This is a genomic window from Catenovulum agarivorans DS-2 (assembly GCF_000568405.1).
Classification (GTDB): domain Bacteria; phylum Pseudomonadota; class Gammaproteobacteria; order Enterobacterales; family Alteromonadaceae; genus Catenovulum; species Catenovulum agarivorans_A.
Genome location: NZ_ARZY01000027.1, coordinates 1 through 57,671 on the forward strand (window position 1 = coordinate 1; position 57,671 = coordinate 57,671).

At 40.7% G+C, this 57,671-nt stretch carries 38 protein-coding genes (1 of these 38 running past the window's edge); 13 read left to right on the forward strand and 25 right to left on the reverse strand.

Features of this window, described 5'->3' with window-relative positions; genetic code table 11:
* From DS2_RS13530 to DS2_RS13550, 5 genes are all read right to left on the reverse strand, one after another.
* The coding region (locus DS2_RS13530; RefSeq protein ID WP_035015365.1) for a tetratricopeptide repeat protein at nt 1–1,393 on the reverse strand (1,393 nt) is incomplete at its 3' end.
* Complete coding sequence (locus DS2_RS13535; RefSeq protein WP_035015366.1) at nt 1,393–2,427, reverse strand: vWA domain-containing protein; 1,035 nt, start codon at nt 2,425–2,427, stop codon at nt 1,393–1,395. The genes DS2_RS13530 and DS2_RS13535, both read right to left, overlap by 1 nt.
* Entirely contained in the window at nt 2,420–2,914 is a 495-nt protein-coding gene (locus DS2_RS13540) for a DUF4381 domain-containing protein (RefSeq protein WP_035015367.1), read from the reverse strand. The genes DS2_RS13535 and DS2_RS13540 overlap by 8 nt, the downstream gene beginning before the upstream one ends.
* On the reverse strand, nt 2,911–3,858 hold the full coding sequence (locus tag DS2_RS13545) for a DUF58 domain-containing protein (RefSeq protein ID WP_035015368.1): 948 nt from the start codon (nt 3,856–3,858) through the stop codon (nt 2,911–2,913). The genes DS2_RS13540 and DS2_RS13545 overlap by 4 nt, the downstream gene beginning before the upstream one ends.
* A gap of 4 nt (nt 3,859–3,862) precedes the next feature.
* Complete coding sequence (locus tag DS2_RS13550; protein WP_035015369.1) at nt 3,863–4,819, reverse strand: AAA family ATPase; 957 nt, start codon at nt 4,817–4,819, stop codon at nt 3,863–3,865.
* Nucleotides 4,820–5,037: 218 nt separating this feature from the next.
* Here DS2_RS13550 and DS2_RS13555 point away from each other — a divergent pair, with 218 nt between their 5' ends.
* A complete protein-coding gene (locus tag DS2_RS13555; RefSeq protein WP_051479877.1) occupies nt 5,038–5,544 on the forward strand; it encodes a DNA-deoxyinosine glycosylase in 507 nt (168 codons plus the stop codon).
* A 19-nt stretch (nt 5,545–5,563) separates the two neighbouring features.
* Here DS2_RS13555 and DS2_RS13560 read toward each other — a convergent pair whose 3' ends face one another.
* The 3 genes from DS2_RS13560 to folX form a co-directional block, all read right to left on the reverse strand.
* A complete protein-coding gene (locus DS2_RS13560) occupies nt 5,564–5,830 on the reverse strand; it encodes a helix-turn-helix domain-containing protein (protein WP_035015370.1) in 267 nt (88 codons plus the stop codon).
* 216 nt (nt 5,831–6,046) lie between these two features.
* Nucleotides 6,047–6,961: a TIGR01777 family oxidoreductase gene (locus tag DS2_RS13565; protein ID WP_035015371.1), complete on the reverse strand. Its 915-nt coding sequence runs from the start codon at nt 6,959–6,961 to the stop codon at nt 6,047–6,049.
* 51 nt (nt 6,962–7,012) lie between these two features.
* Nucleotides 7,013–7,381: a dihydroneopterin triphosphate 2'-epimerase gene (gene folX / locus DS2_RS13570; RefSeq protein WP_035015372.1), complete on the reverse strand. Its 369-nt coding sequence runs from the start codon at nt 7,379–7,381 to the stop codon at nt 7,013–7,015.
* Nucleotides 7,382–7,461: 80 nt separating this feature from the next.
* Here folX and DS2_RS13575 point away from each other — a divergent pair, with 80 nt between their 5' ends.
* On the forward strand, nt 7,462–8,541 hold the full coding sequence (locus DS2_RS13575; protein WP_035015373.1) for an AI-2E family transporter: 1,080 nt from the start codon (nt 7,462–7,464) through the stop codon (nt 8,539–8,541).
* Nucleotides 8,542–8,545: 4 nt separating this feature from the next.
* Here DS2_RS13575 and DS2_RS13580 read toward each other — a convergent pair whose 3' ends face one another.
* From DS2_RS13580 to DS2_RS13590, 3 genes are all read right to left on the reverse strand, one after another.
* On the reverse strand, nt 8,546–9,433 hold the full coding sequence (locus DS2_RS13580; protein ID WP_035015374.1) for a BspA family leucine-rich repeat surface protein: 888 nt from the start codon (nt 9,431–9,433) through the stop codon (nt 8,546–8,548).
* Between the two features lie 73 nt (nt 9,434–9,506).
* Nucleotides 9,507–12,137, reverse strand: coding sequence for an Ig-like domain-containing protein (locus DS2_RS13585; RefSeq protein WP_035015375.1), 2,631 nt, complete (start codon nt 12,135–12,137; stop codon nt 9,507–9,509).
* Between the two features lie 22 nt (nt 12,138–12,159).
* Nucleotides 12,160–15,834 carry a TonB-dependent receptor gene (locus tag DS2_RS13590; RefSeq protein ID WP_035015376.1) on the reverse strand — a complete coding sequence of 1,225 codons (3,675 nt, stop codon included), beginning with the start codon at nt 15,832–15,834 and terminating at the stop codon, nt 12,160–12,162.
* 229 nt (nt 15,835–16,063) lie between these two features.
* Between DS2_RS13590 and DS2_RS13595 the strand changes: the two genes are divergently transcribed.
* The 3 genes from DS2_RS13595 to map all read left to right on the forward strand — a co-directional run bounded on the left by DS2_RS13595 (nt 16,064) and on the right by map (nt 19,483).
* Entirely contained in the window at nt 16,064–18,424 is a 2,361-nt protein-coding gene (locus DS2_RS13595) for an alkaline phosphatase D family protein (RefSeq protein ID WP_035015401.1), read from the forward strand.
* Between the two features lie 77 nt (nt 18,425–18,501).
* Nucleotides 18,502–18,708 (forward strand): ParD-like family protein, encoded by a 207-nt coding sequence (locus tag DS2_RS13600; protein WP_035015402.1) that lies wholly within the window; start codon nt 18,502–18,504, stop codon nt 18,706–18,708.
* The gene (gene map, locus DS2_RS13605; RefSeq protein WP_035015377.1) at nt 18,701–19,483 is read left to right on the forward strand and encodes a type I methionyl aminopeptidase; all 783 of its coding nucleotides are present in this window, start codon (nt 18,701–18,703) and stop codon (nt 19,481–19,483) included. The genes DS2_RS13600 and map overlap by 8 nt, the downstream gene beginning before the upstream one ends.
* Before the next feature lie 55 nt (nt 19,484–19,538).
* On the opposite strand, the gene DS2_RS13610 is transcribed toward map, so the two are convergent.
* Nucleotides 19,539–21,452, reverse strand: a complete 1,914-nt coding sequence (locus DS2_RS13610; RefSeq protein ID WP_035015378.1) for a CRTAC1 family protein — start codon at nt 21,450–21,452, stop codon at nt 19,539–19,541.
* 200 nt (nt 21,453–21,652) lie between these two features.
* Between DS2_RS13610 and DS2_RS13615 the strand changes: the two genes are divergently transcribed.
* Nucleotides 21,653–23,602 carry a hypothetical protein gene (locus DS2_RS13615; RefSeq protein ID WP_035015379.1) on the forward strand — a complete coding sequence of 650 codons (1,950 nt, stop codon included), beginning with the start codon at nt 21,653–21,655 and terminating at the stop codon, nt 23,600–23,602.
* A gap of 50 nt (nt 23,603–23,652) precedes the next feature.
* Here DS2_RS13615 and DS2_RS13620 read toward each other — a convergent pair whose 3' ends face one another.
* The 8 genes from DS2_RS13620 to DS2_RS13655 all read right to left on the reverse strand — a co-directional run bounded on the left by DS2_RS13620 (nt 23,653) and on the right by DS2_RS13655 (nt 37,746).
* On the reverse strand, nt 23,653–24,516 hold the full coding sequence (locus DS2_RS13620; protein ID WP_051479878.1) for a hypothetical protein: 864 nt from the start codon (nt 24,514–24,516) through the stop codon (nt 23,653–23,655).
* A gap of 178 nt (nt 24,517–24,694) precedes the next feature.
* Nucleotides 24,695–26,587, reverse strand: coding sequence for a hypothetical protein (locus tag DS2_RS13625; protein WP_051479879.1), 1,893 nt, complete (start codon nt 26,585–26,587; stop codon nt 24,695–24,697).
* A 220-nt stretch (nt 26,588–26,807) separates the two neighbouring features.
* Nucleotides 26,808–29,003: a xanthine dehydrogenase family protein molybdopterin-binding subunit gene (locus tag DS2_RS13630; protein WP_035015380.1), complete on the reverse strand. Its 2,196-nt coding sequence runs from the start codon at nt 29,001–29,003 to the stop codon at nt 26,808–26,810.
* 1 nt (nt 29,004) lies between these two features.
* Complete coding sequence (locus tag DS2_RS13635; RefSeq protein WP_035015381.1) at nt 29,005–29,496, reverse strand: (2Fe-2S)-binding protein; 492 nt, start codon at nt 29,494–29,496, stop codon at nt 29,005–29,007.
* The gene (locus DS2_RS13640) at nt 29,493–30,485 is read right to left on the reverse strand and encodes an XdhC family protein (protein ID WP_051479880.1); all 993 of its coding nucleotides are present in this window, start codon (nt 30,483–30,485) and stop codon (nt 29,493–29,495) included. Before DS2_RS13640 ends, DS2_RS13635 begins: the two co-directional genes overlap by 4 nt.
* A gap of 68 nt (nt 30,486–30,553) precedes the next feature.
* Complete coding sequence (locus DS2_RS13645; RefSeq protein WP_035015382.1) at nt 30,554–32,419, reverse strand: Ig-like domain-containing protein; 1,866 nt, start codon at nt 32,417–32,419, stop codon at nt 30,554–30,556.
* Between the two features lie 86 nt (nt 32,420–32,505).
* Nucleotides 32,506–36,201: a TonB-dependent receptor domain-containing protein gene (locus DS2_RS13650; protein ID WP_035015383.1), complete on the reverse strand. Its 3,696-nt coding sequence runs from the start codon at nt 36,199–36,201 to the stop codon at nt 32,506–32,508.
* A 96-nt stretch (nt 36,202–36,297) separates the two neighbouring features.
* Nucleotides 36,298–37,746, reverse strand: coding sequence for a sulfatase-like hydrolase/transferase (locus DS2_RS13655; RefSeq protein WP_035015384.1), 1,449 nt, complete (start codon nt 37,744–37,746; stop codon nt 36,298–36,300).
* A 294-nt stretch (nt 37,747–38,040) separates the two neighbouring features.
* Between DS2_RS13655 and DS2_RS13660 the strand changes: the two genes are divergently transcribed.
* Both DS2_RS13660 and DS2_RS13665 read left to right on the forward strand, forming a co-directional pair.
* On the forward strand, nt 38,041–38,757 hold the full coding sequence (locus DS2_RS13660) for a hypothetical protein (RefSeq protein ID WP_035015385.1): 717 nt from the start codon (nt 38,041–38,043) through the stop codon (nt 38,755–38,757).
* Between the two features lie 81 nt (nt 38,758–38,838).
* The gene (locus tag DS2_RS13665) at nt 38,839–41,241 is read left to right on the forward strand and encodes an alpha-amylase family protein (RefSeq protein ID WP_035015386.1); all 2,403 of its coding nucleotides are present in this window, start codon (nt 38,839–38,841) and stop codon (nt 41,239–41,241) included.
* A 46-nt stretch (nt 41,242–41,287) separates the two neighbouring features.
* Here the strand turns inward: DS2_RS13665 and DS2_RS13670 are convergent, their stop codons facing one another.
* Complete coding sequence (locus DS2_RS13670; RefSeq protein WP_051479881.1) at nt 41,288–43,732, reverse strand: alpha-amylase family protein; 2,445 nt, start codon at nt 43,730–43,732, stop codon at nt 41,288–41,290.
* 27 nt (nt 43,733–43,759) lie between these two features.
* Nucleotides 43,760–45,553, reverse strand: a complete 1,794-nt coding sequence (locus tag DS2_RS13675; RefSeq protein ID WP_035015387.1) for an arylsulfatase — start codon at nt 45,551–45,553, stop codon at nt 43,760–43,762.
* A gap of 109 nt (nt 45,554–45,662) precedes the next feature.
* Between DS2_RS13675 and DS2_RS13680 the strand changes: the two genes are divergently transcribed.
* From DS2_RS13680 to DS2_RS13690, 3 genes are read left to right on the forward strand one after another with little or no spacing between them, the layout of a single operon-like run.
* The gene (locus DS2_RS13680; protein WP_035015388.1) at nt 45,663–46,817 is read left to right on the forward strand and encodes a mandelate racemase/muconate lactonizing enzyme family protein; all 1,155 of its coding nucleotides are present in this window, start codon (nt 45,663–45,665) and stop codon (nt 46,815–46,817) included.
* Nucleotides 46,818–46,830: 13 nt separating this feature from the next.
* Entirely contained in the window at nt 46,831–48,114 is a 1,284-nt protein-coding gene (locus tag DS2_RS13685; protein ID WP_051479882.1) for an MFS transporter, read from the forward strand.
* A gap of 47 nt (nt 48,115–48,161) precedes the next feature.
* A complete protein-coding gene (locus DS2_RS13690) occupies nt 48,162–48,803 on the forward strand; it encodes a GntR family transcriptional regulator (RefSeq protein ID WP_235188610.1) in 642 nt (213 codons plus the stop codon).
* Here the strand turns inward: DS2_RS13690 and DS2_RS13695 are convergent.
* From DS2_RS13695 to DS2_RS13705, 3 genes are all read right to left on the reverse strand, one after another.
* Nucleotides 48,800–49,012, reverse strand: coding sequence for a FecR/PupR family sigma factor regulator (locus DS2_RS13695; protein ID WP_035015390.1), 213 nt, complete (start codon nt 49,010–49,012; stop codon nt 48,800–48,802). The genes DS2_RS13690 and DS2_RS13695 overlap by 4 nt on opposite strands.
* A 15-nt stretch (nt 49,013–49,027) precedes the next feature.
* A complete protein-coding gene (locus DS2_RS13700) occupies nt 49,028–49,633 on the reverse strand; it encodes an RNA polymerase sigma factor (RefSeq protein ID WP_035015391.1) in 606 nt (201 codons plus the stop codon).
* Between the two features lie 256 nt (nt 49,634–49,889).
* A complete protein-coding gene (locus DS2_RS13705) occupies nt 49,890–52,610 on the reverse strand; it encodes a TonB-dependent receptor (RefSeq protein ID WP_035015392.1) in 2,721 nt (906 codons plus the stop codon).
* Nucleotides 52,611–52,928: 318 nt separating this feature from the next.
* Between DS2_RS13705 and DS2_RS13710 the strand changes: the two genes are divergently transcribed.
* Together DS2_RS13710 and DS2_RS13715 are read left to right on the forward strand one after the other, a co-directional pair.
* Nucleotides 52,929–53,813, forward strand: coding sequence for a hypothetical protein (locus tag DS2_RS13710; RefSeq protein ID WP_152537609.1), 885 nt, complete (start codon nt 52,929–52,931; stop codon nt 53,811–53,813).
* 13 nt (nt 53,814–53,826) lie between these two features.
* Nucleotides 53,827–57,671 carry the 5' portion of an RHS repeat domain-containing protein gene (locus tag DS2_RS13715; RefSeq protein WP_035015394.1) on the forward strand. It continues 1,081 nt past the right edge of the window, so only the first 3,845 of its 4,926 coding nucleotides appear in the window; the start codon lies at nt 53,827–53,829; its stop codon lies off the right edge, out of view.

The window sequence follows — 57,671 nt, forward strand, 5'->3', positions numbered from 1 at the left end:
CTTGCTGTTGCTGGCCATCTTGCTGTTGTTGTTGATTTTTCAGTTGCTCAGCAAGTGCTTTATTGTCTTGTGCTTTGCTAAAGTCTGGCTGACGTTTTATTGCTTGATCATAAGCTTTTATCGCCTCATCTAATTTACCTAACTGGGCGAGCGCATTACCCTTGTTATAAAAGGCATCCGCGCTATCGAGTTGGTTAAATTGCTCAATCGCTGCTTCTAAATTACCTTGTTTAAACAAAGCTGCGCCCTTGATTGCTGGATCATCGGCTAGTGCTGCTGCGTCTTGGTATTTTTGTTGTTGTAGCGCGGTCATCGCTTGTTGGTCATCATTTTTAAATAGCCTATCTATAACATTGGCGTAACTATCATTGGTATAACTGGCTGAGAAAATTAATAAACCAACTGCAAACAAACTTTGTTGGCGGGCAAACCACAAAAACAATGGCAGTGCGAGTACAGATAAAACGGCACCAAAGTCAAACCATTGATCACCGGTTATTTCGGTTTCTTCTTGCTTGGCATTTTTGTTTTGCCGTTGAATACTCTCGGTCACGTAGTTGATGTCACGATCGCTTGTGGTCAGTCTGTGATAATGACCAGAGACGCTTTTTGCCAGAGTGGTTAACTTAGATTCGTTGAGTTTAGGAATAACAATACTGCCTGAGCTATCTTTCAATAATTCGCCTGATTGCAGTTTGATTGGCGCGCCAGTTGGTGTACCAACACCAAAAATCACCAGCGTATATTCGGTATTGTTCAAATAACGGCTGACATCTTCAAACTCTAATTGACTGACATGATCTGTAAACCAGTATATTTCACCTTTAAGATGACCGGCATTTTTTAACAGCTCTATTGCCTCTATAACACCTAAACCTGCATCACTGCCCATGACTGGCATAATTTCGGGTTGCAAACTTGGTAGCAAAGCAGCAACATTTTTGCTGTCTGGTGTGAGTGGACTAATGGTAAACGCATCTCCAGCATAAGCGACTAACCCTAGCTCGCCTTCGGTTATCTGGCGTGATAAGTCAATTGCTTTAAATCTTGCTTGGGTTAGGCGATCGGGTTTTAAATCTTCAGAGCGCATAGACATTGATAAATCAAACAATATTACTCGGCCAATGTCGGCACTAAAGACTGGTTGGGGACGTTTCTCCCAAGCTGGCCCAGCTAATGCTAACACAATTACTGACCACAACAGTATCAGGCTATACAAAGGAAATTGTTTCACTTGATTACTGTTAGATATCAATTTCGTTGCTAGATGAGCAGGAATAAATTTATGCCAACTCGATTGTACCAACTGGTGTTGTTTTAGATACCAAGCCAATGCTATACAAGGCAAAAGTGCAATTAACCACTCAGGGCGTAAAAAATGAAAGTCGTCCATTATTTAACTCCTTGAGATTTTGTTAAAAATTTACCGCCCAGCTGCGAGGTAAACTGCAATAGCATGGGGGTTATAGATAACAATACAGTTAAGATAAAAGCTATGGTTAATGGCCAATAGAATAAACTGGTTTGTGGTCTTAACTGAATTGCCTCTTCACTAACTGGTTCGAGTTTATCAAGTTCAGCATAAATCTTACTCAGCTCTTGAGCATCACGCGCTCGAAAATATAGCCCGCCTGTTTCTTGAGCAATTTGATTGAGGGTACTTTCGTCTAAATCAGCCGAGGGGTTGCGTTTTTGGTAGCCAAAGAACCCTTTAACTAGCATTTCGTCGGCCCCAACACCTATAGTATATATTTTGATTCCTTCACTTTTAGCCAATTGCAATGCTTCTGATGGCTGCAAATTCCCTGAAGTATTTTGTCCGTCGGTTAACAAAATTAAAATTTTATTGCTGTTTTCTTTTTGCGAAAAACGTTTCGCTGCTAACCCTATTGCATCACCAATGGCGGTCTTATCGCCCACTAAACCTATGATACTTTCGTCTAACATTTGCGCGACTGTGTTCAAATCGCGCGTTAGCGGGGTTTGCAAATAAGCGGTGTCGGCAAACAGAATTAAACCAAGTCGATCACCTAATCTACGCTGAATAAAGTCTTTTAATACATATTTTGTCATATCTAGGCGATTCACTCTTTGCTGATTAATCACCATGTCGTCCATTTCCATCGAACCTGATAGGTCGACGGCTAACATAATATCACGCCCTTCAGCTGGCAAAGTGATGGGGTCACCTACCCAAACGGGTTGGCTTGCGGATGCCAACAAACATAACCAAATTAACCACGCTGTGATGCTTTTATAAATCGATTTTTTGCCATCGGCTATTGGCTGTTGGCTTAGGCTATGTTTTGATAAAAAGGGTGCCTTTAACCTAGCGCCCTCTAATTTACTGTTTTTGCTGAAAAATTTTCCAACTAACCAAGGTAATGGCAAGAGTAAAAATATCCATGGCCACTGAACTTCAAACATCTCGGGCTCCATTTTTACGACTGATTTGTTTCGCTAATTTAATTGCAGCAGCTTGTTGCTCAGCGGTCACTTCGGCTTGTGCATTGCCAGAATATTGTTGCGCGTATAAATCATTGAGGCTACAAAGCTCTTGTTTTTGCCACAGTTTGGCAGACTTATCACTATGATTAATCACTTGTGCTAACCAAAATTGATGCATTTTTTCTGCAGACAAACTCGCGACCTGCGTTCGGCCATAATAGTGAATCGCCAACTGTTTTAATAACACTGCTAGTTGTTGTGTTGATGAAGTGATTTTAAGTTGATGAATTACGCGTTTTTTATAAGCATTAAATTTAATTTGTTGGAAGACATACTTGCCAACCACCAATACTACAACTAATAGCAATAGAATGACCAGCCACCAGCCCCACGCAAGTGGCCACCAGCTAGCTTGTTCAGGCGTTTGTACATCTTTAAATGCTTCCATTAAATCATTTGGATTCATCTGAGTTGCACCTCTAACGGAACACCCGCACTCACATTGGTTGCAATGCATCGGCAACGTCTTAACCAAGCATCTTGTTGGGCTATCATATGTTGATATTCCGATTGATAACTTTGGGCGATTTTGTGGTCACCCAAGGTCACCACACCTTGCTCGCCATTATATTCAACTGGCAAAGTCATTCTGCCGGAAAATTTTGGCAGAGCTTGCTCCATTGGATCAAATATTCGATATGCCATTATTTCACAGTGCTGCGACAACAAAGTTAAATGTTTTGTTGCGGTTTCATTTAGATTGTGGAAATCGCTAATGATGATTATCAAACTGCCTGGACGTGCCAAACGGCGCAGACGCATACAAGTTTGAATAAAGTGTTGGTTGGTATCGTCGGACGAATTGTCGGTATTGTTGTTAACCTGAGTGTTCATTTGCTCAAGGTGATGCAAATAATGCAATACAGATGGTGTGCGTGCTTTTGGTTTTTGCTCTGCGTGTTGTTGTTCATTAAAAACAATTCCACCCAAGCGGTCGCCCATGCGGTTAACCGCCCAAGCCATTAATGATGCTAAATGACTAGCTTGTACCGACTTGAACAACAGCTGGCTACCAAACTGCATCGACTCAGATAAATCAGTAACAATAAATACTGGGCGCTCACGTTCTTCGCGGAATAGTTTGGTATGAGTTGTATTGGTTCTGGCCGTTACCCGCCAGTCAATCATACGTATGTCATCACCCGGCTGGTAATGACGTACTTCATCAAATTCCATACCGCGACCTTTATGAGCCGAAACATATTGGCCTGACAAGCGCGCTTGTAAGCCGTATTTAGGAGATAGATCGAGCAAACCAGTTTTACTACGATAATGCAGCAACTCAGGCATAGATACACTAACCCCGTCGGCCGAAATGGATTTTAGCCAATCTAAATGTATCGCTGACATAACTTTAAGCAACAGCCACTAGTTGTAATATTTTATCTAAAACGTCATTTGCTTTGACGCCATCCGCTTCTGCTTCATAGGTTAATACTAAGCGGTGACGCAGCACATTATGAAATACGGCCTGAACATCTTCTGGCGTAACAAAATCTCGGCCAGCCAACCAAGCTTTGGCGCGTGCACATCGGTCTAACGAAATAGTTGCACGAGGCGATGCACCAAATCCAAGCCAGCTGGCTAGTTGTGCATCATATTTTGCGGGTTGGCGAGTCGCGACAATCAAATCAACAATGTATTGTTCAATTGCATCAGCCATATGAATGCTGAGTACAGCTTCACGTGCTGCAAAAATATCTTGTTGCGATAGCTTTTCTGTTAAATTAGTTGATTTGCTCAGTGCTTCACCACGGGTTAAGCGTAAAATTTGTTGCTCAACTTCTGCCCCTGGGTAATCAATTTCTAAATGCATTAAAAAGCGGTCTAGTTGTGCTTCTGGTAAAGGGTAGGTACCTTCTTGTTCCAGAGGATTTTGTGTCGCCATAACCAAGAATAAATCTGGTAGCGCATAAGTTTTTTTACCAACGGTAATTTGTTGTTCTGCCATTGCCTCTAATAGGGCTGATTGAACTTTAGCGGGTGCACGGTTTATTTCGTCTGCCAATACCAAGTTATGGAATAATGGCCCTGGCTGAAATACAAAAGAACCATCTTCTGGGCGGTATATATCTGTACCCGTTAAATCAGCTGGAAGCAGGTCAGGGGTAAATTGTACACGATGGAAATTACCATCAACACCTTTGGCCAATGCGTTAATTGCACGGGTTTTAGCAAGCCCAGGCGGGCCTTCAACCAATATGTGACCGTTTGCAAGCAATGCAATTAACATACTTTCAGTCAATTCTGGTTGACCGATTACTTGAGTGTCTAAATAGCTTTTTAGCTGGTTAAATTGTTCTGCCGGCATAATTTGTTCTTATTTGTTTATAATCTGAGGCGAAGCTCAGGTTAGTTAATTCATTCTCCGAGCACGTGTGACTCGAACCTGTCAAAAAAGTTCATCATTAGTATTTAAACTAGTTGTAAATAGCCTCTAGAATGCAAGTTGTTATCCAGAGCTCAGGTTAAATATGTAGGGGTAAAAATGTATAATTCAATGCTTTTAAAGCACAAAGGGGTAATAAATTGTTAACAGGTCTGACGGCGCAAATATCAGAAAACTGTAGAGGAATTGTTTTGGGGTCAATGCCAGGGCAAGTTTCGCTGAGTCAAGTTCAATATTATGCTCACCCCAGAAATAGCTTTTGGCCTATCATGCAAAATTATTTTTCGTTTAATCCATCCAATAGCTACCAACAGAATGTTGTTCAGTTGAATACATCCGGCCTTGGATTATGGGATGTTATTGCGCATTGCCAACGGCAGGGTAGTTTAGATTCAAGCATAGTAGCTGCAAGTATTCAAACAAACGCTTTTACTCAGCTGTTTAGCCAATATTCGCAAATCCAGCATGTTTTTCTAAATGGTCAGAAGGCTGCTCAGTTGTTTGAAAAGAAAGTTCTGAAGCAACTTCAACCTGAAATAAACTTGAGTATATACAAGTTACCGTCTACTAGTCCTGCAAACGCTACGATGACATTTGCAGAAAAACAGCAAGCTTGGCATCAAGCATTGTCTGATGCCAATTTTTGACAATGTAGTGAAGTCTGCTTTAGTCTGCTAAAGCGTCTGCTTTGCCAACGGTTATTAAATCTTTAATTAAACGCTGGAATTCGTCATTTGCTTTGTTTTCGGGTGAACGATGCCAGCAAACTTGCATCATTGCCAAGAATTGGCTGACATTTGGTTCGCTTTTGCCAACTACCCAATTGTGGTAAGTTGCCCGTGATACTTTAGCTGCTTGGTATAAATCTCGTTGTGCCAAGCCTACCGCTTTGCGGGTTGTTTCTATTTGTTTTCCACTAAAAAATTTGTCCATAATATCCAACTACTACTCTTATTTAAACTTGGACCTATACCCAACTAACATACTGACCAGATGTTTTTTGGGCATGACTTCAAAATACCATCTATAAAAAGCTTGTTTATATTTGGTTTTTAAATTCCTATCGGTATCTTTATATCACGTAAAATAAGGGGATAAAAGCCGTTATCAGAATTTTTGCAACTGATAAGATCAGTTGCTGTGTGTGTTTCAAGTGCATTCGGACAAAGCTTGTTTCAATTCTGCGTATTGAAATGAAAACCCTTGGTCAGTTAAATGCTTAGGTATAACAGCTTGGCCTGTCAATAAAAGATCTGACATTTCGCCAAAAATGCCAACCAGTAGCCATTTCGGTGTGCGGAATACACATGGCCTAGATAAAACACTAGCCAGCGTTTGGCTGAACACTTGATTACTGACTGGATTAGGCGAGGTTAAGTTGATTGGACCTTGACACTGGTTATTGTGGATTAAAAATTTTATTGCATCGACGTGGTCATCGATATGTATCCATGACATCATTTGCTCACCGCTACCCATAGGGCCGCCTAATCCAAACTTAAAAGCTGGCAGCATTTTAGCTAAGGCTCCGCCGTGAGCACTTAAAACGATCCCTGTTCGAATGACACACACTCTAGTGAACTTCTGGCAACTTAGCGCTATCTGTTCCCATTTTGAACACACCTGATGGGTAAATTCATTGTTAATCTGCTGGTGGCTTTCATCTACTTGAACTCCTTGCGGTTGCCGGCCATAAAAGCCTATTGCTGAACCAGAAATAAACACTTGCGGTTTTTCGTTAGCTTGCTCAATTAAGTTGACCAGTTGCTGAGTAATTTTCCAACGGCTTTGGCAAATTTTGTCTTTTTGCGATTGAGACCAACGCTTGTCTGCAATTGGCTCACCCGCGAGATTAATCACAACGGTAAATTTAAACTCGCTGGCTTGAGGTAAATGACTGATTACCCGTACACTCGCACCAAACATTTGTTTAGCTTTTGTAGGCGCTCGGGTTAAAACTGTTATGTTGTAGTCGGTGTTTTGTGCAGCATGTGATTCACTGAGTAAACTTGCAATAAGTGCTCGACCAATTAATCCTGTACCGCCGGTTATCAACATATTCATAACTCACTCCTGAATAAGCGCCTAACAATTAACCTAGCCGTTAAGTATAGGTTACTTTTCGCAGCTGAGTGTCAACGATACTGAATCAGCAAACCTAAGGGCATAGGGTTTATCAATTTCAACTTCTGCATATTTAACCCATGCATGTTCACTGGCAATTTCTAATACATCAGCAGTTAATTTCTCCAGCAAATAAAAGCGGTTGTTTTCAACATGCTGAATAACTTTTTTAGTAATACTGCGGTAATTTAGCGCGTCATCCATGTTATCACTCTGCGCAGCTTGGACGGCACAATATTGAATTTTTGCGTTGACCACGACATCTTGTTTATTTTGTATTTCTTCATCTTTGATACCAATAAAGGTGCGTAGCCTTAAATTTTTTATTTTTATCGTGGCAAGATGTGGTTGGTTACTCATTTGTTTTCCTTGATTTATTCGTTATTTGTTTTCAATATACACACAATATAACGAATTCTAGTGAAGAATGGATCATCTATATGTCTGTTACCCATCATCCGGTATTTCGAGTTTTTATTGTACTCGCGTCTCTCGTGGTTATTTTGGCTGGCATCAAAGCATCGCAACAACTGCTGGTTCCTTTTATTTTATCTATTTTTATTGCGATTGTGTGTCAGCCGTTAATTACGCTACTTGAAGGTATTAAAGTGCCAAAGTGGGCCGGGGTTTCATTGGTGGTCGCGCTTATTATCACCTTAGGTTTTTCGTTAGCCAGTTTGGTGGGGCAATCGATTAATGACTTTAGTAAAGATTTACCCATGTATAAAACCAAACTACAAGGTGAACTATTTTGGTTAACCGAGCAACTGGCTTCGGTCAATATTCATCTTAACAAAGAACAAATCGCCAAACATTTTGACCCCGGTGCGGCGATGTCGTTGGCAACCAATATGTTGTCTGGTTTAGGTAACACACTAGCCAATGTGTTTTTAATTCTGTTAACGACCGTTTTTATGCTGTTTGAAGCAGACACAGCTCATAAAAAACTCTATCTGATGTGGGATGAGCCTGCTAAGCACATTGATAAAATTGATGAGTTCCTACACTCAGTTAATAACTATTTGGCCATTAAAACAATCGTCAGTATTGGCACTGGTCTGTTGGCTGGCAGTTTGTGCTGGTTAATAGGGGTGGACTATTTTGTACTGTGGGGTGTGTTAGCTTTTTTATTCAACTATATCCCAAATATAGGTTCGATAATTGCGGCAATTCCAGCGGTTTTGTTGGCTTTAGTGCAAATCAGCCCAAGTGCAGCGCTAGGGTTAGCGATAGGTTACATTGTTATAAATACGGTTATGGGCAATGTGATTGAACCTAAGTTCATGGGCAAAGGCTTAGGGCTTTCCACTCTGGTTGTGTTTTTAAGTTTAATTTTTTGGGGATGGTTATTAGGTACTGTGGGGATGTTGTTGTCTGTACTATTGACCATGGTCGTTAAAATAGCCGCCGACTCATCTGAATCCGCGCACTGGTTGGCTGTGCTGCTTTCAAACCAAACCGAAGTGGAGGAGGAAGCTGAATCGCAGCAGATATTTGATGCGGAAGATGTTGAAAAGTAACTTATTAATTTTCAACTAAGCCGCCATCGATAAATTGCCATCGCAATTTCTCAATTAATTTCTGTTTGGCGATGGCACCCGCTTGGGTATATTGGCTTTTACCAGCATCAAATTTAACCCGTTTGCGTAGCTTCTTTTGTTTAGACCAGCTAATTAACAATGCATCGTAATTTTCGGGTGATAAAGCCACACCAGATAAAAACGCGTTAAGGCCTTTGGCCGAGTCGAGTTGCCAGTCACCTAAGTTTTGATCAAATGCACTTGCACCGTTAAACATATTTGAAAGATTTTTTACTTGGCTAACATTCCAATGACTAATATCTCCATTGAATGAAATTGCATCACGGAACATGCCATTGGTTTTGCTTACCTTCGAAAGTATAGGGGCGTCGCTTGCTGATACATTCAAATGTTTGCATCCCCAGAATGCCGCGCCCATAGAACGCCATTGAATGTCTCCCCATTGCTCAATGTCGATAATTTTATCTTTATCTACTCCCGGTGCGTCACCATTTCGAATGCCATTGTCAAAGTGAATTTGTGGAAACTTTCCCCAAATTTTTATCCGATAAATACCAGGTTGTGTATACAGATGCGTGGCTAGGTGTTTGGCGTTTTTATCGCCCGCTTTGATTGGTGCATCTTGCCAGTGTTCAACTGTACCATCTCCCCAATCTACTTTATAATCATAACCATCTCCCCAAGTGGGTAGGGTGATTGTGGTATTTGCTTGTTCTATTTTCCATTTACTTATAAAAGGGCGGAAGTTTGATTGCTCGCTATCAGCTACATTGGCTGGGTGCGCTATTGCGATATTGTTTAGCCAGCAAAGCAGGGTGAATAGGCATATAAATGCATAATTTAATAATGTGTTTTTCGTTGAGTGGGGCATAAATTTGGCCAATTGCTAAAAAAGCCTTAACCAAATTATGGTTAAGGCTTAAAATTTAAAGCTTAATTTTTTGTTAGTCTTCTACACGCTCAATCACGACATTGTCGATTTCAAGTACACGTAAGTCATTACCTACGTATAAATCCCAACGACCATCAAAGTTATCTAAATCGTCAACATTTGCATAATCGGCACCCGTTGCTAAATCATTTAGTGCTTGCAGCGTCATGCCCGTGTAGGTATGTTCATACTTAACCCACTCACCGCTAACATCAAGTTGGTGGTCGAATTGTTGGTAAGCCTGAACTCGACAGCATGAACCATTCGGGCGTAGATCCGTTTTCATGTCTATACGCATGCTAACGTCAACTGGCTCAGGTTTTCCATCGGTTACACGGACCCAGTACGAAACTTTCCAAGTTTGGTTTGGATCTTTTAACGACTCCATGATGCCAAATCCACCAGGTCTTAATGGTGAATAAACTTGGTTATTACCCAAAATTGCTTTTGTACCCGTTTCTAACTTAAGCGAGTGACCTAAACCTGGGCCATTGCCCTCACTTGCAACCGCTGAAATTTTGGTGTCAAATTTAGGGTTCCAAACAGACCAATTTTTCAACTCTCCAGCACTGTTTAAAATAATTGCACCATTATTCCCTGTATTGTCACCATTTTCAGTGGTTACTTCACCACTACACATTAAGTTTTCTGTGACATTAACCGTAACAAACTGGTCTTGTTCACCTGCATAGTTTTTAAGGTCAAATGCAACGGTAAATTGTGAACCGACTTGAGCGTTTTCATTCACAACAATGCGATGTGGTCGGTCGTTTCCATCAGCGCTATCCAATAAGTGTAAATCAGCAGCAGTGCTGTCACTAGCCGAAGTAAACGCAATACTTGTACCAAACTCTTTACCCGGCTCAACTACCGCAACAGGTGTAATATCAACAAAGTTACAGCGTGCTACACTAATTTGATATTGCCCAGCTTGCTCGGTTAATAAATTGCCAGCACTATCTTTTACTTCAATACGTGCTAGGTTTTCTACCACGGGCGGTAAGGTAATATTGAGTTCAACAGAGTCTGTCACCGTTGGGTAGTTTTTAGAGGTTGCTGTAACCGTCACAGTACCAACAGTTAAACCGGTTAGAATACCGTTTTCGTCAACAGTTGCGCTGCCAGTTCCATTGGTTACTGACCAATCGAACGCGCTATATGCAATGGCTTGTGGTATGACAACAGTTGGGGTAGGTGTTAAAGCTAATTGCACAGTACCTGACGTGCCCTCGGGTGCAACATACAGCTCATCTGTTGGTTGAAGGGCAATCGCAGACAGAGGCTCTGCAATAATAATTTCAACGTCGTCTGTGGTTAAGCCATTGTATGTGGTTGAAAGAGTCGCGGTACCCGCAACATCACCTTGAATCACTGTTGGCTGACCTTCTGTTTCAACGACTGTCGCTGAGCCAGTTTTATTGGTAATCGTCCAATTGAAATCACTGGTTGATATCTGAGTTAAAATATCAGCTTCTGGTTCCAAGGTGAATTCAGGTGTCGCGGTTGAGTTTAGTTCAACGTACAAGGGTGAAGCAATGCTAAAACCAGTGACAGGATTTTCTACTTCAACATTCGCTTCAACAACAGCTAATTCAGGGTATCTGTTACTGGTAATTTGAATAACAGCACTGCCTTCTTTAACACCTTCAACTCGGTTATTAGTCAGTATCGCGACTTCGGTTGGTTGACCCGAACCATCTACAACTTCAATAGAAAAGTCATCTAATCTGAGTGGCGCAGCTGTATCAGGTTGCTGAATTAACTGTATGCCTTTAGATTTCTCCATTGCAACGTTAATTTGGTTGAGGCTAAAGCTTTCTAGTGGGCTATATACAGTTACATCTAAGCTTTGCGGTTCATAGTTCGCATGGCTAGCGGTAACGGTTGCTTGACCTAAACCAGTACCGGTAATTACACCATTGTCTACGGTAAAGACAGTTTCATCACTTGATTCCCATGTAAATTCGCTAGCAGCTAGCGCGACATAGTCATCGCCAGCAAAAGACATTAAAACGTTAGACTCTTCACCGATTACCGCTTCATGACCAACGTCATTGGCAGTTCCAGGTGTTTGTAGCAAAGCAAAACTTTCGGGCTCATCTGCTTGGCTGACAACATCAAGCTGAATTGTGCGTAAATTAGGGTTGGCTGCTATTTCTTCATCAGTGCAACGAACAGGGTGGCCTTTCATTTCTGCACAATCAAATTTAAAACCATTATCAACCCAATAGCTAAAGGTTAAACGAGTTACAACATTAGCGCCATCAATTAGGTTGTCTAACCCATGGCGGTCAATACTTAAGGTTTGGCCGTTTAAGCGGATGCTTCGATCGCTATTTGGAATGGTTACAATTTCGCCTGTTTCAGGATCCGTCGCAACAACTTGCATGTTTTTAATAGAGATGTTTTCTCTATCTACGCCACCAAAATCGTTTATATCCGCTAATAGGTCGATTTGATAATAGCGCTCTGGAGAATCATCTGTTTTAACATCGGTAATTTGCCCTAGCTCATAGGTACCTTGGGCGGCTAAATTTAATGCTGAGCCGTCGCGTTGTGGGTCATACCCATCCTCAACACATCCGGCTAATGAGGCGGTAATTATACCGCATACAATACTTGTTTTTAGTAAGTGTTTGTTCATCTTACTGCTCCAATTTTTTAACTTAGAATGACGCTCGGATGCCTAAACGGAAAGTTCGGCCTGATTTGCTTTTACTAACAACTTTGTTTTTGGAAACTGGATTGTCGAAGAAGTTACCTTCGTTCCATAAATTGCCATTGATGTCAGTGTAGCGACGGCTGGTCATGAATACTGTTCTGTCGTCATCCGTTATGTTGGTTGCTTGGAAAGTTACGGTTAGATTGCGATTTATTCGATAAGACGAGCTAAAATCTAGTCGGTTGGTGGCATCTAACCATGTAGATGCAAAACCGTTAAACGCAAGTTCATCAACTAACTGTTCTGAATTGTATCTGTCGGCCAGTCGCAGCATTAGGCCATCTTGTTCCCAGAAAACGGTTAAGTTGGCAGAATGTCTTGGTGTGAAAGGTTGAGGGTACGGATCAAATACCTCACCATCTTCGTCGACAATCGCTTCATTCTCTGAATGTGAGTAGGTGTAGTTAAAGTTAACGCCCAAACCTGACAGTAAACCCGGTAAAAAGTCATAGTTTTGTGTATAAGCAAACTCAAGTCCCTTAGTTACGGAGCCTGTACCATTTACCACAGTGTTGACTAGGTATTTTGCACAACTGACGTCAACAGGGTTTGCGTCCATATTGTTGACTGCATTGCGAACTGGCATACAGTTGTGTTCGTCACCTGGCACAGCTCCAGTATCCGGATCAATTAAGATTGATTCAATGCTGGCAACACCTGGGATCCTTGTTGAATCTAAATTAATTTCACCATTTTCATCCGTTTCGTATTCAAGGCGGTCATTGCGAATATCACGAATGTAATAGTTTTTGTTGATATTTTGTACAAATCCTGTCATGTCTTTATAAAACAGCGCACCTGACAACAATCCCGTATCGCTGAAGTACCATTCAAGTGATAAATCTAGGTTTTTCGACTCGAGTGGTTTGAGATATGGGTTTAGCACGTCACCAGTTGAGACACTGGCAAAAATATCTTCTCGTAAAACCCCGCTAGGGCGCATGTCGTCAAAGCGAGGGCGAGCCATGGTTTTAGACAAACCTAAACGACCAATTAAATCGCGCGATATTGCATAGTTGAGGCTTAAGCTTGGCAATAAAACGGTTGATTCATTTTGCGCTGATGCTCTAAAGAAACGGCTTTGAGCTTGTGGATCACGCATACCATTTGCTTGAATAGTTTGCGAGTTGGTTGATCTATCTGACCAAATTCTAAAGTTTACGCCGCTGCCATCAGCTACAGCTCGCGAGGTAATAGGATCGTTGCGTAAAATGTCGTAACCATCCACACCATATGCAACTTGTAGTTTATATCTTTCGTTATCACTAACTAATAAAGCTGGGTCTACATAGCGCTGACCATTTTGAGCAATGGTGATGTCTTGAATGGTTAAATCTGCAATTTCTTCGCCGTTTGCATCGACACCATTGTCCATTTCATAAAATAAGTAGGGGTCAGAACAAGTGCCCGGAGCAGGTAAATCACCATATTGTTCAACGCCGTCGGGTGAAACTGCATCACTATGCAGTCTGTCATTATATAAATAATCACATATAGGTAGGCTGCCATCTGCTAGTCTTTGTTCACCAATTATTTGGTGCAAATCGATGGCATTGGTTCCGCCATTGTAGTTTATGCTTTGAAATGCTCGTGATGTATCTTTAGTTTTGACATAACGTAAACCAATATTACCGGTTAACCTACCTTGATCTAATTCAAAATTAAGTTTGGTATACAAGGCTGTGTTGGTTTGAGTGATGTCACGCGAAGCACCAGGATTTTTTCTAAATCTTAACTCAGATAAAGGCACTACTTCACCTGATTGCATTAATTCAAATACTAGCATTGGGTCTACCACACCCCAGCCGTCTTTAAAGTAGTTGTATGTTGTTGGGTCGGTGACAATACCTTTCATAAAATCGTTAACTGGAAAGGCTTGATTGGTTAATAAGTCTTCATAGTTAACATTAAATTCGGCATCTATTTCTAACTCTTCGTCAAATTCATCGTTTAAGCTAGAGCCAAGCGAAATGACTCTGTTTTCAGAAGTTAAGAATTTTTCTCGTTCAGACCATTTTCCACCAAACTCAAGACTACGAATGTAGTCACCGTCTAGTGTCCAATCAAAATCTAAAAATACGGATTTGTTGGTATCAGAACTCTCACCGCTCATTAAGCGAGTGGTCGCAAGATTAAATAATTCAGGATCTCTGATGTTTGCATGGCCAGCTGAACTACCAAGGATATCGCGTTCAGAGGTAATAAAGTGGTCATAGTAACCGTCACTCATCACAAAGTTACAAATTGGCCCTTGCGTACAATCGAAACCTGTTGGTTGCAAACTGACTGTGTTGTCTGCGGCGTTGTCAGGAAGATCTTCTGCTAGTGGCGTGTCTTTGTATGTGCCGGCACGAGTGTCTAACAATACAAAAGCTGAAGGTAGAGTTTCTGCTTCAGTATTTGAATAACCTAACATTATGTCAGCTTTAAAGTTGTCGGTCACGAAGTGACTTATGTTAAGTGACGCGACTTTATTTTCGGTGTCACGACCACCTAATTGACGAGTGATTTTTGTGCGACCATGACGTTCTAAATTTCTTGTTAGCACATTGCCGTCTATTGTGTGCCATTGTGCCTGAGGGTCCGTTATAAGGTTGTTGTTGTCGTTTGCTCTTTGTTGAACCTGAATATTATTATTGTCGATATTCACAACTTGGTTTGAGTAGTTCAGGTCTAACATAACCTCAGTATCGTCGGTTGGCAAAAACTGTAAACCTAAGGTTGCAGTTTTACGCTCGCGCTTATTCATATTTAAGCGGTAATAACCAAAGTTATGGGTGAGTGGACTTAATTCAGTATCCGCTTCAATATCATCACTGTCGGAAATATCACTATAAACTAGACCTGTTTTTGCGTCTGTTACATTGCTAGCTAGTATTCGAGTTCTGTCTTGGCGAGTACTCCAGTTAACATCGTATTGGTCTTGACGTGTACTCATGGTTTCGGTCGTCGCGGTAAAAATAACCCCAAACCTATCATCTAAAAATTTGTCTGAGTAGCTACCTGATATACGTTCGTCAGTCTCGCCATTATATTGATTGTGGCGAGCTTCAACATTTAATGTCCGACGGCCATTTCGCAAACGTAGTGGTCTAACTGTTCTAAGCACAACGTTTGCGCCCAATGAGCCTTCATCTTGGTCTGCTGATGCTGTTTTTTGCACATCAATAGAGGATAAAATATCCGATGAAAACGTGCTTAAATCGACACTTTGTTCCGATGATGCATTTCCAATGTCACCGCTGGCACCACTGGTTAATGCAACACCATTCATAGATATTTGATTCAAGTTGGCATTGGTACCACGTACCGCTATACGTGAGCCTTCGCCATCTTCTTCTTGTACTGAGATGCCTGTTACACGTGAAAGTGCATCTGCGATATTTTGGTCGGTTGATTTACCAACATCTTCAGCGTGGATTGAATCTAATACACCTGAACTATTTCGTTTGGCGTTGATTGATTTGATTAAACTACCGCGAAAGCCAGTTACTTCAATGACTTCTGTTTCACTTTCTTCGGCTTTTTTCGACGTTTCTTCAGCAGAAATAGCTGGCAAACTGATACAGGCAGCCAGTATTCCAGCTGAAACTGCCGTTAACTTAAAGTTGTGTTTCATCTGGTTTCTCCAGGTTTTTTGTGTTTCATTTTTAAAAGTGGCACGTTACCATACATATGATGTATTCGTTTTTCAAGGTCGGTTTTTGCAAGTATGTTAATAATGTTGTTGATATATTGATTTTAATTGCTAATAAAGAGATATATTAGGGCGGTTTTAGCTTGAGCTCGAACAGGCTAATGGTCGTATTTTGAAGGTTTTGTTAGCTGAAAAAGTAAGTGAGTCGAAAATGGTTAAACAATTTACAAGGCGAGATGCATTAAAACTAACTGTTGCAGGCGCCGTCATTAGCAGTGTCGGCTGTGCAGGCCGTATTAGCGACCAACAACAAGTAGTCGCCAATAAGTTGCATGCACCAATGCTAGATAAATGGGCAAATACGCCAAACCGCCCTTGGATTGGCGGAGAATATTGGGCTAACCCAATGGAAGACTGGCATATTGTCGATGGTGGAGCTGAATGTAAAAATTCTGGTGGCAATCGCAGTATTCATTCCCTCACTCATAGGCTAACTGACGCTAGCCAAGCATTTAGTGTTAGTGTGGTTATTCAGCAAATCTACAAAGGTAAAAAAGATGCGGGTGCAGGTATCCGGTTAGGAGTGAACAACGAGATCAACGAATACCGCAGTAGTTGTTTTGTTCAGCGAGGGTTGGATATTGGCGTTTTAGACAATCAGCTGTCAGTTGCAGGTAAAAAAACGCCTTTGGACATCAATGTAGACAAACAACCAGTCAAATTGGATGTGACAGCAACACCTCAATATGGTGCGGTTCTTTTATCGGTTAGCGCGAGTGTTGTGAAAGAGCAAACTGCGACAGAACAAGTTATCGGCCAGTACACACATTTAGCACCCGCCAGCGAAGTATTGGGCAATGTTGCCATAGTCAGTAATTTTGGTATGAGTTCAAAGCCTGGTCAGCAGGCAGGCAAATATAGGTTTAGCAATTGGCAATTATCGGGTGATGCGTTTGAGGTTAACCCTCAGCGCAAATTTGGCCCTTTGTTGTGGGCAATGTATTCACTAAGCGATTCTCGTAGCAGTGAAGGTTTCGTGATGAAAATGAGTGCTTTTACGGGGCCAATGGGTAACACTGGCAATGACGAAGTTGAGCTACAAATTAAACGAAATGGTCAGTGGCGAAAGGCTGCAACGGCTAAACTAGATAGCGATGCGTGGGTTGCTAATTTTCGCATAGCTAAATGGCAAGAAAAATTATCACATGAATATCGAGTGCTCTATCAAGAAAAACATAAAGACGGCACGACAACTGAAGATGTTTATTCAGGTATTATTCGGGCCAATCCGGTTGGCAGGCCGCTGCGTATGGCTGCACTTACCTGCCAAAATGATTATAGTTTTCCGTACGCGCCTGTTGCTGAAAATGTTAAAAAGCTTAATCCTGATTTAGTGTTTTTTTCGGGCGATCAAATTTATGAAAGCCATGGGGGCTTTGGTATTGTTCGAACTCCTTTTGAGCCAGCGATACAAAATTATTTACGCAAATTTTATCAGTTTGGTTGGGCGTTTAGAGAAGTTATGCGCGATGCGCCAACTATTTGCTTGCCAGACGATCACGATGTTTTTCAAGGCAATTTATGGGGGGAGGGTGGCTTAGCCAAAAAGAACCCAGAACAAGATATGTCTGCGTCTTTCACCGGTGGATATATAGAGCCTGTTCGATTTGTAAATGCGGTACATCGAACTACTGTCAGCCACCATCCTGATGCATTTGATCCAACACCTAATCCAAGTGGGATCTCATGTTACTACGGTGACATGGTATATGGCGACGTTGGTTTTGCAATCTTGGCGGATAGGCAATGGAAATCTGGCCCTGAGCAAGCGGGAGTAGTGGTTGGCGAAACTGGTGTAGATGAAGATCCTAACTTTATTAATCCCGCGATCAACCCAAAAAAACCGGTGCTATTAGGCAAACGTCAAGAGGACTTTTTAGCACAATGGGGACAAGATTGGCGCGGGCATAAATTAAAAGCCGTTTTAAGCCAAACCGTTTTTGCTGGTATATCAACTCATCAACCATCACCACAACGCTATTTAAAATATGATTTCGACAGCAGTGGCTGGCCAAGCCCAGCGCGTAATCGAGCGGTTGCAATAATGCGCGAATCCAAAGCATTACATATTTGTGGTGACACCCATTTAACCTCTTTAGCGCTATATGGTGTTAACCAGCAACGAGACAGCAATTGGTCGTTCTGTACACCTGCTATTTCTGCTGGTTGGCCACGCTGGTGGTTGCCTGATCAAATGGGCATACCGCATAACAATCGCCCAAAACATGGTTTGGAGCAAACCGGCGAGTTTATAGATGCTTTTGGCAACAAAATGTATGTGTATGCGGTGGGGGTGCCAGAAGAAGGACAGTCAAAAAACCGTTATGTTAGAGCACATGAAAAAGGCAGTGGTTTTGGTTTTATCATTTTTGACACCGAGCAATTCACCTACACGTTGTCGGCATTTAAATATCTAATTGATGTAACTGATGGTAACAGTAACAATCAATTTTCTGGCTGGCCGGTGACCATTCATCAAGAAGAAAATATCGGCAAAAATAGATTGAGCTAGAGTAATTTTTTCTGCTGTTTTAATTTGTATATGATATGCTACATATTATAGTGTTATATATGTGGTTTGGGTGTGTTATGGGTATTGTAAAAATTTCTGATGAGCTGCATGAAGAAGTCAGAAAAAACAGCGCAGTAATGGAAAGATCAATTAATTCGCAAGCAGAGTTTTGGATGAAAATTGGCCGAATGGCTGAACAAAATCCTACGTTGACTTATGAGCAAATTATCGAAAGAGAGAAGAAAAAACAAAACATAACAACGATGAAGCTCATAAATGAATAGTATCCATATTAAAACAGCAGAAGAAGCAAAGCTGATGCGCACTTCAGGCCAACTGTTGGCAACAGTGTTTGATGCGTTAGATGGCTTTATTCAGGTGGGTAAATCGACATTAGAAATCAATGATTTTGTTGAAGACGTTATTGTAAATAAATTACAAGCAAGGCCAGCTAGTAAAGGGCAGTATGACTACAAATATGTACTCAATTGCTCGATAAACGAAGTCGTGTGCCATGGCGTACCAACACCCGCAAGAAAATTGAAGAGCGGAGATATCGTGAATATCGATATTACCCTTGAAAAGAATGGCTTCATCGCTGATAGCAGTAAAATGTATTGTATCGGCAAGGTTACCCCTGTTGCTAAAAAGCTAGTAGATATAACATATCACGCGATGTGGAAGGGGATTCAAGTGGTTAAGCCAAACGCGACTACTGGTGATATCGGCCACGCAATACAGAGTTATGTTGAAAAGTATGGCTATAGTGTTGTTCGGGAATATTGCGGGCATGGTATTGGTCGCGAAATGCACGAAGCGCCACAAATTCTCCATTATGGCTCACCAGCAACTGGTGTTGTGTTAAAAGAGGGCATGGTATTTACCATCGAGCCTATGATTAACCAAGGAACGCATAAAACCAAAACTAAAAAAGACGGTTGGACTGTTGTGACGCGCGATAAAAAATTGTCAGCGCAATGGGAGCACACCATTTTAGTGACCTCGAACGGTTTTGAAGTGCTAACGCTGCGGGAAGGTGAGCTTAATCCAACAATTTGAAGCGAGACTTCAAATTGTTGGATTCGTTAAGGCTCGTTTCGACCTACTATATAAACTAGTTACCAGTTGAAACGCTACTTCCAATGGAAACTTTGTTTAGCGTAACGCTTTCACCATTTGGCCAAACTACCTTGATGTTATCCACTTTTTCGCAACCACCTAAACCAAAGTGTAAGCGGGTATTAAGCATTTGATGAAAGCCATCACCACTTGAACCAACAACCTGAGCCCAAGTGGTGTTACAAGCTGAAACCTCAACTCGTGCACCATTGGGTTGGGCGTGGTGTTTGGGTGAAGTGGTAACATTTACCGCAACATAATTACCCAATTGAGTTTTTGGCAGTTGATTTTGTGCTAAATACCAGCGGCCACGTTCATTGCCATAAACAAGATCTAAGCGGCCATCTTGGTCGTAGTCTATTATGCTGACACCTACGCCTGTCGCACCAATTTCTTCCGAGGTTAAACCTGCGTTTGAATGTTTCGTAAAACTTTGACCTTGGTTGTTTATCAATACAAAGTGTTCTACTGGTTTAGCCATGTTGCCATATGGGGTAACGGCTAAATCAACAAAACCATCATTGTTAAAATCACCAGCGGCAGCACTGGTGGTTTGCTCTGGAATATCAATACCCATTTTGGCTGTTACATCGACAAATCGACCGCCTTGGTTTTCCAACAATACAGCTGGCATCAATTTACGTTTAATTTCGCTTGGGTGTGATACGACATTTTTAACAACAGCCGCTAAGCGAGATTTTACATAACCACCAATGCGCCATTTGCCGTCGCCTAAATAGCCGATATGCATGCCTTTCATATCTTTTAGATCTATATTTTGTGGCCAACCTTTTGCGTCTTCTGGCTTCACAGTTAGGTTAGTGCCTGGGTGGTGTCCGCCTTTATCACCTACTACTGTGCGTTTTTCACCGAGCTGAATGTCGTATGTGGCATAGGTTTCTTGGATGTTTTCAAGTACCAAATTTTCCCCTTCAACTTCAATTTCGTCAAACATAAAAGTATTGCGGAAGACAAAAAAGGCGAAATTGTTGTTTTCGGCATCATAGTAGGCTTCTTTTTCAAATTGGTAAGCACTGCGGTTTAAAAATAAGTCAAAGTCGCCATCATTGTCGTAGTCAATTTCTGTGATGTTGTTTACAAATTTGATTTTGGCTAATTCGCCTAAGATATCCGTGGTTGCGTCTACAAAGGTACCGTCTCCTTGACCAACAGAAAGGGTCATGTCTCGGCCACCAAAAGTTAATATGTCAGTATTACCGTCGTTATTAATGTCGGTTGAAATGGTTTTGACCGACAGTGGATCATTTGCAATGGTTAGGGTTATTGGTGCTACAAACTGGCTTTTTTCATTTTTGTATAACTGGTTGGTGGTTAAGTTTTTTGCTTTTCTTGGGGCAAAACCTGTTACAAATAAATCGAGCTGACCATCTTTGTTAGAGTCGATAAATTTAATTGATCGACCACGGCTAAAATTGAAATGGTTGAACACGCCCAAATCTTCAATGCTTCTGTCTTTTCCAATGGAAAAATATGCGGGCTGGCGTGGGTTACCACCATCACCACCACCTTGGGCCACAACAATGTTCATATTGCCATCGCCATCGTAATCAGCAACGCCCAAACCATGAGTGTCGCCTTTAACAAGGGTTGATGGTTGGGTAAATTTGCCTTGCTCATTCCAATAAATAAGTGCGTTTGCACCGTGTTGAGTGGTCACAACATCTTGCCAACCATCTTGGTCTAAATCGGCAATCACAGCTGAGCCCCATTTGCGATTTAGCACATCTCCAAAAGGGATTACACCATGGGTTTTTTTGAACAGCGTGGTATTGTCTGGCTTGGATATATTGAGTGAGTCGGTATCTGATTGAGCACAACTGGCCAAACCCAATGTAAGGCTACTGCTGAGTGCCAAAAGTACAGTGTTAATTTTAAATGTTTTAACCATTGTGCTGTTCCTCTGTTAGTGCAATTATTGGTAATAAAAAGTTAAACGTAGTATGTTTGTAATGTTAAAGCTTAATGGATGCATACTGCAACCAGATAAAAGGTAAATTTTATGTAAATATCTATAATAGATATTTTAGCAGTGTAAGCTTTATTCACCACAAAAAAGAAACATAACTTAAGTTGCACGACGAGGACTTTATGAACAAACCTATGAAAACAGGCCCCGCAAAATGGGTATGTGCTGCATTGACGATAGGCGCTGCTGTTATCACTGCATCTTGCTCGAATACAGCAAATGAAAATAATACCGCTCAAGCAGCCGTGAACCACGCCAACAAAACGGCACAGTCAATAGCGCTAACGCCAGTGCCAGCTGAAACACAGCTAAAGTGGATAGATGAAGCGCTAAAGACCGGAACGGATCTAACCAGTTATGGCCAGCTTGAAACTTTATTTGTTAAAGACAGAGAGTTTGGCAATATTGGATTTTTTGAGCATAAACTGGGTGAAGCGCCGGTTAGAGAGCGCACGCTCTACGCGGATGAAGTGTTTAATGCAGACACCGACAATACCAAAGATGTGCAAACAGCAGTTAGATGGGCAGGGCGTCCAGACAAAAAAACTGGCAAAGCATATGGTTTGGTAACGCTTTTGCCGGCCAAAAATGGCCAAAATAGATTTAGCCTTTCGGCCATCGAAATGTCATCCAACATCAAGTTTCAAGTACATCCAGATGTTATTATTGAGATGCGTGGCGTTAAAGAAGACAACAAATATAGGGCCTCTACATTGTTTGCTATTGGCCGCAGTCGTGGACCAAACAATTTATTGCAAGCACGAACAGAAAACGTAGAAATTACCTCAACTGACCCCAACCGTAATTTCACAATAGATGCTAGAACCAATATGCCACACAATTACGGTTCAATGAGCAATGCTTATGGTGGTATTGTCAATTTAACTCGTGCTGTACCGGTCGGTATTTATTATGCGAAAAACTTTAAAGTGTCGAATATGACAATTTTGGATAATCACACTGAATCTGTAACCATACAAATTGCGTCTGACCGAGACTATAAAGACGGTGCTTACGCTTATAGATTTGGTCGTAAACCTGTGTTTCTGAAAGATAGATATCAAAAGAACAAAGATGGTAAAAATAAGCCTATGGGTAAGGCGAATATCCCATTGCCGATGGACGATGATGGTAATTTTGTTGATGAAACAGGGCAAATTATTCCGGATATGTTCGCGATTCAACGCAATCCAACATACGGCCGTACACCGATAAAAGGCACAGTTAAAAATATTAAATCCATCAACGCTCATACTGGTTATGGCACGGTGCAGGTATACGGTGGTGATTGGATTGAGATCGACAATATTGAATCATTTAATGGTATTGGTGTTCGTGTTGAGGCTGGCAATGGTACCAATAGAGACAACTCAAACCGAGCAGGACCATACCTTACGTCAGCAAACAAGATAAAAATTTCGAATGTTAAAGTCGTCAATGGCTTTACCGGTGTCTGGTTAAAAACGCACGCTAAAGTGATGAAAGATATTCATGTTCACAACGTTGAAGCGATTGACAGTGGTACAGCTCTACTAATTGGTAAAGGCTCTTTTGCCTGTAAAAATAAATGTCGGGATTTAACGCGTGGGCGCATAAATGATTTAAAAATTACTGGCGACATTGTTCTACGTCAAACCAAATTTGACAAGCCTGTTGCTGAAGTAGGTAATTTGGCCACTTATATGATTAACGACTTTAACCGTGCGTATTTAGCCAAGCAAAACGGCAAGTCGATTGATAATTTAGGTAGGGGTGATTTGCAAACTAAAAGAATTGCCAATTTGAGAAAGTTAACTGATGCACAAAAGGCTGCGATCACCCCAGATGATTTTGACAACCCTTCTGGTAGCCGCTGGTATACGATTTTCCCAACAGCGCCTGTGTTATTGTTTAATCAATATTCAGCGACTGAAGTGGGTGACCAATCGCCATTTGTCGGTTATTTCCCTGTAGATTTAAGCCAAGCGAATATTGTGTCGGATGGTTTACCTAATGCAGATGTTAAGGTGTTATACCGTAGTGATATGCGTTTACCGAATGGCGAACCAGCAACTGATTTTATCAATAAATAATTATTGTGGTGCAGCTGCGGTACTACTGCAGCTGCAACTGTTTACGGCCATTAATTGTTTTTGAACGGATTATAAATATATTGTTCGTAACTGCGGTCGATATTTCTAATATATTTATTATTAAACTTAAACAACTTGCGCTGTTCCATATTCACACTTGCGATAGCTTGCAGGAAATGTTGCTGCCACAACTTTTGTAGGCTGCCATCTTCATACGCTAGTTTTAAGCCATACTCTACGCGTGCCATTTTTCCAATATTTTTATTACCCATAAAATAGAATCTAGGGAGTGGGTAATACAGGAGAATTTTGTCGTCTATGCTCAGGCCTTCAACATGTTTAAAATTTTGTATTGCGGTGGTGATTTGTGAAGCGCCAATTGGAAAAAAATTACCTCGTTCTGCAGCAACCATGTGAAATAGCCCTTCAATGTACTTGCCAGTATGCACTTTAAATCCATTGTCTTTTAGTATGTCTGTATCCAACCAGCCTTTGCCCTGAATCATTGAATAAGTCATTAATTCTTCTCGGCTCGAAATAGTGTAGCCGCGAGATTTTAGATCGCTTGATACGAGTGGTATTCGATAACCAATTATGCCCAATAGCACTGGGAAATTGGCATGCGAAAGTTGCTCAACATATTCTTTATTAACCGAGTCAACAAAAATAAAGTTCTCTTTTGACTGAGCGTTCGCTTCAATTATAAAACGGCTAGGGGGCACTGGTTCGTCGGTGACCTTGAGCTTATATGGTCCGTAGTCCGCAGTTGTTTTGTCTAACGCAAGTTTAAGCGCTTGATACTCATAACTGTCTTGGGTTTTGTGTTCGTAGGAAGCTTGCAGAGTATAGGTGGTATTTGCAGACGCTGTGAAAGTAGACAACATAGCAACAAGGGTTAACACAGATTTAAGCATAGAATAACCTTTACATTTGGGTGTTTTCAGTTGAGTAATTATCAACCTGTTTGTAAATTTACCTAAACATCATATGTTTTGCAATGTTTTATTTTGTGTTAATGAGATGTGTTGTTCTAGACGAAGAGAATAAAGCCCCAATACGGGGCTTATAGTTGGATTAAACACTAGGACCTGTTTAGTTCCATCGGCTATTTGGGCAAGTTGACATGCCATAATAGTTACAAACACGGCTTGAGGATGTCGTGCTATCAATTGTTTGATGGTGCGGGCTAGGAAAGCCTGAAGTATTTAAGTTGTGAATAATTACCTCAAAGTTGTATTCTTCACCCTGAACATTTTTATCTATTACTCCGCCTAGAGATGGGCCTAAATATATTTGCCCTTGTTTAGGCCATTGCGCATTTGTAGGTAAACACACGCGGTTACAGGCTGGGTTCATTAACTCAAAATAATCTAGTTGATCTTGTTTTAAGTGTGCATTGGTTCCGTAGTTAGCGGTAACGTTGTAAATATCCGATTTTTCAAACGAACCCGGTTTTAAGCCATGAATGCGGTATACCTCATTTAAACAACGTGGGATGTCGGTAATACGTGAAGCCCAGCGGGTACCGCCGTTTCCGCGCGCATATGGTGTTTGTGCACAGCCATTGCCAATTTCAGCTTCTACAGCCGCTTTCCAACTGTTACGAGTATGGCTTTCATTTGCTGGGCTAAATAACTCAACAAAACCTTTGTCGACACGTACTGCAAAACCACAACCATTAGACTCGACGCCATTTACTTCTACGGCGCCATTTTCCATAAAGTGTGGACCAAACATTACTGCAGCTAAACCATCGGTGCAGCTTATGTTTTGCGCATAGATGTCTCGAATACCACCTTGTTTGAGGTTTTTCATGACCAGGTTGTCTGTTTCCATGCGAAGTGTGATACCACCTTCACCATCTAGATCTCTAAACAGAATATTATCAGCGCCATAGGTTTGTACTACTCCATAACCAAAGAGCGCATTTCTTTGAGTTACTTTTTCAATTATGCCGTTATGAGGCCAATACAGATTATTACCTCGTCTAGTTACGCCAACTAAAAATGATGCAAATATGGTTTTGTTGTCTTCAATTTTAAAGTTAGATATTTTGAAGTTATCGATATCGCCTAGGTTGAATACCGCTAAATTAGGATCGTTAGACTGGCGAAAATCTACGGTGAAACCGTTATTGCGCCCAACAACACTGAAGTTTTCAACTTTAGGCTCCCCAAAGGTACCGACTTCAAATATTCTGTGGTTGCGGCCATCGTTGTTTGGCGTTGGATAAATTGTTGCACCATTGGCGATCTCGATATGGACATTAGAGCGCACATGAACATTTAAAAAGTAATAATCGCCAGCGGGAATAAATAATTTCCCCCCTTTCGGTTTAGCGCTGATCTCATCAATAGCTTGTTGTAGTTTGGCGCTATCGTCATTGTTATCTGAGTTATTAACACCAAAGTGATTGACTAGATTATATGAAACGCTGTATTGGGTTGGTGCTGTGTAGAAGTCACTGTCAGATATATTTGCAGGGCCAGAATTGCCGCCCGAACCAGCAGGTTGACCTGTTATTTTCAACTCATTTAAACCAACTTCTTGCCCACTAGCAGCCTGAAATAATACACGCATTCTGCTGGTTGTATAATTGTTGGGGATCGGAAATGCTGGATCAAAATCAGTTGAATTGTGTGCCCGCCAGTTGCCTATATCTTGCCACTGGCCATTTTCCCAACCTTGAACTTTCCAGCGAGAAACCGAATACGGGTAACTGTTATCTTCCAAAAAAGACACATCGAAATCACTGTGTTGACTGCCAAAATCAAACTCCAACCATACGTTTGAGTTTGTGCCACGGGCATTGGCGCTGGCTTCGTTGTTTAAATTATCATCAAAAGCTTTAGCGTAATTAACCTTCCAGCTGTCGCTTTTTGCCGAAAAGGTTGTTGGGTTTGCAAGACCCGCTGCATTAACTTGTGTGCTCAATGCAAATGCACAGACTAGGGTACCTACTACCAAGGGTTGTCGGTTCTTCATATAAATCCTCAAATTGTGTTGTGTAAAGTGCTTTGTGGTGACTGGCAGAATATTCCATTACAGCCAGTTAACAAAAATGCTACATCAGTTTATTTACTAGGTCAATAAAGATGTTATGTATTTAAATGTAGTATGTAATGGTTGGGTGGAATGGGAAAAAAACCAACCAGTATGTGTAGTTGTAGCTACACATAAAGGTTGGTGAACACATAGGGAATTGTTACACAGTGTAGAATTGGTTTAGTGGAAGGCTTCTATGCCGTTTGCCAGTGGCGGCATATACTGCATTGACTATACTCGGTGGTACAGGTGGGACCCCAGGTTCGCCGACACCGCCCGGTTTGTCAGTGCTTTTAACCACATCAACTTGTATTTCTGGCGACTGATTGATTCTGAGTACTTGAAAGTCATGGAAATTCGATTGCTCCACCGCTCCATTTTTAAAACTAATTTCATTTAACAAGGCGATTGATAAACCGAAAATTATCGCACTTTCCATTTGTGCTTTAACTCTATCTATATTAACTATAGTGCCAGCATCAATGCTCAAATAAACCTTTTTAACTGTAAGTTTGTTACCTGTCACTTTTACATGACTAACCACAGCTATATCACTAGCAAAGCTATGGTGTGCCGCTAAACCTAGTGCTTCATCTTCGGGTAGTGAATCGCGTTGCTGCCAATTTGCCATTTCACACACACGATTGGTTACGTTTTTAAGCTTGCTGTTTTCTGGTTGGTTCCCAAGCAAGTGGTTCCAGTGAGCAAGTGGGTTTTGTTTTAGCGCGTGTGCAACTTCATCCATAAAACAGCCAATCGAGAACGCATTTTGAATGTTTGCCACAGAGCGCAACCAGCCTATACGAGTATGAGCTGGTGAGCTGACTGCGTGCGTTTGCATTTTATCAATGTTGAAGTTATGGCGAATAATATCGCGTAATTCAAAATTCTTGTTTGGGATGTCTTTGTTGATGTTCCATAAAGATTGAATTGGCGTGAATGCGACATGGGTATCCCAACGATATAAGCCTGCTGTTCGGCTGATTTGTGCTTTGTGGTGTATAACACTGTTTGTATGGTAGTAATCGTGCTGAATATCATCTTCACGTGACCAAACTACTTTTACAGGTTGGCCCATACGTTTTGCGATAAGTGCTGCTTCGACAACGAAATCGGGTTGTGCTTTACGTCCAAACGCACCACCTAATAGAGTAACATTAACTTTAACTTGCTCGGGTTTTAAGCCTACTCTTTGAGCAACATTACGTTGCACTGCTTGCGGGGATTGAACACACGACCAAATCTCACAGCTGCCATCTTTATGAAACATGGCTGTCGCGGCTGGCGGTTCCATTGGTGCATGCGCTAGATAGGGCAGCGTATAGGTTGCCGTTAATTCGGTTAAATCTTTAGGTTTGGGTCCTTGTTTATTGGCTTGTGCTTGGCGTTTACTTTTGCCATTTTCTGCCATTTGTTGTTTGGTCTGAACGTCGGCTTGACTATCGTATTGGCTATATTCGCTGTCACGCCATTGAATGTTTAGAGCATCCAGTGCTTTTTTTGCTGCCCAAGTATTTGTTGCAACAACAGCAACGCTTGATACAGCATTAAATGTAACCGGAAAGCTATGTTCACCCATAGTGAAAGCATCAACAACGCCTGCTTGTTTTTTTGTATTGTCTAAGTCAACTTTAGCTATGGTGCTGCCCATCACAGGGGCACGCTTTAAACAAGCATATAGCATATTCGGAATTTGCACATCTTGCCCATATTCTGCTGTGCCATTAATCATGCTGTCTAAATCGAGCGACTTTAAACCTTTACCAATGTAGTTAAATTGTTCTGGTTTTTTTAAGGTTAACTGGTTTGCGTCTGGCACTGTGATTGCGCTGGCAAGTTCGGCTAAATCACCATAACTAAGTTTGCGACCGTTGTTGTTATTTGTAACATAATGATTTTTTGCTTCGCATTGGCTTATATCAACCTGCCAAAAATTCGCGGCAGCTTGTTTTAACATATATTGTGCTGACGCGCCGAACTGGCGTAATTCGGTTAAGAAGCGTCTGATCGATTGAGAGCCATCGGTATTTTGATCGCCATAGGCTTTGTCACCAATTGCTTGGATTACATTTACATATTGCCAGTCTGCTTCTAATTCATCCGCAATAACTTGAGCGACACTGGTGCGTATGCCTTGACCCATTTCGGAACGATGACAAGTCAGTGTGACAGTATTGTCTTTGGCAATATTCACAAACAAGTTGAGTGCGCTGCCGCTTTGGGCCTGAGCTTGTTCTGCGACAGTTAATGCTGATAGAGGAATGGTGCATTGCAAACTGAATACTGCAGTACTCGCACTTGCACCCCTAATAAATTGGCGACGGCTAACATTTTGTATGTTTAAGGCGTTATCCATGTTATTTGCTCTCCATTTCTTTACAATTAACCCCAGCGACAGAACAAATGGCTTTTTCAATTCGTGCATAGGTACCGCAACGGCAAATATTACCCGACATACCATTTTTGATTGCCTGTTTGTCTAGTCGCGAGTTGTTGGAAACCAAAGCGATTGCTGACATAATTTGCCCTGGTTGACAGTAGCCGCACTGAGGAACATTGTTGTCTTGCCAAGCTTGTTTTATTGCTATGGCATTTTTTTTGTATTCAGCGATGCGATCTACTTCTTCTATGGTTGCGAGTTTGCCATCGCCTACTGCCGAAATAGGTAAACTACAGGAGCGCAATGCTTGACCATTTAGCAATACTGTACAAGCACCACACAGGCCTTTACCGCAACCGAACTTGGTGCCTGTAAAGTTAAGCAGATCACGAAGTACCCATAAAACAGGCATATCAGGTTCGGCTTCAACCTGGTGTACTCTGTTATTTATCGACAATGTATATTTCATATTGTTAGCGCCTTTTCCTTAATGTAACTGGGTAATAATGGTTGTTTGAGGTGTAATTCTTGTTTATTGGCAAGCACGGCCTTTACTTCAGCTAGCGTGCTCAAAGCTATTTCTTCCGGCAATTCTCCACCTATATCAAGGCCAAGGGGGCCATAAAGTGGCTTAGTGAGTTGTTGACCCAACTCTGGTAGTTTATCTATTACTTTTTCTTGCCTGTGTTTGGGGCCTAACATGCCAATATATTTGGCGTTGCTACTTTGTACATAGCTTAGTGCTTGGGCGTCAAACTCTAGGTTGTGACCCATGACAATGGCGGCATCAAAATGTATGTGTGGCAGTTGTGAAAATAGCTGTTTGTAATAGCTAAATGGTTGTGGGAATTGTTTGATGCCCACATGCGTGGAACGATAGTCAAATAAGGATACCTGCCAACCTAAAACTTGTGCCATTTTAACCATAGGAATGGCGTCTAAGCCCGCGCCAAATATGGCTAGATGCACTTGTGCTTGATAGTAAAAAGGCTTTTGTGTTGTTGCTTGGTTTATATGGCTAAAAGCTTGGTTGCAAACTAAATTTTGTTGAGTGTTAATGTGATAATAGGCTTGTTTGTTCGTGGTTAGTGTGTTGTACAACTCAGGCAAATATTGAAAATGATTGGTCTCATTTAAAGGTTGAATTAACACGGTAATACTGCCGCCACATCCTAAAAAGTGGATAGGCGATGCACCGTCGTCTTTAGTGTCATAAACAAGGGTTTTATGCTTTTGTAAAAATATTGCTTTTTGTGCTTGTAAAATGATATCCGCTTCTAAACAACCGCCACTTAACATGCCCATGCTGCGGCCTTGGTTGTTTATTAGCATAATTGCGCCGGGTTTACGGTACGACGAACCTGAAATTTCAATAACGCTGGCTAGTGCCCACTGGTATTGATCTTTTACATCTAGCCAATTTTGCAATATAGATTGAACATGATTGTGTGAATTCATCTCAATTTTATTAAACCTTGGTTATAAAAAAGGGCAGCACACAGGCTGCCCTTCAGCTTGTTTAGCGATTAGTTAACTTCAACAACTGATAGGTCATCAATTATCATTTCATCGCCATTGGCAAATGCACCTTCAAATTCAAAACCGAATTTGATGACTTGCGGTAACGCATCCCATTCTGCTGGAATGGTGAACTCACCAAATTCAACTTGTTGCCAATCAGTTGTATTGGCTAAAGGTTGGGTTAATTGCATGTTAAATGGTGCATGACGACGTGCCCAGCTGTTGTATTCATCTGCTGAATGATAAGTAGTATCGTCAGCGGTTTTCCAAGTAAACATAAAGTTGGTCATGCTTCTTTGTTCACCTTCAGCTACTTTATTCGGTAATTTAACCCAAACTGAAAATTTGAATGTTTTACCAATAAACGCAGGGCGACCAAAATTGCTAGCTGTCCAGCTTGCAGTACTTGAATTCCAGCGTTGTAGTAGTGTTCCAAAGCCATCCTTTTTGATTGGATCGTTAAAATCAGCATCTTTAACTATTACTTTTATTGCATTAGAGCCAGCAATACCTTCACCAATAGCTGTTGAAACACTAGCTGCTGTACCTAAAGGTACCCAACGAGTAGAGTTATTAGCAGTACTTACTTTTACATGCGTATCGCTGTTTAACATAGTGTCGTGCTCAAACGCGTAATCGAAATCGTAAGTCGTACCATCTGCAGGGTTGGTGGTATGACAAGCAACATTATCAACAACTGTTAATTCGACAGCTTGGTCAGCAATTGCTGATGCAGGTACACCATGTGTTTCACCCGTAGAGTACGAGGCTGTTACATTGGTTTTTGTACCAATTGCACCTGGGGTGAACATAGCGGTTTGGCCGAACCCGTAGTTTAGCGCTGATTCAAATGTGAAATCGGTGGTATTTGAAGACTCAAAATCAAACGTATATTCACCGGTTAACTCTTTTCCTGGAATTTCTAATTGAGGTTCAACCACTACAGCTGATTTGCTACATGCAGGCACAGACTTTTTACCTGTGTATGCACCGAGGTCATCTTTTTCGCCATTAGTAATTGCTAAAGTGAAACCAGCTGTAACCGTTACTTCTGCGGTAGCAGTATGGCCACCATCAACACTAGTTGCAGTAATTGTGGTTGTACCACGTTTAACGCCTGTGACCACACCTGTGTTGGCATCTACAGTTGCTATTGACGTATCTGCAATAGAGTAGGTGATACCACTTTCACATGCGTAAGTAGGTGCAGTTGCGGCTGATGCCTGCGAGCTACCGCCAACTGGTACGCTTACATCAGCAATGCTTACGCTGGTTACAGGGTCAGTTGCTGCGTTCATTGTGAGCTGTAGAGTTCTGCGTGGTATTTGAGTTATATCAGAATAGGTATAACCATTGTTTACTTCATAACTAATTGTGTAAGTTACACTTTTAGGAAAATCAGGGAAGCCGTCGGCAATAGGGTTGCCATCAGAATCTTTACCACCGCCACGCTTATCTGTGTTGTCGCAAAATCGTAAGCTTTCAGCAAACTTATCCGTATCAACTTCTAAGCTGCGACCATCTTGTGAAATTACAAAAGGGGAAATGGTTAAATTATTTAACGAATTACTTTCAGACTGTGGGGTTAAAAAGTTTTTATCCACTGCCATTTCAATTTGGCGGATTGCCAAGTTACCAGTGAACTCAGCTGCTGGTTTGTCGCCAACCATAGCGCCAGCTAACAGGTCAATTGTTTTTAAGCCTGAGTTTTCAGTATAACTTTCGGTTAAGATTTGCTCAGAGTCGAATGTTACTGGCTCGTCACTAATAAAGTTTGCGTTATAGCCTTCTTCTACGTCTGATTTACATGCGCTTAGCGCAGAAACTACTGCAATAGCTGTAGCCGTTTTAAATAGTAAGTTGTGTTTCATCTTACTTCTCCAAATTCTTTTAGTACGAGCAGTTGTTTATGCAACTGCTCAATTCAATGATTCATTTAACTTTGTTTAATTTCAGCCTAGAAATTTAAACGAAGACCAACACGGAACTGCTGACCTGTTTTAAAGGCCGCAAAGGTTCTGGTTTTTACACCGCCGTTAAAGTAGTTACCTTCGTCTAGTCGGATATCAACACTATCTGTGTTAGTCGCATCAGTCGCATTTCCTATGGTGTAGAATGTGCGACGATCGTCATCTAACAAGTTAAGTGCGTTAAATGTCACAGTGAAATTTTTATTAATTTGGTAGTTGGCACTAAAGTCTAAACGGCTGGTTTCTTCTTGCCACACCGCACCACCTAAAATACCACCATTAACTAGCTGTACGCCCGTATATCTGTGGGCTAAACGTAAACTTGCGCCGTCTTGTTCCCAAAATATAGTGGTATTAGCAGAATGTTCAGGTGTTAACTCTACAGGCATGCTTTCAATAAATACGCCTGTTGTACCAATTTCTAAATCATCTTGTTCAGAGCTTTGGTAGGTATAGTTAATGCTTGCGCCTAAGCCAGATAGTATGCCTGGTAAGAAGTCATAAGTTTGTGTATAACCAAGCTCTAAACCAGTAATTTTCGAACCACCTGCGTTTCTAACCTGATCAATAACTGCAACATCACAAGTAATTTCCCATTGGTCGATCCAGCCTGCTGGAAACCTATGTGAATGACAGTTATCTGCATCACCAGGTGTGCGATTTTCATCAAATGGCATCAAGATATTAAAGTCAGTCATGTTGTAGTCTGTCTTTTTATCTTTGTAATGATATGGTGTTTGTACTCTTACTTCTTGTCCTTGCATGTCTTTATTAAACAATGCAACAGAAACCATACCTTCTTCATTGAAGTACCACTCAAATGAAAGGTCTAAGTTGGTTGATTTTAAGAAATCAAGTTTAGTATTACCTGCTTGACCGTCGGTTGTGCCCCACTGATTTTCTCTAATTTGGGTACGTGGATTTCTAGAGTCAATATTTGGACGCGTCATGGTTTTACTGGTGGCAAAACGCACAATCATTTCATCATTAACAGCAAAGTTTAAATTTAAGCTAGGTAATAAAGCTTCAGTAGTTGATGAATCGGTGGCAATACCAACACGATAGTAGGTTTTTTCATCATGTTCACTAATAGGTCCATTTGGACCATCTGAAAATCTACTAGTCTCACGAGAAATAAATGGCCAGATTGGTGCTTGTGCTGGTGCACCAAAACGTACCCAATTACCAGCATTTGAAGACTTAGTCACGCCTGCTTGGTCTGTGTAAATAGTCAATTCTGAATTGACAGGAATTGAGTTTTGAATGGTACCATCACTATTCATCCACAATACGCGGTTAACGTCTTGCTGCGCTGTACCATCAGGGCCAGCCAGCAAAAATTCGCCTGTCGCTGTATCATACGGGTAGGTAGAAGCGTCTGTTCGGTTGTAAGCATGGGTTACTTGCCAAGCCCAACAGTTTCTAAGTTCACTGTCATTTGGGACAACACCACGCCAATCACTTTTTCCACCAAATTCGCCAACTTGAGCTTCAGGGCAGGCAGGCTGTGACATATCCCCTAAGTTACGCACGACTAACAAATCATATGGGTCAACTAGTTGAGGGACGTTGATATATCTTAATTCACCAAAGCCAATTGCTGCATTTTCGTCTCTAACTTTACGTACACCAATATTACCTGTTAGGCGGCCATCAAACCCTTCAAAATTGAGTTTAAGGTAAGCTGCAGCTGTTTCTGTTTCAATAAATCGGCTATTACCAAAATTGACACGTTCCTCTAAATCGTCACCATTAGTGATAATACCTAGCGCTTTTTGCGTATCCAACATTGGCCAGCCGTTAAATAAAGCATTTGAACGATCAGCTTGAATGTCTTGTGCGAAGTTATCGTATGGGAAAGATTCTTGCGATAAGATATCGCCCACATTGATATTGCCTAAACCTCTCGGCGGTTCGCTAGTTTCTTCCCCCTCAGCTGGAATATCACCAGCATTGGTGATGGAAACGTTACTAACCAATACTTGGCGCTCACGTTTAGCGTATTTCACACCAAACTCAATTTTAGTTAGATAATCGGTATCTAATAGATAATCTAAATCCAAGAACAATGATTTGTTTTTGTCTTCTAGAGCATTGTTACGGAAAGTAAAACCACCTACATGGTTATGCTGTAAGTCAAATGGATTAAAACGGCTGCGAACGTCTATTGGTGTGCCATCAAAGGCATCAAATACACCTAGTGTTGTGCCTGTCACTATATTACAGTCGGTAATGCTACCTTGAGTACAATCATAACCAACATTTTCAAAATTAGGCATTGCAAGAACAGCATCTCTGCCTGCTGTGCCCCAAGTATTGGTGCTCATTGATATATATTGGCCTGGTGTGTTTGGCAAAGGCGTTTCATCAACGGTTTTAGAGTAACCCGCCAATAATTTAACGTTTAAATTATCGGTAATATGGTAATCAACAGATAATGATGCAACATTGGTTTCTAAATCGCGTTCACCTGATGTACGGTTAAAACCACCGGTAAAACTACGACCATACATTTTTTCTATTGTATGGGTTGATAAGTCAATTACATTAATATCGTCAGATGTTTGTAATTGATTAGCTGGCGCCATATTAAGAGTTAAAGCATGCTCATCATCTATGGTTTTTTGTTGTGTATGGGTTAAATCTAGTTGAATGTCTAAACTATCAGTTGGACGTAATTGAATGCCAGACGAAATAGAGGTTCTTTTACGCTCGTCTCGGTTTAAGCCAATACGATAAAACTCTTTCGCGGTTGCCCAAGCTTCATCTTCAGATATAGCTACTTGGGTTGCTTCGTCATAGTTTGTTAGGCTTGAAACATCGTTTAATGTACGCACACCTTCATCGTCTGTTGTATAACCTAATACACGAATTTGTTTGCCGTTTAAATCAGTTGCTTTACGGCCGCTGTCTGCCTCCCAATCGGCAATCGGTAAAACACCATTAACATAATCTGATTGAATTCGGTCTTGGCGGGTTTTTTGATTATCATGCGATACAGTAACGATTACACCCAAAACATCATTAAAGAACTTTTTAGAAAAACTGCCGTTTACCCGAATATCGTTTTCGTCTGCGTATTTATTGTAACGACCTTCAATGGTAGCGGTTAATCTGTCATCTTGTAGTGCAAGTGGTTTAACTGTGCGTAAGCTAACGCTACCACCCAATGAACCTTCGTCTTGGTCAGCTGCGGCTGTTTTTACAACATCAATTGACGATAATATATCTGATGAGAAAGAACTTAAATCCACACTATTGTCTTGAATGCCATCGCTACCTGGATCAGATAAGCCACCTGTTAATGCCACACCATTCATGCTGATTTGGTTCATAGAAGGGCCTGCCCCACGAATTGAGATACGTGCGCCTTCGCCATTTTCTTCAGTTACGGTGACACCCGTCACGCGTGACAATGCATCTGCAATATTTTGGTCGGTTGATTTACCCACATCTTCTGCGTGAATCGAGTCTGAAACACTTTGAGAAAAACGCTTAGCGTTCATGGCTTTTCTTAAGCTACCACGAAAGCCTTTGATTTCAATGGTTTCAATATCTTCAGCTGTTTTGTTTTGATCAACTGAATCAACTTCAGTGTCTTCTTCAGCTGCGTAAGCAGTGGTTGCAAAACACGTTGCTAATACTGCTGCAGTTACTGCTTTGAGTTTAAAGTTGTATTTCATGTGGCCTCTCCACTTATTTTTAAGTTTAGTGCTTCCTCCTAGTAGTCGTTGTTCCTTCAATAACTACTAAGAATAGTTGTATTTTCGGTGATTGCGTTACTTCACTATCACATCACCCGATTTAGCTGATTTAGCATCGAGCTTTTCCCATCTATATTTGTCCATTCGGTCAATGTCGTAATTTTCGAATTTACGTTTCAACAACCAACGCGGACGTTCTAAAGTTGATTCCCATTCAAATAAGGTTTTGAACATTTGACGGACACGCTCTGGCTGTTCTGCTGCCATATCGCGAATTTCTTTTACATCGTTAGGTACGTAATAAAGTTCAGCAGGACGGTCTGGGTAGCGAATCAGTTTCCAGTCGCCTTGGCGGATGGTGGCGCGTACATCTTTTTTCCAATATAGAATGTCGTGTGGACGAGCTTGGTTTTCACCGGTTACATGAGGGATTAGGTTTTTACCGTCTATGCCTTTTAAGTCTGCAACGTTACCGCCGCCTGCTGCATAGAAGGTTGGTAATAAATCAAAGGTCATTACAGGGTAGTTATATTTGCTACCAGCCTTGAATTTTCCAGGCCATTTGATTAGATAAGGTACGCGTAAACCACCTTCTAAATGGTTAGATTTAGTACCACTGAAAGGTGCGTTGTCAGATGCATTTTTGTCAGTTGGGCCACCATTGTCATTGGTAAATACCACTATGGTGTTATCGTCTATACCCAGCTCTTCAAGTTTGTCTAAAATTTTGCCTGTTGCTCTGTCCATTGCTAAAGTCATTGCTGCAACAATTTTGCGATTGCCCGTTAATTCTGGAAACTGGGCTAAATCTTCTTCAGTTGCTTCCATTGGGGTGTGAACAGCGTTATATGAAACAAAAGCGAAAAATGGTTTTTGTTCTTTATGCTTACGTTCGATAAAGTCGATAGCTTCATCAGCCAATACGTCAGTTAAATAACCTTCATGTTCTTCATAAAAGCCAAAGCCGCGTTCCATGTAATCTAATTTGCTTGGTGGCTTATTGGTGGCTGTGTATGGCCAGAAGCTACGAGCGCCGCCACGGAAGCCATAAAATTCGTCGAAACCACGTTTTGTTGGGTGGAATTTATCTGCACCACCTACATGCCACTTGCCATAAAATGCGGTGGCGTAACCAAGTCGTTTTAAATAGTCGCCCATAGTTACTTCGTTGGTAGGGATACCCATTTCGTCACCATCTACACCAGTGTTTTTACTCATGTAACCAGGCACGTTATTTTCTTCGTAACCAAATCTTTGTTGATACTTACCTGTGATTAAGCCTGCACGTGAAGGGCCGCAGGTTGGATCGGTTACATAACCTTGGGTAAAAAGCACACCTTGTTGGGCGATTTTGTCTAGGTTAGGCGTTTTCATTATTTTGCTGCCGTGAAATCCAAAGTCGGCATATCCGGCATCATCTGAAAATAACAGAACTATATTAGGCTGTTGTGATTTTGTCGCAGCGACAGCAGTTATGCTGATTAGGCATGTTGCTAATAACATAAACTGGCGAACTAGATTCATAAACTTTGTTACCTATATTACTAAAATAAAAAACTACCGTATTTCAATATATTTTGTGACCTAAATAAACATCATATGTTTATCTAAATGCAATTAAAGCATATGTTTTTTATTTAATCAATATGTTACTTGAATTTATAATTATGTTAGTTTTAAGGTTTTTACGACCACCGAAAAGTGAGCTGAATGTAGGTATACAGCCGCATTAAGCTAACACTCTATTTTTATTTACAAATTTTAAACATTGTGAGAGTATTAAACATGGTATGTTTGGTATGATTTTATGAGGTGGTTATGAAGAAAATTTTTTTAGTCTTTGCTCTGTTGTCACAAAGTTTTTTTAGTGTAAACGCTGACGAGATTGTACATTTTGAAGTACAACCAAAATTGGCTGTAGACGACGTGCCAGTTGTTAGGGTTCAGGTGAAATTAGACAAAACGCGTGATTTACACGTTGCTGTACAAGACATTGACAATAATTGGAAACAAGTAACTTCTACTATGAAGCGCATTAAAAAATCGGGTAACTACCATTTTGAAATGCCGCTTGATGATTTAAAAGTGGGTAACTACAAATGGAATGCGTATATAACCCCGCGTGGTAAAAACTGGAACGATAAAATTGGCGAACAGCTTAGCCAAAATATGCAAGTTGTAAAAGCCATTCCTAAACAGCCAGCGAAAGCAAAAATGAGTCAGCGAGACGTTATACAAAAAATTGCATGGCCTGAGGTTGTTTCAGATAACGCTGAACATGTTCTAGAAGTTAAATATGCAGTAACCCAAGCTAGAGATTTGCACTTTATTCTTTACGATAAAAAAGGTTGGAAGAACATGGGCAATGTAAAAATTACAGTTGCAGAGCCTGGTGTTTTTTCTCTACCCATTTCTAATATATTAGCTGAGTACCCAGAAGGCGAATATGCATGGACGGTCTGGTTGGCTGAAGTTGATAGCGAAAAACAAGTCACTAAGCCTATAGGCAAACATTTTAAGGTTGTTAAACCATAATCCGAAATCTCCTAAGCCAGCAATTTGCTGGCTTTTTTAGCCGTATAAATATTTTTGGCCAGTTGGCTGTATGAGGTAACAATGAGCAACATTAATTTTTGTAAACATTTATTAGCTGCAATGATTGCCGCGGCTTGTGTATCTTGCGGTTCACAAACACAAGTGCCTAATGCTCAGGCGCCAAGCACACAATCACCCGAAACAGAAGCTAGTTTAACGTTAAAAGAAACGGCACTACAAAAAATACATACCTTAGAAGCCTTGATGTTAAATGCTAGCGACCAAGGCATTGACGTAACACGCGAAGAAACTGCCGTATGGTTTGCCAAGGAGTTTTTAAAATATGCTGATTGGGATGAAGCCAACCCAGCACAAATTGAAAAGTTTTTTGAAAGCTATAGTCCGTTTAAAGAGCAAAAAAGTGAGTACGCCAGCTATTTACCTCAGTTTGAGCGTGAACAGGTGATTGTTATTTTGGATAAAGGCATAGATGCGCTGACTAAAGTTTTGGCGGGTGAAATCACTAGGCGGCCTGTGGCTAAAGTTGATTGGCAGAATATAGACGTTAAACAAGATATGTTTGTTAGTAAGGGGAAACCCATTTTTTTATACGACTATTTTTCAAAGTCTATGGGTAATCCAACTTCAGATGAACGATTATATAATGACTATTTAGGCAGTGTTGATCATATTCCTAGCATTAATCCATATTGGCTAAAGCAAGATGGCACAGTGCAAGATTGGCGCATGGGCCAGCTAAAAAATTATCCAAATAAAGATGTTGGTTATGCATTATTGTGGAATAGCGGCATACCTGATTGGATGTTAGAACAAGAGCCAGAAATACAAAAAGGCCGCTCATTATTTACCGGTTTTGATATAGATAACCCGCTTATTCGACAAAGCTGGAGCACAATTATTAAAGAAACTGGCAAAGCGTCGGCAAGCCACAACGCCACTAAAATGGGCTTTATTTTATCAAACGAACCACATTGGTATTCAGAAAAAGGCCACTGGACACAAAATTTCGGAGAAATGACTTCAATCTCTACTTACACTTTAGCCAAGTTTCAAACTTGGCTATCCAATAAATACACTAATATTCATGAGTTGAATAATAATTGGCAGACAAATTTTGGCGATTTTCAAAGTGTTGCTATCGATATTCCCGTCGACCCAAGTATTCGTGGTAGCGCCAAATGGTATGACTGGTGCCGCTTTAATATGGACAGAAGCATTGACTGGTTTACCTTTTTACAAAATGAATTGCACTCAGTTAATCCAAATGCCGACACTAGTATAAAAATTATGCCCGATGTCTTTACCGAGAATAATCGTTCTCATGGTATCGATTTAGAAGCATTAACCGAATTAACCACTATGATTGGCGATGATGCGAAAACACGCGGTCGCGATTTACGTAGTCAAACGCCAGAAGAGTGGGAAGCACATTACGCCTACTTTTGGGAAGAATTAGCGGTTTCGTATGACTTTATGGAGTCGGTTGCGCCTAATAAAATTCACTTCAATTCGGAAACGCACTTTTTATCTAGCTCGTGGTGGCGCGAACTTGACACTTCACCTGAATATGTTCGAAATACTTTTTGGCTAGCGACACTAATGGGGATGGATGCAGGTTTAAGCTGGTTTTGGGCGCGCGATCCAGACGGCTCTCCAGAAGAGCGTTTAGAAGGTAAGCTTGAATTTTTTGACCCTGCAATGGCGGGTTCTTATGCCGCTTCAACAGGCATGCAACCCCAGGTGGCCAACGAACTAACCCAAGTTATGATGGATTTAAACAGTTATTCAGAAGAAATCATGGCACTGCGTAAACAAAGACGCCCAGTGCGTTTGTTTTATTCGGAAACATCTGCAATTAACAAACCAAACCATATGACCGAGTTGTTTAAAATGTATGAGCCGTTGTTTTTTGAAGGCTTTCCTATGGGCTACGCAACACAAAACATTATTCAAAAACAAGATAATAGCAGTTGGGATGTGGTCGTTGTTTATAAAACCGAATATGTAACAGATGCTGAATTTAATGCGCTGCAAAGCTATTTAAATAATGGTGGTACCGTTATTTTAGATTCAGCTACGAGTTTAGCAAAAAATGAATATGGTCAACCTCGGCAAGCTGTGCTTGCTGCAGGCCAAGGCAGGTTAATTACTATGCCAACCGATGCAGACGAAAGCGATATTAAGCACAAAGCACTTGAGTTTGTATCTGCAAATAATCCTTTAGTAAATCTAACCGAAGTAAACTCTACTGGCCATAAAGCCTGTACATGGCGAGTGGTTAAAAAGCCAGACGGAAAAGGGTATTGGATGACTATAGTTAACTTAGGTAGCAGTAGTGCCAACTTAGTGATAACAGCGAAAGATGCCGGTGATTTAACCGCTACAGATATGCTGACAGGAAAAAACTTAGGCAATCAATTTGATTTAGCGTCTAATGGGGTGTTGTTGTTGGAGTTGAACTAGCCGTAAATAACTAAGAGCTCTATTTACGGCTTTTGTTTTTTTAAAACTAATTGTTACTGGGGCAGGTTGCACTGTTATTCACGTTAACCTGCAACAATAATACACCTTCTGATTGCAAGTTTAGTTGCGAATCAACTTTATTTGCCGTCATTAAATCGACCATGCTGATTGGCTCATTAGCATCAGTATAAATTTGCAAGTGTGCTTGCTGGTGGCCAAAGTTGAGTAAGTTTAGTAGATAACAGCCATTGTTTTGTTCGACAACTCTCCAAGCGGTTGTTTTATATGGTTGACCGTTGTCTTCTTTAACTTTTAACTTTGGTTGATTAGTTTTCTGAACATGAGTTAATGCAACATGTTTGATTTCGTCCAAGCTGGTCTGGTTAGGTAAAACAATCAACTTGCCGTTATTAGCCTGTAGCTGCTGCGGGCGCTTTTCACCATATTCGTTGTAAGCCAAATTTTCAGCGGAGGTTAAAACAATTACTCCGCCGTTAGACAAGTAATTTTGTAGTGCATTAAACTCATCATCGGTCACAAAATGATTGTTGTCTACAATTATTAAATCCCACTTACTATTATCTTGTTTTTCAATAATATTTTTGGTCGCGTACCCTAAAGGAAGACCTTCAAAAAAGAGCTTTTCGTATAACTTTTTTGCTTTGGTCATGTAATCTTTGCTATTTATTGCTGACGTTTCAGAATAAAAAATACGTATGGGTCTAACTTGTTCTCGTAAGGAGATAATTTCTTCTGAAAACGAATTTAGATCGTACATAACTTGGGTAACTTCGTTGCTCACATGCGGTTGCATGTTGTTTGAGCCTGCAAATGCACCTGCAAGGCCAGGGTCAAAAAAGCTCAACTCACCTTCTAAGCGATCTTCAGGTGAACCGTCTGGATCTCTTGCCCAAAACCAACCCATGTTTGCATCCATTCCGTGCAGTGTTGCTAACCAATAGACACTACGAACATAGCTAGTGCGTGGGTCCATATCTCGCCATGCACCGGATGAAAGAAAATGTGATTCTGAGTTTATATTAATTTTGTTGGGGGCAACCGACTCAAGGAAGTCATGAAACATAGTCACGGCAGACCAATAATATGCATATTTTTCGTTCCATTTAGCCGATAAGTGCGGCCGGATTGGTGGGCTACCAAACGATTTAGCATCATGGCCTATCATGGTTGTCAGTTCAGTTAACGCTTCAGTGTCTATGCCACCCGAGCGGTTATTATCCAAAAACATTCTAGGCATTATTTTAATGTGAGTGTCTGCTTGAGGGTTAACGGCATGCAACTCATTTTGCATAAAGGTAAACCATTCCGTTCCACGATCCATATTATAGCGGCTCCAGTCATACCATTTGGGTTGGCCAATTAAAATCGGGTCAATTGGTATTTCAATAGTTATGTTGTCAAAATCATCAAAGTTACTTTGCCAATTTTTATTGAGTTTTGTTATGTTGCCTTGGTATTTGTCGCGGAGCCAATTTCTAAATTTAGTTAAAGTATAAGAAGATATTTCGTTCATCTCCTTATACTTTTGCATTGGGTAACCTTTTTCAGCAAACCAATGCGGTTCGTTGGCCAGTATGTAGCCTAGCTCGGTTACTTTTTTACCTTTGGTTAGTTCAGCGGTCTTTCGAATTATTTTGGCCCAAAGCTCTCTTGCAAGTGGGTTATCAACGTCAAAACCGGTAAATAACGAGCGCCCTTTGCGCACTTCTGGCTCTTGTTGTTCAACCCATTCAGGGATACCCATCAACCAATATAATAAAAAGCCAATGTTGGTATCAGGAATACTGGTGAGCTCTTTAAGTAGCTCTTGGTCAAAAGTACCGTCTTGTTTAACTAGGAATGAATTGATGGCTCTGTCGTGATCAACTGGATATAAATTTTCGCCACCGTGGTAAATTGCACCTAAATGATCATTATATATATCTGTATTGGTTAAGGGCTGACCTACTGTTTTTGAAAAATAATCATATGGAAAAATCGGCTTACCTTGGCTTAAAAACATATTATCGGCGGCTTTGGTATTTTGCCAATCTACTTTGCGGACAGGGCGTCGTTTAATTTTTCCTTCTAGCTCTAAGTCGAGCGTTTGAATACCTTTATCGAGTATTTCGATAACTTTTCTTCTTTCATAATCCGGTAAAGCCAATGCAAGTCCTTTTTTACGCGGTTTGTAGTAGCGCTCGTAACCAAATGCAGCTTCAATCGCATCTAAGTTTGCTTCATCCCAATTGGCAAATTTTAAAAATTGTTCTGAAAACCACACAATCGTTTCTTCGCGGGTAACATCAATATTTTTATCCTTGGCCACAGCCATTTTGTTTTTAAGCGTTGCTAGTTTAGCTAAAGCTTGTTGTTCATACTTGTTGTCACTGACGGCTTGTGATGATTCAGTATTGGTATACTGATGCGTACATGCAGTTGTCAGTAATGTAATAGAGGGTAGAAGAATACCCATTAATATCTTCTTCATTTTAAATCTCTTGTTTAATCTTTTGAGTTAGTCAATTCTTGCTACGTCAACGAATAATGGGCCGACAGGCAATCGATCCGCTTTGATATAAGCGTGGAAATTACCTTTGGCATTCGGCAATTGAACATTGCTAAAACTAACGCTAGTTTGGCCTTTTTTAACTGCTTTAGTGACATGTAACGCGCCATACTTGAGATGAGCAATGCCGTCTTGGGTTAATTCGGGTAAGTCGAAGGTGATATTGTATCGGCCTTTAAAAGTTTCAACTTGCCAATACCCGAGTTGATTGTCTTCTACAACTCTTGGGCCACCATAATCAAAGCGAGAAATAACCCGTGGACCACCCCAATCAAATCTGGATAAATTCACTTTTGGTTGCGCTGGGTGACCCAATGAAATGCGTTCAATACCAGAAGCATCTCTTTCTTCGGTAACTTCATCAAACCAGTTTTCATATTGTTCGAGTAAATCTTCAACGATTTCAGGGTGTTCAGCTGCAATGTTGATTCTTTCACTTGGGTCATTTTGTAGATCGTATAATTCTAAATTTTTTAATACGTGAAATAATTCATGGTCGGTTGGTTGATGAACAATGCCATGTGGAAAGTCGTGAGGACTGACTAATTTGTATTTGTTGTTGCGCACAGCAAAGTGCATGTATTTAAAAGGAGTTGGTCCGTAGTGCATTTGTACAAAGAAATTTCTATCGGCTAGCTGCTGGTTATGCGACCAAATAGGTAGTAGGGATGTACCATCCATATTGTTTACCGCTGGGGTTTGTATATTAGAGGCATCCAATAAACTCGGCAGTAAGTCGATAATTGTGCCCATTTGTGCGGTCTTAGTGTTGGGTTTTATTTTTCCAGGCCATTTAATAAAGAAGGGTACTCGAATGCCTGAGTCGTAAACGCTTGTTTTTGTTCCTCTCAGGTTTGCGGTCCAGCGGCCAGGGATACTGTCGTTTTTGGTTCTTCTGTGTCGTGGACCATTGTCAGATAAAAATATCACAATGGTGTCTTGTTCTAAGTTAAGTTGCTGCAACGCATCGAGTACCCGGCCAACGTTGTAGTCGATGCTGGATATCATGCCATAAACAAGAGCATTGTCTTCATGTAAGCCCATTTTGCGATAAGGCTCTGCTAGTTTATCCGGTACTTGCAATGGTAAATGCGGTAGGTTCGTTGCTAAATATAATAAGAAGGGTTGATCTGTTTGGCTGCTGTCTGCCATAAAGTCTATAGCGGCGTCGGTAAATATGTCATCACAATAGCCAGAATATTTTTTTGATACATTGTTATGCTCAAGTATTGGGTCAAAGTAAGTATTACCTTTTGGTCCCGCAGCTTGGCCAATGCCACCACCTTTATGAACTAACGCTTCAGCAAATCCTTGATCTGTTGGGCGCATCGGATGGTTATCCCCTAAATGCCATTTACCAAAAATGCCTGTTTTGTAGCCATTTTCAGCAAAAATTTCTGCCAGGGTTAATTCTTCTCCACGCATAAAATGATCAACCTGAGTGACCGCTGTGACGCCTGTACGGTATGGGTAACGACCTGTCAACAAACCTGCACGAGTTGCTGAACAATTTGGGTAGGTAACAAAGTGTGTCATTTCCATACCGTCATGGGCAATGCGCTCAATATTTGGGGTTTTCAGATGTGGGTTGTTATGCATACCAATGTCACCAAACCCTTGGTCATCGGTCATCATAATTACAATATTTGGTTGTTTTGCCTGTACCGAAACGTTGAGTAAACACGTAAACAGTAAAGCGATTAGTGCTACTGAGTAGCGATTGTTTAGAGTTTTTAAGTTCATTTATTAAACCACCATTTTCGAAAATTATATAAATAATAGGTTAAATTGTATGTAATTGGTATTAGGATTACATATAATTTTGTAAAGTTAAAGTAAATGAAGAGCAAAAATGAAAATATCTGATGTTAAATGTTACTGCTTTTGGGCCGGCTTTCGAAATGTTTGTTTAGTTAAAATTGAAACTGAGTCGGGCATCTATGGTTGGGGAGAGTCTGGTTTATCTGGGCGTGAATTAGCGGTTGCTGGAGTTGTTGAGCATTTTAAACACTTCCTAGTGGGTAAAGATTCGCGACAGATTGGCGCGCTCTGGCAAGAAATGTATCGTAGCCAATACTTTGAAGGAGGTAGAGTGTTAGCTGCTGCGATAGCTGCGATTGATATTGCTTTGCATGATGCTGTTGCTAAATCTTTTGATGTACCAGTTCATCAATTACTTGGCGGCAAACAGCGAGATGAAATCCCTTTATTTGCAACCAGCATCAAGCCGATGGGCAATGAGCTTATCGAAGCGTTACTGAATTTAAAAGCACAAGGTTGGCAAGCGTTACGGGTGACAACTGGCGAGCATGGGTGTGCAAGCAATAGTAGCTTGTTTGATACTAGAAAATCGATTGCAAGTGTTGCTGAATGTTTGGTAGAAGCCCGCAGCGCTTTGGGAAATGAAGTGGTATTAGGGATAGATTATCACCATAGATTAACCGTGCCTGAAGTTGCTTCGTTTATGCAAAAAATGCCAACAGGTACAATAGATTTCTTAGAGGAGCCCATTCGAGATGAGTCTACTGTTGCGTATCAATCGTTACGTTCATTGGTTGATGTTCCATTTGCAATTGGGGAAGAATTTACCAGCAAATGGGATTTTGCACCATTTGTTGAAAGTGGCTTAACTCAGTATGGCCGAGTCGACATTTGTAATGCGGGTGGATTAACCGAAGCAAAAAAAATTGCTGCGATGTGTGAGTTGCACTACATCGATATGATGCCACATAACCCACTTAGCCCAATTTGTAGTGCGGCATCTATCCACTATTGTGCGTCTATTAATAACCTAGCTTGGTTAGAGCTACCTCCATATGACGGTGATATGTCCGATTATGACAATTATTTTATCAACCGACCGCAACTGTCAGGTACTGTTTTTAAAGTAGACGATACACCAGGGTTAGGCATTGATGTGCGTGAGTCCTTGATAGCAGATTTGCCTTTTAAATTTTGGGAACCACCCAGGTTGCACAAAACAGATGGCTCATACACTAATTGGTAACAGGAGAAAGAAAATGAATAAACAAAAAGCAACTAACAAAAGATATGGTGTATTGCTACTGATATTTATAAGTGTTGTTGTCAACTACATGGACAGAACCAATATTTCGGTTGCAGCCGCCGCAATATCTGAAGATTTGTCGTTAAATTCGGTGCAAATGGGGCTGATTTTTTCGGCGTTCGGTTGGACTTACTCTATACTGCAAATTCCGGGTGGCATGGCGGTGGATGTGGTTAAAACCCGGGTACTCTATCCGTTTATATTAACTGCTTGGTCACTGGCTACTTTGGTGCAAGGTTTTGTGTCGTCTCTAGCTGCGTTGATTGGTTGCAGAATGGCAATTGGTGTGTTTGAAGCGCCGTCGTACCCTTGTAATAACAAAATTGTTACTTCATGGTTTCCGGAAAACGAACGTGCTTCGGCAATTGCGGTTTATACCTCAGGGCAGTTTATTGGCCTTGCGTTTTTGATGCCTGTTTTGGTGGGGATTCAGGAAATGTTTGGTTGGCGTGGCTTGTTTATTATCTCTGGTATTATTGGGATTGTTTGGGCGATTATTTGGTACATCTTTTATCGTGATCCTCAGGACCATCCTTCGATAAATAAGGCTGAGCTTGACCATATCAGCGGAGAAGAACATAAAAACCAACCAACTGCAGACAAAGATAAAAAAATTCAACTTAGCCTAAGTAACTTAAAAATTGCATTTGGCCATAAAAAGTTATGGGGAATCTACATTGGTCAATTTTGCCTTGGCGGCACACTGATTTTTTTCTTAACTTGGTTTCCCTCTTATTTAGTTGAATATCGTGGGCTCGATTTTATAAAGTCTGGCTTTTTAGCTTCAATTCCGTTTTTAGCTGCTTTTTTTGGTGTATTGGTATCTGGGTTTACCTCAGATTTTTTAGTGAGAAAGGGTATTGCTAAAGACATAGCACGCAAAGCCCCAGTAATTAGTGGTATGCTGTTAAGTATGGCTATTGTGGGGGCTAATTTTACCGACGACACCTTTTGGGTTATTGTCTTTTTGTCAGTCGCGTTTTTTGGCAATGGTTTGGCCTCTATCGCTTGGGTTTTTGTGTCGTTAATTGCACCTAAACAACATGTGGGTTTAATTGGTGGATGCTTTAACTTTATTGGCGGTTTGTCTGCAGTGATTGTACCAATCGTGATTGGCTTATTAGTAGGTGGCGGTGACTTCAAGCCTGCTTTATACTTCATCGCCGCATTAGCCCTTATTGGGTGTAGTTCGTACTTATTTTTGGTTGGTAAAGTCCAACAGATTAATGTTGATTAAATTAAAGGTAAAACTGAAGCATGACTTTTTCGGAGCACGGTGTAAATATGTCGCCACTGATAAATGATGATAACTCCATTTATTCTCGTATATTAAATGATATTGCGAATTCTATATTTATTAGTGGTGACCGCTTGGTTACAACCGCGCTGGCGAAAAAATACAACACCAGTATCACCCCAGTACGAGAAGCTTTAAAGCAATTGCAAGGTGAAGGTTTTGTAACTGTAGCACCCAATAGCGGTGCTAGAGTTGCAAAGTTTGAATATACAACCATGCGCGATGTGTTAGAAATTCTGCAATTACTAGAACCGTATTTAATGGAGTGGTTTGTTAACGAGCATACAGCGGAGGACTATCAGCAACTTACTGAGCTGGTTGAACAGATGGAAACGGCGGACGATCTGACATTTAGGCAACTCGATACCTTATTTCACTGGAATATGTATAAAGTGCATTACAACCAGAATGCTGTAAATCTTTGGCGCAAAAACAGGCTGACCCTAATGGCTATTCACTCGAATGTGAGTTTGAACTCAAGTCGAATCGAGCAAAGTATTCAGGAGCATAAAGAAATTATGCAAGCTTTAAAAGAGCGAAGCATGAAGAAAACTTTGGTTGCTATGAATAAGCATTTGGGAAGCAGCGCACAATATTGGTCTCGTTATATTGGCAAAGTAATTAGCTAACGCGTGTTTATTTTTGTTTGAACCGGTGCCAATGCCGCCCATATCTCAGACATTTGTAGCAAGGTTTGTTGGTGTTGTTGATTGGCTTGATACCAAACAGAAAAAGCTTGTTTATCGCTGTCACTCAGCTGCTCAGTTTGGTCTAGCTTAACTAACCAATCTGCGGCTTGTTGCTCGATGGTTTGTAGGTTTGGGGCGTTTTCGCTCATTTCAAATGTTTTGTGTTACTTTAATTTGCTTGAGCTAAAACTTTTACCATAAGTTGCTTTCGGGTTAAATGCTTCGATTGAAATATTTATGCTTGAAATGTCTTCATAATCTGCCGCTGCAACACCATTTGCTTTTAAACCGGAGTACAGCAGCACTAAAGCTTTGGCGACTCGCTTTTCCACAGTGCTTACAGACGTGCCAAGTTTACTCGCTATCGCTTTGTAGCTATAACCTTCAATTCTACGCAGGATGAGGCTTTCTCTAATTGTTTCAGGCATTTCGTCGATCAATTTTTGTAGCAACGCACACTGTTGATGAATATGTATTTTTTCGTCCTGCATAGCTGATGTCAATTGGTCGAGTGGCAGTTGGTCTATATCATCAAATTGCATTTCATTTGTGTTCGATTTTCTTCTTGATTGTGTTATCGCAAGATTTTTAGCAATTTTTTTCAAAAAGCGATCGGGTTGAGAAATGGTTGAGTTTTGCGCGTGAGCCAAACCAAGTGCAAATGTTTCTTGTACTAACTCATCTACGTCATTCGGGTTTGCGCGGTATTTTGACACTATTTGCCGTAATCTTTGTTGTTGCCCAAGAAATGCATTTAATAGGTTAGACATAAGTAATCCTTATACTGTATGTAAATGATTTAAAATTACATATAATTTGTGTTTTATTATATACAATAATGCCGATAAGTGTATAACTTTTGTTAAAAATATCGAAATAAATGTAATTAACCTGAACCCTGGATAGAAGTTTGCAAACTGAAGGGGGTTTATGGGCTTGTTCGCGAAATGGCTAAGATGAGTTGAGGTGGCTTTGAGATAAAAAAATGCCGAGGTTGTCCTCGGCATTGGAGCTTGTTGTTAGGATTTAGAAAGAAGCTTTTACACCGAACATTAAGCGTCGACCATTGTCTTCATATATTGCAGGGTATCCATTGCCATCAACTGAAGTACTTGCTTCATCTAGCAGGTTGATGGCTTCGAGTACAACCGATACGTTTTCTGATACATCGTAGGAGATATTACCGTCTAGGATACCTGATGCGTTGATATAACGGCCGAACCTTTCTTGTGCGCCGGCTGAAAGTAAGAATTTATCACGCCAAGTGTAAGATAAGCGAATCGACAAAGCGTCTCCTTCATAATATCCACTTAAATTAAAGTTATTGCGAGATGAACCCGTTACTTTATCTGGCTCAGAATTATCAATGTAAGTGTAGTTAACCAATGTACCCATATTACTTAAAAAACCAGGTAAATCGGCAAAGTTATGTTGGAATGTTAGCTCGACCCCTTTTAAGTCAACTCCATCACCATTTTTAAGTGTGTTGACGATAAACTCTTCAGTGATTGGCCGTTGCGAACCATCTGAGCTGAGTTCAATAATATCTAAATCTTCATTGTTTGATTCAGATTCGATTAAGGAGACAAGCTCTTTTTGGAAAATAGTCGCAGACACAATTGAACCTGCATCAAAATACCACTCTAACGTTGCATCCACATTATTTGACCGAAATGGGTCTAAGTTTGGATTGTTTTTATTAATTGTCGGTGGAACATTACTTGCTGTTGTAGATGGGGAGATTTGTGCAAGTGATGGCCTAGCAATTGTGCGTGACGCAGAAAAGCGAGCTATCAGATCGTAGTCTAGTTCGTAAGACATATTAAGAGATGGCAATATATCTGTATAGCTTCGGGTTACACTCGTAGGCCCACCTGCTGGAATAGTGATTAATGCCCCAGCATCTGGTTGATAGGTGATGGCGGTTAAGTCTGGCGCAATACCGTGAGTTGTTTGTTTTGTGTCTACAACCCGTACACCAAAGTTACCCGTTAGGCGCTCATCAAGCATTGAATAATCTATTTGTCCGTAGATAGCTGAAACCGATTCCTTGGCATCAATTTTACCTGTTTCGTTTTCGCTAATACTGCCCATAGATGCAAGCTCTTGGCGACTAAATGATTCTACTAAATCACGTGCTTTAGCGCGCAAAAACTGAGTCGGTACATTTGCAGGGCCGCTATAAGCTCCCAAAAAGTCACCACTGCCAGCGCCGGTTAACTCAATAAAAGATGCACCGCTGTAATTACCATTAGCTTGCTGTGCAATGTTTAATTTGTCGGTGAGAATTGTTCTATCTACTTCTAAACGGCGAGATACACCAAACTGCTCTTGCGTTGAAAGTGAACCACCAAATTTAAATGAATTGATAATACCGTTGCTAAAATGTCTGGTTAGGTCTAGTCGCACGTTTTGTATATCATCTTCTATGGTGCTCCCAAATTCGCCATAAAAGCTTAAAAACTCATAATTATTTGGGTCGACCACTTCTGCTTGTGATTGGTTGGTTAGTACTAATGAAGTCATTTCACTATCTAGAGTTGTGTCGTAACCAGCTTGGCTAATAAATCCTCGAGTTAACAAATCCAACCCGTCTGCTGTTTGTTCTGAGCTAGACATATTGATTTCACTTTTAACCGTCCAATCATCTAGTTCGTATTTTGCACCAACTGCGTAAGCCGTTGTTTTACCTTTTCTGGCCTGATAACGACCACCAGGACGCACTTCAACATGAGTTAATTCTGATTTCGTTGTTAATAAATTGCCGTTTACCTCTTGCTGCATCGTGCCAGATGGAACAATTTGCTCAGGGCTATCATCTGTGATCCTGCTAACTGTATTACCGAAGTTGTAAGCAGTTTGACCACGAATAGACAAGTTGTCTAATTCAGTTTGAAAAGCATCAGCATAAATACGTAAATTGCTATTTGGTTGATATTCAACTCGAGCAATTAAACTCAGCCTTTCTTTTTCTTCTTCAAATTTTTCAAGTAATAATAAGTTTTGAGTGTAGTTTCTCGACTTTCTGAAACCTCGGCTTAACGAAGAGTGAGATTCTGCATTACGCTCTGTATATGCGGCACCTATGCTTACACCGAGCGCCCCTTCTGCGAACACGTCTGAGTAAAGTCCGGAAACTCTAGGTGCGACTTCACCTGAGTTTGATTCGTGTGCCGCTTGTGCAGACAAAGCAACTCTTTTCTTACCGTATTCTAGCGGACTATGAGTACGCACAATAACTGCACCGGATAAGCCACCTTCTTGCAACGACGCCATTGGTGTTTTGTAAACCTCTAATGAACTAACAAATTCAGATGGAAGTGCAGAATATTCAAAGCTACGAGAAGCTGTTTCTAAATGGTTGAGGGCAAATGCTGAAGCTATAGTTCTTTCGTTCATGGTTGTTAGGGTAAATGCAGGGGGTAAACCGCGAATACTGACTTTAGAGCCTTCACCTCTAACTCTTTCTATTTGTACACCGGTAACGCGTTGCAGTGATTCTGCGACGTTTTCATCTGGAAATCGCCCAAGGTTGGTTGAGCTGATAACATCTGCAATTACGGGTGCGGCTCTTTTTGTTTCAGTCGCTTGCACTAGGCTAGAGCGAATGCCTTTTACTGCAATGGTTTCAACTTTTGATTCAGAATTACCTTCTGATTCAGTTTTCTCTTGTGCAATTGATTGCCCCCCCATTAAAGCTAACGCCCCAACGCCAGTGATAATTGTACTTTTAAAATGTTGTTTCATATTGACTGATCTCATCAAATTTCTTAATTGTTAATGCTTCGCAATTGGCGAAAATTCACTGTGATGAGCGGCTGATGTCTACTAATATATTTAGACATTAAACCTCTCTTTAGGTAGGACGTATCAGGTTGGGAAATCCATAAAGAAATATTAAAAAAGTGTTGGATAATCTATCAAATCACTGATTTATAGTGATTTTATTGTGAATTTTAATGAGGTTTCTTTTTTGCGGTAAATTTTATATTTGTGTGTTATTTAATAAGGTATTATGTTATTTTAGTGTGGTAGTTTTTTAATTTAATAAATATGGATGATGGTATGGATATCAAAAATGGATTCTTAGTTTTTTCAATTTTTACGTTTATGTGGTTTGGATATGTGCGCGACCTCAACGCAGATACCCTCAGTGGGCCAACTCAAGCTTACACAAATAAAACGATAACTTTAGTGTGGCAAGCTACTAACCTACACTCGGATGGTTACCTGTCGTCTCGTTATCCAACTGCAAATTGCCAAGAGTACGAAGTATTTGTTAATGGTGTGTCTTGGTCTGTTGCTTCACCAAGCTCTACAAGTCACAGTATTAGCGGCTTATCTATTGGAGCGTATAGCATTGTTGTGAAGCGCAATTGTTATTTGGATAGTTCTCCATATTTAGTAACTCTTGATGTTGGAACACATTCCTTGAATGTAACCGAAGAACCAAAACCAACTCCAATACCTCATGGTGAAGGACCGTCGGTTGGCCAGCCAGATTCTCAGGTTTGGATTTCTATAAACTCAAACATTAGCGAAAGTCTAGTTCAATGGGATTTTTCTTACTTCAATCCAAATGTCGCTGACCCTTTGGTTAAAATTGAACTAACCCATGAAGGACCTGACATCTGGAATATAGATAAAATAATCAAGGAAAGCTTCGATATTAAAGGCGAAGTGACATTTCAGTTATCTAATTCACTTTTTGATTGGCAATACGACTCTTACTATATAAAGGTAACTTTTTGCGCTAAAGACCGGGCTTGTCAGGTCAGAGATGCGTGGTTGTATTTACATGATTATGGTTTTACCAAGCCCGATAATGCATACACTAAAGCCAATTCGTCCCGAATTCCTTTGAAGCGCACTAAAACTGCCAATCTCACAGATATTCGTTTTGTTCATCAGGATCTTTTGGGTAGCCCAGTAGCCGAGACAGCTCACTAATCAGGAGGATGATATGAGTAAAAAATTTAATTTTGTGCAAATGGGAACATATTTACAAGTTCTATCAAGAAGTTTTAAATACGTAATTGCTGCAGCACTAATGAGCATAGGCAATTTACAAGCTCACGCCAGCCAATTTGATGACACCTTTCATGAAGCCAAGGTGATGTCGAACATTGAGGATTCCTATCTTGAACTTGAAAAGCTTAGAAACTCTGATTTTGCGATGCTCGATTCTGGGTTGGTAGGCGATCGAATTGATATTAGCTCTGGGCAAGTTAGCTTTTACCGCGAAGTTGTTTCAATTCCTGGTAATTCCAAAATTCCCGTGAGCTACGGTCATACGCTCATGGATCGGCTTGATTGGCAGGATGATGTTCCAGAAATAACAACGCGTATTTATACTGGTCAAGGTTCAAATAGCGCGAGTCCTTGGAAGCAAAATAGATGCACCAAGGGAGCTACGTACGACCCTGTATATATAACGGCCTACGTATGGAAAGACTATTCTTTTTCGAATCCGAGATATGAGCCAAAAAAAGTAAACCTTCCCCCTAACAGGCACAAAAGCCAATTAATTTTGAAGACGAATGGTGGCAAGAGTCAAACCCTATTTAATTTTGGTGGGAAGTTTTACGAGGCGACGAACTATTTTAACAAATATGGAGAGCCAACATTTGTTACTCAAGATAAATGGCTAGTATTTTGCGAGAGCGATACTATCAACCATACAACAGCAAAAGGAGAAGGGTTTGTCGCGGTTTCACCGAATGGCTTGACCTATACATTCGATAGACTATTTTATACCGAGCTGGCATTGGATAGTGGGGAAAGAACCTATACAGACCCAATGCACAATCATATTTTTGGTGATGGTACCTTTAAAGCTAATGGACTTAATTTCGCCAAAGCTCAAATGAAAGCATCTAAGGTTGAAGATGAACATGGGAATTGGGTTAAGTACGAATACAACAGCAAGGGTTTAGTTACTCGAATTCATAGCAATGATGGTCGAGAAATCACTCGCCAAACGGAGCTAACAAATAGTGCAAATCAAAAATATGACCTTATTCAAGCTAATGGCCGAAGTTGGAAATACTACCATTACACTAATGAAAATAAGCTTGTGCTGCCTGACGACACTTTTTGGTATTCACGACGAAAGATTGGTCGCAGAGGCTCTAAAGGATTTTTGCATACAGATATTGGTAGTGATGAGTTCTGTGTTCCTAGATATCAAGGCTGGGACGCATCTATTTGGCATCCCAGTGGCGCAAAAGTTAAATTTGTGTTTAAGCCAGTAACAACTTTGTATGCTGGAAATTCAAACACGCCAAAAGGCAACAAACATGCTTGCAATGATATAGATATAGGTGTTGAACCTGAGTTAAATTATCATCTCGCTTCATACCAAGGTGTATCTGGCTACAATGTAACTTCAAAGCAATTGGAATTGCCTGATGGCACCAAATACCATTGGGGATACAAATACGAACCTTTACCTTCTGACACAACTCCTGTTCCAACTGAAAAATGGGTTGAAGTAAAGGAGCCTGATGGCACAGTGAATAAGCATTGGGTTAACCGAGATTATTATTCGCCATTATTCGGTAAAACGATAAAGACCGAAACCTATAAAAAAGGTGCAGATACTGCAGATCCATCGCAGGCAACTCAAATAACTGAATATGAATACAATGCTGATTCAGATGAGCCATTGTTTGTTGCTACACAAGTTGTGCCAACAGACAATATGCAGAGTTACTACATTAATTATTTGAATAGCATGAAGGTTCAATATAAAGACCCAAATGGAAACATTGATAATTACATAACAAACTATAAATATAACAAAGGACAGTTGGCCGATGGGTTTAGCTTTGATAAACCCGTCAAAGTATCAGCATACCGAGAAGTGGCGAATCAGCAAGCTGACGAGCGTATTAGCGAAATAGAGTATCAAAACGACTTAGATAGCTATAAATTGCTGTTGCCAAAATCAACTAAATTAAATGGAACGCTCATTAATGAATGGGAATATTTTGACAACGGTAGTTTAAAAATACACAAGCAGTTTGGCTCCATCGTAAGTCAGTACACTTATCACCAAAATGATCAACTATGCCCCTCTAGCACATGTATTGGTAACTTGAAAACCGTCACTAAACCCGTTGATATTAACAATGGCGCTTATAGAACCACATATTTTAACGATTTTAAGAGAGGGACGCCACAATCAATTATCCGGCCGGATTCCGAAGAGTTGCAGTATTCGGTAGACGATAACGGGTGGTTAATAAGCCAAAGAAATGCAAAGACTTATGTTACCTCGTATGCATACAATGACTTAGGGTGGCTAACCTCAATAGATTTGCCGTCTGATGCCAATGATATAGATATTTCATATCAGCTAGATACCTCTAACTTCAGTATAATAAAAACAACAGTTCAAGGGGACAGTACAACGCAAATCTATTACGATGCATTATATCGCCCTGTTCAATCTAGTACTGGTAAGAGCTGGACTTTTAAAAAATATAACCATAATAACCAGTTGGTTTATGAATCTTTTCCAACAGCAACAGATTGGGAACATAAAGGATATGGGAGGATAACCGAATTTGATGAACTTGGTAGACTGTCAAGTATAAAAAGGAAAACTGTTTTAGGAACTGACCAATTAGAAACATATAGGTATTTACACAATAACATTGTCCAAAAAATTGATGCTAAAGGCCATATCACAAACACTCAAAAAAGCGGATATAAGTCTCCAAATGATGGAAATGTTATATTAATCGAATCGCCTGAAGTCAGTAACAATGGCCATGTTAAAACTAAGCTGACCTACAATAAATTAGGTCAAATCCAATCCATCACGCAATTTGGTGAGACTGTATACAGCGATGGGTATTTTAAAGTCAGTGAGAATCAATACAAGCATAGCTATTTTTATGATGCTAGGCAGCGTCTATGCCGTCACTCGGTACCTGAAACGGGTGATAAACTATTCCAATACAACGACGCAAATGAGTTAATAGCTTACTCTGAAGGACAAAATTTGGGTAGTGGTTGCGCCTTACCCTCACAAGGTAAGGTTGAACTAACATATACAGATAGAGGGCTTCTAGACAAAACGATTTATTCGCCGACTAGCTTCATTGATAGGGATTATGACAAAAATGGCAACATAGAGACATTAACCAGGGTAGGTGAGCAAGGGACCAATAAATGGGAGTATTTTTACAATGACGTTAACTTGCTTGTTCAAGAAGCTATGTTAATTGACGAGCATACATTTATCACTGATTACGAACGTCACGGGAACGGCTACCTAAACTCAATTACTTACCCTTCAGGCTATAAGGTTGATTTTCAACCTAATTCTTTAGGGCAGCCAACTATGGCTGCTTTAGTTAGCGAAGGTTCAGCAAGCAACTATTTAGCGAGCAGTATCAGATATCACGCAAATGGTTCGGTTAGCACATTTAACTATGCAAATGGAGCTGCATATCAACAAACACTAAACGCTAAGCAATTGCCTGAAAACATTTCTGTAAGCTTCCCTTGGTCAGGTGTTGGCAAACCACCTGCGATTGATTTAACCTATCGTTATGATTCTAATGACAATATTTATCGTATTGAAAACGCGTTAGATACAACTAAACATATATACAATACCTATGATGAATTAAACCGATTAGTTAAATCAACCGGTGCATGGGGTAGTGCCCAATTTCAATATGATCCTGTCAGCAATTTACGCAAGCGAAAAATTAACAACCACAACGCAATGACGTTGGCTGTAAATAGCAGAAACAGAGTATCGACCGTTTGGGATTCTAAAAATGGTAATCG

Coding starts and splice junctions, on each gene's coding strand:
- DS2_RS13535 (WP_035015366.1), bottom strand. CDS start 2,427: ATGTTTGAAGTTCAGTGGCCATGGATATTTTTACTCTTGCCATTACCT.
- DS2_RS13540 (WP_035015367.1), bottom strand. CDS start 2,914: ATGAATCCAAATGATTTAATGGAAGCATTTAAAGATGTACAAACGCCT.
- DS2_RS13545 (WP_035015368.1), bottom strand. CDS start 3,858: ATGTCAGCGATACATTTAGATTGGCTAAAATCCATTTCGGCCGACGGG.
- DS2_RS13550 (WP_035015369.1), bottom strand. CDS start 4,819: ATGCCGGCAGAACAATTTAACCAGCTAAAAAGCTATTTAGACACTCAA.
- DS2_RS13560 (WP_035015370.1), bottom strand. CDS start 5,830: ATGGACAAATTTTTTAGTGGAAAACAAATAGAAACAACCCGCAAAGCG.
- DS2_RS13565 (WP_035015371.1), bottom strand. CDS start 6,961: ATGAATATGTTGATAACCGGCGGTACAGGATTAATTGGTCGAGCACTT.
- folX (WP_035015372.1), bottom strand. CDS start 7,381: ATGAGTAACCAACCACATCTTGCCACGATAAAAATAAAAAATTTAAGG.
- DS2_RS13575 (WP_035015373.1), top strand. CDS start 7,462: ATGTCTGTTACCCATCATCCGGTATTTCGAGTTTTTATTGTACTCGCG.
- DS2_RS13580 (WP_035015374.1), bottom strand. CDS start 9,433: ATGCCCCACTCAACGAAAAACACATTATTAAATTATGCATTTATATGC.
- DS2_RS13585 (WP_035015375.1), bottom strand. CDS start 12,137: ATGAACAAACACTTACTAAAAACAAGTATTGTATGCGGTATAATTACC.
- DS2_RS13590 (WP_035015376.1), bottom strand. CDS start 15,834: ATGAAACACAACTTTAAGTTAACGGCAGTTTCAGCTGGAATACTGGCT.
- DS2_RS13595 (WP_035015401.1), top strand. CDS start 16,064: ATGGTTAAACAATTTACAAGGCGAGATGCATTAAAACTAACTGTTGCA.
- DS2_RS13600 (WP_035015402.1), top strand. CDS start 18,502: ATGGGTATTGTAAAAATTTCTGATGAGCTGCATGAAGAAGTCAGAAAA.
- map (WP_035015377.1), top strand. CDS start 18,701: ATGAATAGTATCCATATTAAAACAGCAGAAGAAGCAAAGCTGATGCGC.
- DS2_RS13610 (WP_035015378.1), bottom strand. CDS start 21,452: ATGGTTAAAACATTTAAAATTAACACTGTACTTTTGGCACTCAGCAGT.
- DS2_RS13615 (WP_035015379.1), top strand. CDS start 21,653: ATGAACAAACCTATGAAAACAGGCCCCGCAAAATGGGTATGTGCTGCA.
- DS2_RS13620 (WP_051479878.1), bottom strand. CDS start 24,516: ATGCTTAAATCTGTGTTAACCCTTGTTGCTATGTTGTCTACTTTCACA.
- DS2_RS13625 (WP_051479879.1), bottom strand. CDS start 26,587: ATGAAGAACCGACAACCCTTGGTAGTAGGTACCCTAGTCTGTGCATTT.
- DS2_RS13630 (WP_035015380.1), bottom strand. CDS start 29,003: ATGGATAACGCCTTAAACATACAAAATGTTAGCCGTCGCCAATTTATT.
- DS2_RS13635 (WP_035015381.1), bottom strand. CDS start 29,496: ATGAAATATACATTGTCGATAAATAACAGAGTACACCAGGTTGAAGCC.
- DS2_RS13640 (WP_051479880.1), bottom strand. CDS start 30,485: ATGAATTCACACAATCATGTTCAATCTATATTGCAAAATTGGCTAGAT.
- DS2_RS13645 (WP_035015382.1), bottom strand. CDS start 32,419: ATGAAACACAACTTACTATTTAAAACGGCTACAGCTATTGCAGTAGTT.
- DS2_RS13650 (WP_035015383.1), bottom strand. CDS start 36,201: ATGAAATACAACTTTAAACTCAAAGCAGTAACTGCAGCAGTATTAGCA.
- DS2_RS13655 (WP_035015384.1), bottom strand. CDS start 37,746: ATGAATCTAGTTCGCCAGTTTATGTTATTAGCAACATGCCTAATCAGC.
- DS2_RS13660 (WP_035015385.1), top strand. CDS start 38,041: ATGAAGAAAATTTTTTTAGTCTTTGCTCTGTTGTCACAAAGTTTTTTT.
- DS2_RS13665 (WP_035015386.1), top strand. CDS start 38,839: ATGAGCAACATTAATTTTTGTAAACATTTATTAGCTGCAATGATTGCC.
- DS2_RS13670 (WP_051479881.1), bottom strand. CDS start 43,732: ATGAAGAAGATATTAATGGGTATTCTTCTACCCTCTATTACATTACTG.
- DS2_RS13675 (WP_035015387.1), bottom strand. CDS start 45,553: ATGAACTTAAAAACTCTAAACAATCGCTACTCAGTAGCACTAATCGCT.
- DS2_RS13680 (WP_035015388.1), top strand. CDS start 45,663: ATGAAAATATCTGATGTTAAATGTTACTGCTTTTGGGCCGGCTTTCGA.
- DS2_RS13685 (WP_051479882.1), top strand. CDS start 46,831: ATGAATAAACAAAAAGCAACTAACAAAAGATATGGTGTATTGCTACTG.
- DS2_RS13690 (WP_235188610.1), top strand. CDS start 48,162: ATGTCGCCACTGATAAATGATGATAACTCCATTTATTCTCGTATATTA.
- DS2_RS13695 (WP_035015390.1), bottom strand. CDS start 49,012: ATGAGCGAAAACGCCCCAAACCTACAAACCATCGAGCAACAAGCCGCA.
- DS2_RS13700 (WP_035015391.1), bottom strand. CDS start 49,633: ATGTCTAACCTATTAAATGCATTTCTTGGGCAACAACAAAGATTACGG.
- DS2_RS13705 (WP_035015392.1), bottom strand. CDS start 52,610: ATGAAACAACATTTTAAAAGTACAATTATCACTGGCGTTGGGGCGTTA.
- DS2_RS13710 (WP_152537609.1), top strand. CDS start 52,929: ATGGATATCAAAAATGGATTCTTAGTTTTTTCAATTTTTACGTTTATG.